Origin of the sequence: Microbacterium sp. Be9 (genome assembly GCF_011754135.1) — a bacterium.
In the GTDB taxonomy this organism is placed as follows: Bacteria; Actinomycetota; Actinomycetes; order Actinomycetales; family Microbacteriaceae; genus Microbacterium; species Microbacterium maritypicum_A.
The window spans coordinates 168,729-223,170 of record NZ_WNWT01000001.1; the positions used below are offsets into that span (position 1 = coordinate 168,729).

At 69.4% G+C, this 54,442-nt stretch carries 48 protein-coding genes (1 of these 48 running past the window's edge); 28 read left to right on the forward strand and 20 right to left on the reverse strand.

Features of this window, described 5'->3' with window-relative positions; all coding sequences use genetic code 11:
- Positions 1-307 carry the 3' portion of a hypothetical protein gene (locus GLO27_RS00845; protein WP_029260425.1) on the forward strand. The gene continues 47 nt to the left of window position 1, outside the view, so the window shows 307 of its 354 coding nt (coding positions 48-354); its start codon lies off the left edge, out of view; it ends in the stop codon at positions 305-307.
- Positions 308-311: 4 nt separating this feature from the next.
- Here GLO27_RS00845 and GLO27_RS00850 read toward each other — a convergent pair whose 3' ends face one another.
- On the reverse strand, positions 312-1,298 hold the full coding sequence (locus GLO27_RS00850) for a LacI family DNA-binding transcriptional regulator (protein WP_084487441.1): 987 nt from the start codon (positions 1,296-1,298) through the stop codon (positions 312-314).
- 159 nt (positions 1,299-1,457) lie between these two features.
- Between GLO27_RS00850 and GLO27_RS00855 the strand changes: the two genes are divergently transcribed.
- The 5 genes from GLO27_RS00855 (at position 1,458) to GLO27_RS00875 (ending at position 8,197) form a co-directional block, all read left to right on the forward strand.
- Complete coding sequence (locus tag GLO27_RS00855; RefSeq protein WP_021201040.1) at positions 1,458-2,375, forward strand: sugar ABC transporter permease; 918 nt, start codon at positions 1,458-1,460, stop codon at positions 2,373-2,375.
- A gap of 82 nt (positions 2,376-2,457) precedes the next feature.
- Complete coding sequence (locus GLO27_RS00860) at positions 2,458-3,267, forward strand: carbohydrate ABC transporter permease (protein ID WP_231479886.1); 810 nt, start codon at positions 2,458-2,460, stop codon at positions 3,265-3,267.
- 67 nt (positions 3,268-3,334) lie between these two features.
- On the forward strand, positions 3,335-4,687 hold the full coding sequence (locus GLO27_RS00865) for a sugar ABC transporter substrate-binding protein (RefSeq protein ID WP_167253169.1): 1,353 nt from the start codon (positions 3,335-3,337) through the stop codon (positions 4,685-4,687).
- Positions 4,688-4,756: 69 nt separating this feature from the next.
- Entirely contained in the window at positions 4,757-6,496 is a 1,740-nt protein-coding gene (locus GLO27_RS00870; RefSeq protein ID WP_167253171.1) for a beta-galactosidase family protein, read from the forward strand.
- Positions 6,497-6,736: 240 nt separating this feature from the next.
- Positions 6,737-8,197: an MFS transporter gene (locus tag GLO27_RS00875; protein WP_167253173.1), complete on the forward strand. Its 1,461-nt coding sequence runs from the start codon at positions 6,737-6,739 to the stop codon at positions 8,195-8,197.
- A 23-nt stretch (positions 8,198-8,220) separates the two neighbouring features.
- Here the strand turns inward: GLO27_RS00875 and GLO27_RS00880 are convergent, their stop codons facing one another.
- The gene (locus GLO27_RS00880) at positions 8,221-8,844 is read right to left on the reverse strand and encodes an HAD-IA family hydrolase (protein WP_208323445.1); all 624 of its coding nucleotides are present in this window, start codon (positions 8,842-8,844) and stop codon (positions 8,221-8,223) included.
- A 74-nt stretch (positions 8,845-8,918) separates the two neighbouring features.
- Here GLO27_RS00880 and GLO27_RS00885 point away from each other — a divergent pair, with 74 nt between their 5' ends.
- Positions 8,919-9,125, forward strand: coding sequence for a hypothetical protein (locus GLO27_RS00885; protein WP_046399014.1), 207 nt, complete (start codon positions 8,919-8,921; stop codon positions 9,123-9,125).
- An 88-nt stretch (positions 9,126-9,213) separates the two neighbouring features.
- Entirely contained in the window at positions 9,214-11,100 is a 1,887-nt protein-coding gene (locus GLO27_RS00890; RefSeq protein WP_167253175.1) for an ABC transporter ATP-binding protein, read from the forward strand.
- A 136-nt stretch (positions 11,101-11,236) separates the two neighbouring features.
- Here the strand turns inward: GLO27_RS00890 and GLO27_RS00895 are convergent, their stop codons facing one another.
- Positions 11,237-13,099, reverse strand: coding sequence for a phosphoenolpyruvate carboxykinase (GTP) (locus GLO27_RS00895; RefSeq protein WP_167253177.1), 1,863 nt, complete (start codon positions 13,097-13,099; stop codon positions 11,237-11,239).
- A 112-nt stretch (positions 13,100-13,211) separates the two neighbouring features.
- On the opposite strand from GLO27_RS00895, the gene GLO27_RS00900 reads away from it, so the two are divergent.
- Positions 13,212-14,654, forward strand: a complete 1,443-nt coding sequence (locus GLO27_RS00900) for a helix-turn-helix transcriptional regulator (RefSeq protein WP_021201031.1) — start codon at positions 13,212-13,214, stop codon at positions 14,652-14,654.
- A gap of 28 nt (positions 14,655-14,682) precedes the next feature.
- Here GLO27_RS00900 and GLO27_RS00905 read toward each other — a convergent pair whose 3' ends face one another.
- Positions 14,683-15,744, reverse strand: a complete 1,062-nt coding sequence (locus tag GLO27_RS00905) for a winged helix DNA-binding domain-containing protein (protein ID WP_167253179.1) — start codon at positions 15,742-15,744, stop codon at positions 14,683-14,685.
- Between the two features lie 44 nt (positions 15,745-15,788).
- Positions 15,789-17,237 (reverse strand): glyceraldehyde-3-phosphate dehydrogenase, encoded by a 1,449-nt coding sequence (locus GLO27_RS00910; RefSeq protein WP_021201029.1) that lies wholly within the window; start codon positions 17,235-17,237, stop codon positions 15,789-15,791.
- A 161-nt stretch (positions 17,238-17,398) separates the two neighbouring features.
- Between GLO27_RS00910 and GLO27_RS00915 the strand changes: the two genes are divergently transcribed.
- Positions 17,399-18,742 carry an amidohydrolase family protein gene (locus GLO27_RS00915; protein ID WP_167253181.1) on the forward strand — a complete coding sequence of 448 codons (1,344 nt, stop codon included), beginning with the start codon at positions 17,399-17,401 and terminating at the stop codon, positions 18,740-18,742.
- Positions 18,743-18,854: 112 nt separating this feature from the next.
- On the opposite strand, the gene GLO27_RS00920 is transcribed toward GLO27_RS00915, so the two are convergent.
- The 8 genes from GLO27_RS00920 to GLO27_RS00955 form a co-directional block, all read right to left on the reverse strand.
- Entirely contained in the window at positions 18,855-19,844 is a 990-nt protein-coding gene (locus GLO27_RS00920) for a methyltransferase dimerization domain-containing protein (RefSeq protein WP_029266571.1), read from the reverse strand.
- A 74-nt stretch (positions 19,845-19,918) separates the two neighbouring features.
- Positions 19,919-20,617, reverse strand: a complete 699-nt coding sequence (locus GLO27_RS00925) for an alpha/beta hydrolase (RefSeq protein WP_021201018.1) — start codon at positions 20,615-20,617, stop codon at positions 19,919-19,921.
- A gap of 34 nt (positions 20,618-20,651) precedes the next feature.
- Positions 20,652-21,239 carry a TetR/AcrR family transcriptional regulator gene (locus GLO27_RS00930; protein ID WP_021201017.1) on the reverse strand — a complete coding sequence of 196 codons (588 nt, stop codon included), beginning with the start codon at positions 21,237-21,239 and terminating at the stop codon, positions 20,652-20,654.
- Between the two features lie 47 nt (positions 21,240-21,286).
- Positions 21,287-22,120, reverse strand: a complete 834-nt coding sequence (locus GLO27_RS00935) for a dipeptide/oligopeptide/nickel ABC transporter ATP-binding protein (protein WP_021201016.1) — start codon at positions 22,118-22,120, stop codon at positions 21,287-21,289.
- On the reverse strand, positions 22,117-23,907 hold the full coding sequence (locus GLO27_RS00940) for a dipeptide/oligopeptide/nickel ABC transporter permease/ATP-binding protein (protein ID WP_029260439.1): 1,791 nt from the start codon (positions 23,905-23,907) through the stop codon (positions 22,117-22,119). The genes GLO27_RS00935 and GLO27_RS00940 overlap by 4 nt, the downstream gene beginning before the upstream one ends.
- The gene (locus tag GLO27_RS00945) at positions 23,904-24,845 is read right to left on the reverse strand and encodes an ABC transporter permease (RefSeq protein ID WP_021201014.1); all 942 of its coding nucleotides are present in this window, start codon (positions 24,843-24,845) and stop codon (positions 23,904-23,906) included. The genes GLO27_RS00940 and GLO27_RS00945 overlap by 4 nt, the downstream gene beginning before the upstream one ends.
- A 76-nt stretch (positions 24,846-24,921) precedes the next feature.
- The gene (locus GLO27_RS00950; protein ID WP_235045253.1) at positions 24,922-26,448 is read right to left on the reverse strand and encodes an ABC transporter substrate-binding protein; all 1,527 of its coding nucleotides are present in this window, start codon (positions 26,446-26,448) and stop codon (positions 24,922-24,924) included.
- Between the two features lie 232 nt (positions 26,449-26,680).
- Complete coding sequence (locus GLO27_RS00955) at positions 26,681-28,021, reverse strand: HNH endonuclease signature motif containing protein (protein ID WP_167253183.1); 1,341 nt, start codon at positions 28,019-28,021, stop codon at positions 26,681-26,683.
- 449 nt (positions 28,022-28,470) lie between these two features.
- Between GLO27_RS00955 and GLO27_RS00965 the strand changes: the two genes are divergently transcribed.
- Positions 28,471-28,851 carry a DUF4259 domain-containing protein gene (locus tag GLO27_RS00965; protein ID WP_167253185.1) on the forward strand — a complete coding sequence of 127 codons (381 nt, stop codon included), beginning with the start codon at positions 28,471-28,473 and terminating at the stop codon, positions 28,849-28,851.
- 9 nt (positions 28,852-28,860) lie between these two features.
- Here the strand turns inward: GLO27_RS00965 and GLO27_RS00970 are convergent, their stop codons facing one another.
- Complete coding sequence (locus GLO27_RS00970) at positions 28,861-29,823, reverse strand: aldo/keto reductase (RefSeq protein WP_167253187.1); 963 nt, start codon at positions 29,821-29,823, stop codon at positions 28,861-28,863.
- A gap of 100 nt (positions 29,824-29,923) precedes the next feature.
- Here GLO27_RS00970 and GLO27_RS00975 point away from each other — a divergent pair, with 100 nt between their 5' ends.
- The 6 genes from GLO27_RS00975 to GLO27_RS01000 are packed head-to-tail and all read left to right on the forward strand — an operon-like array spanning position 29,924 to position 36,011.
- Positions 29,924-30,658 carry an SDR family NAD(P)-dependent oxidoreductase gene (locus tag GLO27_RS00975; protein ID WP_167253189.1) on the forward strand — a complete coding sequence of 245 codons (735 nt, stop codon included), beginning with the start codon at positions 29,924-29,926 and terminating at the stop codon, positions 30,656-30,658.
- Positions 30,659-30,681: 23 nt separating this feature from the next.
- Entirely contained in the window at positions 30,682-31,815 is a 1,134-nt protein-coding gene (locus GLO27_RS00980) for a zinc-binding dehydrogenase (RefSeq protein ID WP_167253191.1), read from the forward strand.
- Between the two features lie 7 nt (positions 31,816-31,822).
- Positions 31,823-32,785 carry an aldo/keto reductase gene (locus GLO27_RS00985; RefSeq protein ID WP_292775046.1) on the forward strand — a complete coding sequence of 321 codons (963 nt, stop codon included), beginning with the start codon at positions 31,823-31,825 and terminating at the stop codon, positions 32,783-32,785.
- Positions 32,786-32,815: 30 nt separating this feature from the next.
- The gene (locus GLO27_RS00990; RefSeq protein ID WP_167253195.1) at positions 32,816-33,814 is read left to right on the forward strand and encodes an alpha/beta hydrolase; all 999 of its coding nucleotides are present in this window, start codon (positions 32,816-32,818) and stop codon (positions 33,812-33,814) included.
- Positions 33,811-34,794 (forward strand): alpha/beta hydrolase, encoded by a 984-nt coding sequence (locus GLO27_RS00995; protein ID WP_167253197.1) that lies wholly within the window; start codon positions 33,811-33,813, stop codon positions 34,792-34,794. Before GLO27_RS00990 ends, GLO27_RS00995 begins: the two co-directional genes overlap by 4 nt.
- Positions 34,791-36,011 (forward strand): multidrug effflux MFS transporter, encoded by a 1,221-nt coding sequence (locus tag GLO27_RS01000; RefSeq protein WP_243844687.1) that lies wholly within the window; start codon positions 34,791-34,793, stop codon positions 36,009-36,011. The genes GLO27_RS00995 and GLO27_RS01000 overlap by 4 nt, the downstream gene beginning before the upstream one ends.
- 41 nt (positions 36,012-36,052) lie before the next feature.
- Here GLO27_RS01000 and GLO27_RS01005 read toward each other — a convergent pair whose 3' ends face one another.
- On the reverse strand, positions 36,053-36,604 hold the full coding sequence (locus tag GLO27_RS01005; RefSeq protein ID WP_152525968.1) for a hypothetical protein: 552 nt from the start codon (positions 36,602-36,604) through the stop codon (positions 36,053-36,055).
- A 66-nt stretch (positions 36,605-36,670) separates the two neighbouring features.
- On the opposite strand from GLO27_RS01005, the gene GLO27_RS01010 reads away from it, so the two are divergent.
- From GLO27_RS01010 to GLO27_RS01050, 9 genes are all read left to right on the forward strand, one after another.
- Entirely contained in the window at positions 36,671-37,255 is a 585-nt protein-coding gene (locus tag GLO27_RS01010) for a TetR/AcrR family transcriptional regulator (RefSeq protein ID WP_167253201.1), read from the forward strand.
- A gap of 114 nt (positions 37,256-37,369) precedes the next feature.
- The gene (locus tag GLO27_RS01015; RefSeq protein ID WP_167253203.1) at positions 37,370-39,355 is read left to right on the forward strand and encodes a primary-amine oxidase; all 1,986 of its coding nucleotides are present in this window, start codon (positions 37,370-37,372) and stop codon (positions 39,353-39,355) included.
- Between the two features lie 96 nt (positions 39,356-39,451).
- A complete protein-coding gene (locus GLO27_RS01020) occupies positions 39,452-40,408 on the forward strand; it encodes a helix-turn-helix domain-containing protein (protein WP_029260453.1) in 957 nt (318 codons plus the stop codon).
- 230 nt (positions 40,409-40,638) lie between these two features.
- Positions 40,639-41,427: a MoaF C-terminal domain-containing protein gene (locus GLO27_RS01025; protein WP_029260454.1), complete on the forward strand. Its 789-nt coding sequence runs from the start codon at positions 40,639-40,641 to the stop codon at positions 41,425-41,427.
- Positions 41,428-41,460: 33 nt separating this feature from the next.
- Positions 41,461-41,850, forward strand: a complete 390-nt coding sequence (locus GLO27_RS01030) for a nuclear transport factor 2 family protein (protein ID WP_021200996.1) — start codon at positions 41,461-41,463, stop codon at positions 41,848-41,850.
- A 114-nt stretch (positions 41,851-41,964) separates the two neighbouring features.
- The gene (locus GLO27_RS01035; RefSeq protein WP_167253205.1) at positions 41,965-43,137 is read left to right on the forward strand and encodes an ABC transporter substrate-binding protein; all 1,173 of its coding nucleotides are present in this window, start codon (positions 41,965-41,967) and stop codon (positions 43,135-43,137) included.
- A gap of 68 nt (positions 43,138-43,205) precedes the next feature.
- Positions 43,206-44,066 carry a branched-chain amino acid ABC transporter permease gene (locus GLO27_RS01040; protein WP_029260457.1) on the forward strand — a complete coding sequence of 287 codons (861 nt, stop codon included), beginning with the start codon at positions 43,206-43,208 and terminating at the stop codon, positions 44,064-44,066.
- Positions 44,053-45,825 (forward strand): ATP-binding cassette domain-containing protein, encoded by a 1,773-nt coding sequence (locus tag GLO27_RS01045; RefSeq protein WP_021200353.1) that lies wholly within the window; start codon positions 44,053-44,055, stop codon positions 45,823-45,825. Before GLO27_RS01040 ends, GLO27_RS01045 begins: the two co-directional genes overlap by 14 nt.
- Positions 45,822-46,514, forward strand: a complete 693-nt coding sequence (locus tag GLO27_RS01050) for an ATP-binding cassette domain-containing protein (protein ID WP_167253207.1) — start codon at positions 45,822-45,824, stop codon at positions 46,512-46,514. The genes GLO27_RS01045 and GLO27_RS01050 overlap by 4 nt, the downstream gene beginning before the upstream one ends.
- 19 nt (positions 46,515-46,533) lie before the next feature.
- Here GLO27_RS01050 and GLO27_RS01055 read toward each other — a convergent pair whose 3' ends face one another.
- A complete protein-coding gene (locus GLO27_RS01055; RefSeq protein ID WP_029260460.1) occupies positions 46,534-47,349 on the reverse strand; it encodes an SDR family oxidoreductase in 816 nt (271 codons plus the stop codon).
- Between the two features lie 55 nt (positions 47,350-47,404).
- Positions 47,405-48,151, reverse strand: a complete 747-nt coding sequence (locus GLO27_RS01060; protein WP_167253209.1) for an SDR family oxidoreductase — start codon at positions 48,149-48,151, stop codon at positions 47,405-47,407.
- 243 nt (positions 48,152-48,394) lie between these two features.
- Between GLO27_RS01060 and GLO27_RS01065 the strand changes: the two genes are divergently transcribed.
- Both GLO27_RS01065 and GLO27_RS20205 read left to right on the forward strand, forming a co-directional pair.
- Positions 48,395-49,849: an APC family permease gene (locus GLO27_RS01065; RefSeq protein WP_021200035.1), complete on the forward strand. Its 1,455-nt coding sequence runs from the start codon at positions 48,395-48,397 to the stop codon at positions 49,847-49,849.
- A 38-nt stretch (positions 49,850-49,887) separates the two neighbouring features.
- The gene (locus GLO27_RS20205) at positions 49,888-50,943 is read left to right on the forward strand and encodes an amidohydrolase family protein (RefSeq protein ID WP_167253211.1); all 1,056 of its coding nucleotides are present in this window, start codon (positions 49,888-49,890) and stop codon (positions 50,941-50,943) included.
- A 76-nt stretch (positions 50,944-51,019) separates the two neighbouring features.
- Here GLO27_RS20205 and GLO27_RS01075 read toward each other — a convergent pair whose 3' ends face one another.
- The 3 genes from GLO27_RS01075 to GLO27_RS01085 form a co-directional block, all read right to left on the reverse strand.
- Positions 51,020-52,483, reverse strand: coding sequence for a GMC oxidoreductase (locus GLO27_RS01075; RefSeq protein ID WP_167253213.1), 1,464 nt, complete (start codon positions 52,481-52,483; stop codon positions 51,020-51,022).
- A 3-nt stretch (positions 52,484-52,486) separates the two neighbouring features.
- The gene (locus tag GLO27_RS01080) at positions 52,487-53,926 is read right to left on the reverse strand and encodes an aldehyde dehydrogenase family protein (protein WP_021200031.1); all 1,440 of its coding nucleotides are present in this window, start codon (positions 53,924-53,926) and stop codon (positions 52,487-52,489) included.
- A 195-nt stretch (positions 53,927-54,121) separates the two neighbouring features.
- Positions 54,122-54,433 (reverse strand): HNH endonuclease, encoded by a 312-nt coding sequence (locus GLO27_RS01085; RefSeq protein ID WP_347878381.1) that lies wholly within the window; start codon positions 54,431-54,433, stop codon positions 54,122-54,124.
- Between the last annotated feature and the right edge of the window lie 9 nt (positions 54,434-54,442).

Sequence of the window (54,442 nt, forward strand, 5' to 3'; positions counted from 1 at the left end):
CGCCGTGCTCTTCGGCTCCTGGGCCGCGCAGGCGTTCGGCGGAAAGCGTGAGTTCACGCGCCTGATGAACATCGGCATGGCGATCGCCGCGGTCGCGGGCCTCGCGCTCGCGGCGCCGTGGGGCATCTCCTACGAGCTCAACTACGTCAAGATCGGCGTCAAGCTCGTGATCCTGCTCATCATCGGCGCCCTGCTCGGAATCGGCCTGGGTCGTCAGCGCCGCGGTGCGGCCATCCCGCCGGCGGTGTTCTGGCTGGTCGGCATCCTCACCGCCGTCAACGCCGCGATCGCCGCGATCTGGCGCTGAGCCGTCAGCGCGTCCGCGGCGACGCCGTGCTCGCCCGCACGATGAGTTCGGTACCGACGAGCGGGGTCTGCTGACGCTCGACACCGTCGAGCTCGGCGAGCAGCGCGTCCACCGCGAGCGCGCCCACGCGCTCCGGGTGCTGCTGCACGGTCGTCAGCGGCGGCCAGAGCTGTGCCGCATCGGGCAGTCCGTCGAACCCGACGATGCTCACGTCTCGCGGCACGTCGAGCCCGATCTCTCGGAACGCACGCAGCACGCCGATCGCCATCTGGTCGTTCGCCACGAACACCGCGGTGACACCGTCGATCGCACGCAGTTCGAGACCGGCTGCGTAGCCGGACGACGCGGTCCAGTCCCCCGCCAGCGGCTCCGGGACCGTACGCCCGTGCGTCTCGAGCGTCTCCCGCCACGCTTCACGGCGGCGCTCGGCGGAGTAGGAGCGCGCGGGGCCGGTGACGTGCCACACGGTGTCGTGACCGAGTTCGAGCAGGTGCTCGGTCGCGAGCCGAGCGCCCTGCGCCTGATCGGTGTCGACGAACGGATGCGTCGCCGTGCGGTTCGAGTCGACGAACACGACGGGAAGCGCCTCGGGGATCTCGATGTCGGCCTCGTCGAGCTGATGCGCCTCGATCACGATGATGATGCCGTCGACCGCGTGCTCCTCCAGCCGACGGAACGCACCGGCCACGGTCTCGCCCGCGCTCGACTCGACGGGGATGAGAGTGAGCGCGTAGCCGAGCTGGGCGGCGCGCACGGCGATCGCATCGAGCGTGCGCTGGTTCCCGTAAGAGCTGAACGAGAACATCACGACGCCGATCGTGCGGAATCGCCCTGACCGGAGTGCGCGGGCGGCGCTGTTCGGCCGGTACCCCAGACTGTGCATGGCGGCCTCGACACGCTCGCGCGTGGCGGCACCGACGTAGCCCCTGGCATTGACGACGCGCGACACGGTCTGGCCGGAGACGCCGGCCTCGCGGGCCACGTCTTCCATCGAGGGCTCACGTCGACGCGTCGACGTCTCTGTCGGATGCTCCGGGGTCACGATCACCCATCCCCTCATATGTTGACGTTGACACACTACCAGTCGGTCCAATATGTTGACGTTGACACACGGCGCACGGTGCGCCCGAAACGTAAGAAGGACTCGTCGATGACGACTGAAATCCCCGCAGCCCCGGGTGCCCCCGGCATCCGGCGCCGCGACAAGCGCGACTGGAGGGGATGGGCCTTCGTCGGCCCGTTCATGGTCGTGTTCGCCCTGGTGTTCCTGACGCCGCTCGCCTATGCGCTGTACCTGAGCTTCTTCCAGGAGAAGCTCATCGGCGGCACCGCGTTCGTGGGGCTCGACAACTACGTCCGCGCCCTGAGCGACCCGCAGTTCTGGGAGGCGTTCGGCCGCGTACTGGTCTTCCTCGTCGTGCAGGTGCCGATCATGCTGATCCTGGCCCTCGGCGCCGCCCTCGCCCTCGACAGCGCCCGCCTGCGCGGAGCGTCGTTCTTCCGCATCCTGATCTTCCTGCCCTACGCGGTGCCGGCCGTGGTGGCGGTGCTGATGTGGGGCTACATCTACGGCGACCAGTTCGGCCTCACGAGCAACATCAACGACATCCTCGGCGTCGATGCGATCACGCCGTTCGCCAAGGAGTGGATGCTGGTCTCGATCGGCAACATCGTCACCTGGGAGTTCGTCGGCTACAACATGCTGATCTTCTACTCGTCGCTCAAGACCATCCCGACCGACATGTACGAGGCGGCCTCCCTCGACGGCGCCGGGGCGTGGCGCACGATCTTCTCGATCAAGATCCCGTCCGTGCGCGGAGCGCTCGTGATCGCCACGATCTTCTCGATCATCGGCAGCTTCCAGCTCTTCAACGAGCCAAACATCCTGCGCCCCCTGGCCCCGAACGTGATCACGACGTTCTTCACGCCGAACATGTACGCGTACAACCTGTCGTTCGCGGGGCAGCAGTTCAACTACGCCGCGACGATCGCCATCATCATGGGCGTCATCACCGCGGTCATCGCCTACGTCGTGCAGCTGCGCGGCTCGAAGTCGGAGGTGCGCTGACATGGCACTCCCCCTCGCCCGCCCCGCGCACCGCCGCCACGATCCGCTGAAGCCGCGCACGTCGAACACCCTGCTGATCGTCATGATCCTCTACGCGCTGTATACGCTCGTGCCCCTGGTGTGGCTGCTGTTCAGTTCGACCAAGACGCAGGCGGGACTCTTCAGCTCGTTCGGACTGTGGTTCGCCGACGACTTCGCATTCTTCGACAACCTGGTCGCCACGTTCTCGTATCGCGACGGCATCTTCCTGCGCTGGCTCGGGAACACCCTCCTGTACGTCGTGGTCGGCGCCGGGGGCGCGACGCTGCTCGCCACCATGGCCGGCTACGGACTCGCGAAGTTCCGCTTCCCCGGACGCCGTGCGGTGTTCGCCGTGGTCCTGGGCGCCGTGGCGGTGCCCGGCACCGCCCTCGCGGTCCCGACCTTCCTGCTGTTCAGCGAACTCGGACTGACGAACACGCCGTGGGCGGTGATCATCCCGTCCCTCATCAGTCCCTTCGGTCTGTACCTGATCTGGGTGTTCGCGTCGGAGTCAGTGCCGACCGAGCTGCTCGAGGCGGCCCGCATCGACGGCGCAGGTGAGTTCCGCACGTTCTTCACGATCTCGATGCGGCTGCTCGCGCCCGGCATCGTGACGGTCGCGCTGTTCACGGTGGTCGCCACCTGGAACAACTACTTCCTGCCCCTGATCATGCTCTCGGACCCCGCCTGGTATCCGCTCACGGTCGGCTTGAACCAGTGGAGCGCCCAGGCCATCGGCGCGGGGTCCCAGCCCATCTACAACCTCGTGATCATGGGCTCGCTGCTCACGATCGTGCCGATCGTCATCGCCTTCCTGCTGCTGCAGCGCTTCTGGCAGTCAGGTCTCACCGCGGGAAGCGTCAAGCAATAGCTCCCCGTACCCCCTGCATCACCTCTGCGATCCGACGCTGGACCGCACCTCCCGAAAGGACACAGCAATGAAGCACCTTCCCTCCCCGACGCGGCGCACCCTCGCGGTGCTCGCCGCAGGAACCGTGGCAGCGCTGGCGCTGGCCGGATGCAGCACCGGCGGCGACGCCGGCTCCGGCAACACGGGTTCCGGCTCGTTCGACTCCGTCGAGGCGGCGCTCGAGAAGGGCGGCGAGATCACGTACTGGTCGTGGACACCGTCGGCCGAGGCCCAGGTCGAGGCCTTCCAGAAGGAGTACCCGAACGTCAAGGTCAAGCTGGTGAACGCCGGCACCAACAACGAGGAGTACACCAAGCTGCAGAACGCCATCAAGGCGGGCTCCGGCGCTCCGGACGTCGTGCAGATCGAGTACTACGCGTTCCCGCAGTTCGCGCTGACGGACGCCTTCACCGACTTGTCGCAGTACGGGTTCGCCGACTTCGAGGACGACTACACCGCCTCCACCTGGAACTCCGTCACCGACGGCGACGCGATCTACGGTCTGCCGCAGGATTCCGGCCCCATGGCCCTGTTCTACAACAAGACCGTGTTCGATGCGGCCGGTGTCGCCGTCCCCACCACCTGGGACGAGTACTACGAGGCCGCCCAGGCGATCCACGCGGCGAACCCCGACGCGTACATCACCAACGACACGGGAGATGCGGGCTTCGCGACCTCGATGATCTGGCAGGCCGGGGGAAAGCCGTTCGAGACCTCCGGCACCGACGTCACGATCGACCTGCAGGACACCGGCTCGAAGAAGTGGACCGAGAACTGGAACCGCCTCGTCGAGGAGGACCTGCTGGCCCCGTACGGCAGCTGGAGCGACGAATGGTTCCGCGCCCTCGGCGACGGCAGCCTGGCGAGCCTCGTGATCGGCGCGTGGATGCCCGCGAACCTCATCTCCGGTGCCCCTGACGGCGCCGGAGACTGGCGCGTCGCGCCGATGCCGACGTACGACGGTTCCCCGGCGAGCGCGGAGAACGGCGGGGGCGGGCAGGCCGTCACGAAGCAGAGCAAGAACCCGGAGCTGGCGGCGGGCTTCCTGTGGTGGCTGAACAACTCCGAGGAGAGCATCTCAATCGCCCTCGAGTCCGGCGGATTCCCGTCGACGACCGCGGAGCTGTCCAGCACGGAGTTCCTCGCCGAGGCGCCGGAGTACTTCGGCGGCCAGAAGATCAACGAGGTCCTCGCGGCCGCGGCCGATGACGTGGTCGAGGGCTGGAGCTACCTGCCCTACCAGGTGTACGGGAACAGCATCTTCGGCGACACCGTCGGCCAGTCGTACCAGAACGGCACCGACCTGAACGAGGGCCTCACCGCCTGGCAGGACGCGCTGGTCGAGTACGGCAACTCCCAGGGCTTCAGCGTCAACAAGTGACCCCGCGGCTGAGCCGGCCCGGTCCCCGCCGGGCCGGCTCCGCCCGCCTCATCGAAAGCACCACGACACGTGACCTCCTTCTCCCTCGGCGACACCGACTTCCTCCGCGACGGACAGCCGCACCAGGTGATCTCCGGCGCCATCCACTACTTCCGCGTGCACCCCGACCAGTGGCGCGACCGCATCCGCAAAGCCCGGCTGATGGGACTGAACACGATCGAGACCTACGTCGCCTGGAACGCGCACGAACCTCGGCGCGGAGAGTGGGACGCTAGTGGATGGAACGATCTGGGGCGATTCCTCGACCTGGTGCAGGCGGAGGGCCTCGACGCGATCGTGCGCCCCGGCCCCTACATCTGCGCCGAGTGGCACAACGGCGGACTGCCGGTGTGGCTCACGGGCAGCGTCGAAGGACTGCGCTCCTCCGCTCCGGCCTTCCTCGCCGAGGTGACCGCCTACCTGCGCCGCGTGTACGACATCGTCGCACCGCGGCAGATCGACCACGGTGGGCCGGTGATCCTGGTGCAGATCGAGAACGAGTACGGCGCCTACGGCGCCGACCGCGCCTATCTCGAGTCGCTGGTGACCACGACTCGCGATGCCGGGATCACCGTTCCGCTGACGACCGTGGATCAGCCCGTCGATCGGATGCTGAGCGACGGAAGCCTCCCCGGGCTGCACAAGACCGGATCCTTCGGCTCCCGGAGCACCGAACGGCTCGCCACCCTGCGCCGCCATCAGCCCACGGGTCCGCTGATGTGCGCGGAGTTCTGGGACGGATGGTTCGACTGGTGGGGCGGCGTGCATCACACGACCGATGTCGCCGCGGCCGCCGCCGACCTCGACGAGCTGCTGGCGGCCGGCGCCTCGGTCAACATCTACATGTTCCACGGCGGCACCAACTTCGGGCTGACCAACGGCGCGAACGACAAGGGGCGCTACCTGCCCCTGGTGACCTCCTACGACTACGACGCCCCGCTCGATGAGACGGGGAACCCGACGGAGAAGTTCTTCGCCTTCCGCGAGGTGATCGCCCGCTACGCGCCGGTGCCCGACGAGGTGCCCGCGGCGGCCGAGGCCTCCCCCGCGTTCGAGGTTCCGCTTCGAGCGGCGGGACCGTGGACCGATGTCGCGGGGGCTGCGCCGACCACCGCCCTGCCGCAGACCTTCGACGAGCTCGGACATCTGAGCGCCCTCGTACGTTACGACACCGAGCTGCCGGCAGGAGCGGGCGGGCTCCTCGTCGTCGACGACGTGCGCGACCTGGCTTGGGTGAGCGTCGACGGTCACCCGGTCGGCACACTCGCCCGCACTCGGCACGACCGCGCGATCCGGATCCCGGATGGCCGCAGCCTCCGCATTCTCGTCGAGGATCAGGGGCGCGTGAACTACGACCGTCGTCTGGGCGAGGAGAAGGGGCTGATCGGCGAGATCACCCTCGACGGTGCGCCCGTGACGGGCTGGCGAGCGACGACCCTGGATGTCGCGGAGATCGCCGCGGAGATCGATGCGGACGGCGGCCGCGAGCGCGGCCGGGAGGTCGGTCCCGCCGCGTGGACGGCCGAGTTCTCCCTGGATGCCCCTGCGGATCTCTTCGTCGACACCGCATCGTGGAGCAAGGGCTACGCGTTCGTGAACGGATTCTTCCTCGGTCGATATTGGCGCAACGGCCCGCAGCGCACGCTCGCCGTGCCCGCACCCGTCACCCGAGCGGGCGCCAATCACCTCGTCGTGCTGGAGCTCGAAGACGTGCTGCAGCCGCGCGCCGTCTTCGTCGGAGCCCCCGCGCTCGGCGACACGGAGGAATAGTCCCCGCGCGGGAGGCGGGCGGACCGCTCACGTCAGCGGCACCGGTGTCGCGTCCACCATCGTCCCCTCGATCCCGACCCGCATCATCGTGCAGACGGGCTGCCGTCGCCGATCCGTGGGAGACCCGGGGCCGGGTCCCGCTGCGAGATGACACGCGAAACACGCGCACAGCAAACACTCAGGAAGGCGTAAACTCGCCCGGGTCCCCCGGTATACCGGGGACTCGATCGGAGGAGCTTCATGAGTACTGCCACTGCGCCCGCGAATCCTCGCTCGCGCGTCATCACCGCGAGCCTGGTCGGCACCACGATCGAGTTCTACGACTTCTACGCGTACGCGACGGCGGCCGTGCTCGTGTTCCCGGTGCTGTTCTTCCCCACCGGCGACGACACCACCTCGCTCCTCTCCTCGTTCGCGGTGTTCGGTGCGGCGATGGTCGCCCGTCCGATCGGCGCGGTGGTCTTCGGCCACTTCGGCGACAAGTTCGGGCGCAAGGCCACGCTCGTGGCATCACTGCTGACGATGGGCATCGCGACCTTCGTGATCGGCCTGTTGCCGACCTACCAGGACATCGGGTGGTGGGCCGCCCTGCTGCTGCTGGTCCTGCGACTCGCTCAGGGCTTCGCGCTCGGCGGCGAGTGGTCGGGCGCGGCACTGGTCGCCACCGAGAATGCGCCGAAGGGCAAGCGCGCCTGGTACGGCACCTTCCCGCAGCTGGGCGCGCCGCTGGGCTTCATCATCGCCAACTTCCTCTTCCTCGCGATCAACTGGCTGCTGCCGCACGCCGAGAACCCGGTCCTGAAGTCCGAGGCGTTTCTCTCCTGGGGCTGGCGCATCCCGTTCCTGTTCTCCGCAGTGATGGTCATCATCGGCCTGTGGGTGCGGCTCAAGCTCGTCGAGTCCGACACCTTCAAGAAGGCGGAGACGAAGGGCGTGATCCGCAAGCTCCCGCTCGCGACCGTGTTCCGTCACCACTGGAAGCAGCTCATCCTCGGCACGTTCATCATGCTGGCGACGTACGTGCTGTTCTACCTGATGACGAACTTCACCCTCGCCTACGGAACCAAGGCCGCCTCGCTCGAGACCGCCACCGCCGCCGCGAAGGCCGCTGCCGAGGCGACCGGCGCCCCGTTCGACCCGATCAAGTTCGCGGCCCAGTTCTATCCCGGTCTCGGCTTCGGCTACACCGACTTCGTGCTGATGCAGATCATCGGCGTGGTGTTCTTCGGCATCTTCACGTTGCTCTCCGGTCCGATCGCCGATGCGGTCGGCCGACGGAAGCTGCTGCTGTGGGTCACCGGGACCATCATCGTGTTCGGTCTCACGTTCAACGCCTTCCTCCTGCCCGCGGTCGACCCGAAGTTCACGGGTGCGCTCACCCAGGCGTTCCTCGTGTTCGGGTTCATGCTGATGGGCGCGACGTTCGGCCCGATGGGCGCTCTGCTTCCCGAGCTGTTCCCGACCAACGTGCGCTACACGGGGTCGGCGATCGCCTACAACGTCTCGTCGATCCTCGGCGCCGCGGTGGCCCCGCTCATCGCGCTGAAGCTGTGGGAGGTGGCCGGCGGCGCTCCGTGGCTGGTGGGTCTGTACCTGTCCGCGATGGGTGTGCTCACGTTCATCGCGCTGATCCTCTCCCCCGAGACCAAGGACCACGACTACGACGACGACCTCGGCGTCGCGGCGGCCGTCGAGCTGTGATCCTGCGGCCGTGACGATTCACGTCACGGCCGCAGGAACTCCTCGATCGCGGCGATGGTGGTCGCGTTGTCGAGGTGTCGCACGGCGCGGATCCCCACCGCCTCGGCACCGTCGACCGATACCTGATGGTCGTCGATGAACAGCACGTCGCCCGGGTCGGCGCCCATGCGCTGGAGTGCTCGTCGGTAGGCCTCGGGATCCGGCTTGTTCACGCCCTGCTCGTGGCTGTAGCAGATCGGGTCGAACACCTCGGAGAAGCCGAAGCGGCGCTCCTCCTCCTCGCGCGCGCCATCGGCGGAGTTGGAGAGGATCGCTGTTCCCGCCCACGCCGAGAGCGTGCGCGCGTACGCGATCAGGTCGTGGTTGCCGGTGCCGCAGTAGGCATCCCAGAAGTCTGCGCGCATCGCGCGGCGCTGGACCTCGTCGAGACCGAGCGCCGTGCCCACCGCCGTCCAGAAAGCGGGTTCGGTGCCGACGGTGACATCGATCGGCGGAAGATCGGCCTCTGCGATGCGCACCTCGAAAGCGGAGGGTTCGAGACCGACCACCGCACGCCAGCGCTCCCACCACTGCTGCTGCCAGGCATCGTCGTCGACGACCTCCAGCACTCCCCCGATGTCGAACAGGATCCACTTCTTCGTCGGCATCCCCCCAGACTGCCACGTCAATATGTATTGACACTCGCGGACACGTCAACGATGATTGACGCAGGAGGTCCATCATGACAATGCCGACCGCGATCGCACAGGACGACGGCAGCGAGCCCCTGGCCGCGCTGCACCGGCTCGCCGAGGTGCGCAAGGAGGTGGCCCGTGCCGAGGAGGCGAACGTGCGTCGCGCGCGGAACCTCGGGTACTCCTGGCAGGCGATAGCCAGCGCCCTCGGCGTGAGCAAGCAGGCGGCTCATCGGCGATTCGGCCGGTCCTGAGCCCGCGATATGCCGCATACAGCCGCTCCATAGGATTCGACCGCGAACGAAGTACGGTCGAAGTACCATCTCCAGATAGAGGTCCCGCATGTCCGGTTCGGCGACAGCACGCCGCCGCGGACGTGGCGCACAGCCCGAAGGCCCCCGCGCCACCTTCCGCCAGCTCCTCCCCTTCCTCTTCGAACACAAGCGCACCCTCATCGTGGTCGCGGTGCTCAGCGTCATCGGCGCCGCGACCTCGCTCGTGCAGCCGTTGCTCGTGGGCCAGGTCATCGAGGCCGTGCAGTCCGACACCGGTATCGGGATCCTGGTGTGGCTGCTCGTCGGCTTCGTGATCGTGTCATCGGTCATCTCCGGCTTCCAGCACTACCTGCTCCAGCGCACCGGCACCGCGGTCGTGTACTCGAGCCGCCGCAAGCTGATCGACCGCATCCTGCACCTGCCGACCTCGGAGTTCGATGCCCGCCGCACCGGCGACCTCGTCTCCCGCGTCGGCACCGACACGACGCTGCTCTACGCCGTGCTCACCCAGGGCCTCGCCGATGCTGTCGGCAGCGCCGTGCTCTTCCTCGGCGCGCTCATCGCGATGCTCGTGATCGACCCGATCCTGCTGCTGCTCATCGTCGTGGTGATCGGCATCTCGGTCGCCGTCGTCGTGCTGCTGAGCGGACGCATCCGCACCGCGTCGACCGCGCAGCAGGAGAAGGTCGGCGAGCTGGCTTCCGGCGTGGAGCGCGCGGTCGGCTCGATCCGCACCATCCGCGCCTCGGGAGCCACCGAACGGGAGACCACCGCCGTGTCGGGCCTCGCCTCCGACGCCTACGGCATCGGCGTGCGCATCGCCAAGATCTCCTCGATGGTCGTTCCCGTCTCCGGCATCGCCCTGCAGCTGTCGCTGCTCGTGGTGCTCGGGGTGGGCGGATTCCGGGTGGCCGCGGGAGCGATCACGATCGCCTCGCTGATCTCGTTCATCATGTTCCTGTTCCTGCTCGTGATGCCGCTGGCCACGACGTTCGGCGCGATCACCTCGGTCAACCAGGCTCTCGGTGCGCTCGGCCGCATCCAGGAGGTTCTCGACCTGCCCACCGAGTCGCAGGACGACGAGAAGATCGCGGCCTCGCTGCCGCGCGAGACCGCTGCGGCGGACGCACCGGCCATCGAGTTCCGCGACGTGCGCTTCCACTACCCTGCGAACGTCGTCGCCGCCCGTCAGGCCGCGGCCAAGGAGGCGCGCACGCTGCTCGCCGATGCGCACCTGGAATCCGCGGAGGACGCCACCCCCGCCGTGCAGGACCACGAGGTGCTCCGCGGCGTGTCGTTCGCCGTGCCGCAGGGCTCCCGTGTCGCCCTGGTGGGCCCCAGCGGCGCGGGGAAGAGCACGATCCTCTCGCTGATCGAGCGCTTCTACGATCCGACCGGCGGCTCGATCCGCCTGCACGGCCACGACGCGCGCACCTACCCGCGCGACGAGCTGCGCGCCCACTTCGGTTACGTCGAGCAGGATGCGCCGACGCTGGCCGGCACGCTCGCCGAGAACCTGCGGCTCGCCTCTCCCGAAGCGACGGACACCGACTGCGAACGGGTGCTGCGCGCCGTGAACCTCGGCGACGTGCTCGAGCGCGATCCGCTCGGCATCGAAGCCCCCGTCGGCGAAGACGGCGTGATGCTGTCGGGCGGTGAGCGTCAGCGTCTCGCGATCGCGCGCGCCCTGCTCACGGACGCCCCGATCCTGCTGCTCGACGAGTCGACGTCATCGCTCGACGGCGTGAACGAGCAGCGCATGCGGGAAGCCATCGATGCCGTGTCGACCGACCGCACGCTCATCGTGATCGCGCACCGCCTCTCGACGGTCGTCGACAGCGATCTCATCGTGGTGCTGCAGGACGGCGTCGTCGTCGGCCAGGGCACGCACGCCGAGCTCGTGGAGTCGACGCCGCTGTACCGCGACCTCGCGCGACACCAGCTGCTCACCTGACGCACGACAACACGAAGGCGGGACGTCGGAGACCACTCAGCCATGGGTTCGTCTCTGATGTCCCGCCTTCGCGGGTTTGCGGGGCACGAAGCCCCGAGGGTGCCGGCTCCCCCGAACCGGCACCGGTCTGGGGGAACTACGCCTTGTCGAGGCGGTAGCGCAGCGACGCCAGCTCGGCGCGCAGCGCTGCGGGGACCTTGTCGCCGAAGGTGTCGTAGAACTCCTCGGTCAGGTCGGCCTCGGTCTTCCATGCCTCGGCATCGACCGAGAACAGCTCGTCGAGGTCGGCGGCGGGCATGTCGAGCCCGTCGAGGTTCAGGTCCTCCACGCGCGGCAGGCGACCGATCGGGCTGTCGACCGCAGGAACGTCACCCGCGATGCGGCGGATGATCCAGTCGACCACACGCGAGTTGTCGCCGAAGCCCGGCCACAGGAACCGGCCGTCGTCGCCACGTCGGAACCAGTTCACCTGGAAGATGCGCGGCGCCCGGTCGAAGCGCAGACCGCGCCCGACCTTGAGCCAGTGCCCGAAGTAGTCGGCCATGTTGTAGCCGCAGAACGGCAGCATCGCGAACGGGTCGCGGCGCAACTCCCCGACCGTGCCCTCGGCGGCAGCCGTGCGCTCTGACGAGATGTTCGAGCCCAGGAAGACGCCGTGCGTCCAGTCGGTGGCCTCGACCACGAGCGGGACATTGCTGGCGCGGCGTCCACCGAACAGGATGACGTCGAGCGGAACGGCCTCTTCCCAGTCCTCGGAGATCTGCGGGCACTGCGCCGCCGACACCGTGAAGCGGGAGTTGGGGTGCGCTGCCGGCCGTCCCGACTCGGGAGTCCAGTCGTTGCCCTCCCAGTCGATCAGGTTCGCGGGCGCCTCATCGGTCAGACCCTCCCACCACACGTCGCCGTCCGGACGGAGAGCGACGTTCGTGAAGATGGTGTTGCCCCACAGCGTCTCGACCGCCGTGACGTTGGTCGATTCGCCGGTTCCGGGTGCGACGCCGAAGAAGCCCGCCTCCGGGTTGATCGCCCACATGCGGCCGTCTTCGCCGGGACGGATCCAGGCGATGTCGTCGCCGAGGGTCTCCACCCGCCATCCGGGGATGGTCGGACGCAGCATCGCGAGGTTCGTCTTGCCGCAGGCAGAGGGGAACGCCGCGGCCACGTGGTACGCCTTGCCCTGCGGGTCGATCACGCGGATGAGCAGCATGTGCTCGGCGAGCCACCCCTCATCGCGGGCGATCACCGAGGCGATGCGCAGAGCGAAGCACTTCTTGGCGAGGATCGCGTTGCCGCCGTAGCCCGAACCGTACGAGTAGACCTCGAGCGTCTCGGGGAAGTGCACGATGTACTTGTCGTCGTTGCAGGGCCACTCGACGTCCTGCTCCCCCGGGGCGAGCGGGGCGCCGACCGTGTGCACGGTCTTGACCCACGGCGCACCCTCGGCGATCTGCCGCGTGACGGCATCGCCGACACGGGTCATGATGCCGATCGAAGCGACCGCGTAGGCGCTGTCGGTGATCTGCACGCCGATGTGCGAGAGCGGGCCGCCGACGCGGCCCATCGAGAACGGCACGACGTACATCGTGCGGCCGCGCATCGAGCCCTCGAAGATCTCGTCCATCTTGGCGTGCATGTCGGCAGGTGCCGCCCAGTTGTTCGTGGGGCCGGCGTCCTCCTCGCGCTCGGAGGCGATGAACGTGCGCCCCTCGGTGCGGGCGACGTCGCTGGGGTGCGAGCGTGCGAGGTACGAACCGGGACGCCATTCGGGGTTGAGCTTGATGAGCTTGCCCTCATCGACGAGCCCGCGCAGCAGCCAGTCGTTCTCGGCGCGCGAGCCGTCGACCCAGTGCACGGCGTCGGGCTGGGTGAGAGCGCGGATCTCCTCGACCCACGCGGCCAGCTCCGCCATGGCGGGGGTGTCATACGTCGGAGCCGCGCCGAACGTACGCGTCGGTGCGACGGGAGACGTGCGGGGGGTGAAGACTTCGGCGATAGCCATGACGTGTGCTCCTTTGAAGTGTGGGGCGTTGCACCTATCTTCTTCCGGTTTGAGCGCGACTTTCGGACAATTCGAGCGATAAGAACTTCAATTCTTTCGCTAGACTCAAGGAATGGCGTCCTCCGGCATCCACCTCACGACTCTCGGCCACCGCATCCGTCACCACCGATTGGAGAACGGGTTCACGCTCGACGAGCTCGGTGCTCTGGTGGGCGTCGCCGGCTCTCAACTGAGCCTGATCGAGAACGGCAAGCGCGAGCCCAAGCTCTCGCTGCTGCAGGCGATCGCACAGGCGACCAAGACCGAGGTGACCGACCTGATCTCCGGTGAACCGCCGAACCGTCGGGCCGCCCTCGAGATCGCCCTGGAGCGCGCGCAGGAGAGCCCGGTCTTCCGGCAGCTCGGCGTCGCGCCCGTGCGCGTGACCAAGGGCATGAGCGACGAGACGATCGAATCGGTCCTGGGGCTGCACCGCGAGCTCGAGCGTCGTGAACGCGAGGCCATCGCGACGCCGGAGGAGGCGCGGCGCGCGAACACCGAGCTGCGGCTGCGGATGCGCGCGCAGAACAACTACCTCCCCGAGATCGAGAAGCTCGCCGAGAAGCACCTCAAGGCCGCGGGGCACGTACAGGGGGCGCTCACCCACCGCACGGTGAGCATCATGGCGGAGAAGCTCGGCTTCGAGCTGATCTACGTCAACGACCTTCCCCACTCGACCCGCTCGGTCACCGACCTCGAGAACGGACGCATCTACCTGCCGCCGGCGTCGATCCCGGGTGGCCACGGTCTGCGCTCGATGGCGCTGCAGGCGATGGCGCACCGACTGCTCGGGCACACACCGCCGACCGATTACGCCGACTTCCTGCAGCAGCGCCTGGAGATCAACTACTTCGCCGCGTGCTGCCTGATGCCGGAGACCGCATCGGTCGCGTTCCTGCAGCAGGCGAAGAAGGACCGCAACCTCGCGGTCGAGGACTTCCGCGACGGCTTCGGCGTGACGCACGAAGCCGCCGGCATGCGCATGACTAACCTGTTGACGCAGCACCTCGGCATGGCGCTGCACTTCCTGCGCGTGGATTCCACCGGCGCGATCACCCGCGTGTACGAGAACGACGACCTCCCGCTGCCGATGGACGTGACCGGCGCGGTCGAGGGACAGCGGGTGTGCCGCAAGTTCCAGGCACGCGCGGCGTTCACGCAGCAGAACCGCACGGTGGAGCACCACCAGTACACCGACACCCCCTCTGGCACGTTCTGGTGCTCGACCCAGACCGGATCGTCGAGCGACGGCGAGTTCTCGGTGACGGTCGGCGTGCCGTTCGACGACGCCCGCTGGTGGCGCGGACGCGAGACCAACGACAGAGCGGTGTCGACCTGCCCCGACGAGTCGTGCTGCCGTCGCCCCTCCGCCGAGCTGAGCGATCGCTGGAGCGGACGGGCGTGGCCGAGCGCGCGGGTGCACACGCACATGTTCTCGCCGCTCCCCCGCGGCGCGTTCCCCGGGGTAGACGACAACGAGGTCTACAACTTCCTCGCGCGTCACGCGAGCGAGTAGTCGCGGCGGGGTCGGTGATCCCTGCGGCTCAGTCGTCGGCGAACCGGGCGAACCGGGCGAGGGCCGCAGCCACGGCGGCGGGATCCTCCGGCTCCTCGAACAGCTCAGGCGGCGTACCCCTGGTCGCGGTCGCGTGGGACCAGGTCCCGATCACGCGCCCCTGCTCGACGAGGGTCGGACGCACCATGCCGTTCTTTCCGGGGCCGACGGCCGCGAGATGCTCCGGGGCGCAGACGGTCGTGCGATCGGCGTAGGAGATGTAGTACTCGTCGAACGCGCCGAGGGCGTGGACGGAGGCCGCACCCGATGCTCTTCGCGGACGTCGGCGCGCGGCGAAGAGACCCTCGTCGATCTCGTCGAGCCTGCCACCGTCCGTTCCCGCTCCCGCCCGCTCGGCCGCCTCGCGCGCCTGACCGAGGGTGAGGCCCGCCCACCAGGCGAAATCGGCGATACCGGCGGGGCCGTGTCCGTCGATGTAGCGGACGAACAGCTCGGCGAGCGGGTCATCGGGCGTGACGTGCTCGCGGATGTGATCTTGCACGAGCACGAAGCGCTGCTCGCGGGCGAAGCCGGCCCTGGCGACGACCGGCCCCTGGCAGATCAGACCGTCGATCGTGAGGGTGAACAGCAGATGGATGCCGCGCTGGCCCGAGGGGTCGATGTCGATGCCCTGGAGGATGTCGAACACCTCGGCGCGGGTGCACCCTCCGTCGCGGAGCGCCGGCGTCAGCGCCCGGACGCTCGCGGCGACCATGTCGTCATCGATGCCGAGATCGCGGTGGCGCGAGGCCGCCTGCTGTCGCTGCCGCCCCGCGGTGACCTGCAGAATCCAGCCGAGGTCGCGCGCCGGGACGGTGTGCAGGGTGCCGCGCATGGTCCACCCGCGCACGATGTCACCGCGGTCGAAGGCGCGGTCGACGTCGCGCACCGTGGTCTCCCCTCGGGTGCGGACGGCCAGAGCCCAGCGACCCGCGGTGAAGTCCTGGCTCTGCACCGCGAGCATGTGGCGCGCCGCATCCGTCACCGTGGGAGCCGGCGAGATGAGGCGGTGCGATCGGAGGCGCTCGGCACGCAGGGTCGCGGTCTTCATGACCTCATCATGCCGGGTGCCGCCGACGCGGCGCACGAGGAACCTCAGCTCTGCAGCGTCACCTCTCGGCGCTCGGGGAGCACGATCGGGTGCGAGCCCGCCATGACCTCGAGCACGCGGATCACCTGGCACGAGTAGCCGAACTCGTTGTCGTACCAGACGTACAGGATGAGGGTGTCCTCATCGGCGATCGTGGCGAGACCGTCGACGATGCCGGCACGGTGCGACCCGACGAAGTCGGTGGAGACGACGTCCGGGCTCTCCACGTAGTCGATCTGCTGGCGCAGCTTCGAGTGCAGCGAGACCCGGCGCAGGTAGTCGTTGACCTGATCCTTCGTCGCGGGCCGCTCGATCGTCAGGTGCAGCACCGCGAGCGAGACGTCGGGGGTGGGCACACGGATCGAGCTGCCCGTGAGCTTGCCCTCCAACTGCGGCAGCGCCTTGGCGACGGCCTTGGCGGCACCGGTCTCGGTGATGACCATGTTGAGCACCGCCGAGCGTCCGCGTCGATCGCCCTTGTGGAAGTTGTCGATCAGGTTCTGGTCGTTCGTGAACGAGTGCACGGTCTCGACGTGTCCCTTGACGACGCCGTAGGCCTCGTCGATCGCCGCGAGCACCGGCGTGATGGCATTGGTCGTGCAGGAGGCGGCCGAGAGGATGCGGTCGGTCTCGACGATCGTGTCGTCGTTGATGCCGTGGACGATGTTCTTGAGCGGACTCTTCCCCGGCGCGGTCAGCAGCACCCGGGCGACGCCGGTCGAGCGCAGGTGCTGCGACAGACCGGCCTCGTCGCGCCAGCGCCCGGTGTTGTCGACGACGATCGCGTCGTGGATGCCGTAGGCGGTGTAGTCGATGGTCGCCGGGTCGTCGGAGTAGATCACCTGGATGCGGGTGCCGTTGGCGATGATCTGCTCGGCGTCTTCGTCGACGGTGACCGAGCCGGCGAAGCGGCCGTGCACGGAGTCGCGCAGGAGCAGGGATGCGCGCTTGACGAGGTCGTTCTCGGCGCCGCGGCGGACGACGATGGCGCGCAGGCGCAGTCCGCTTCCTCCCCCGGTGTGGGCGATGAGGATGCGGGCGAGCAGGCGGCCGATGCGCCCGAAGCCGTAGAGCACGACGTCGGTGGGTTCGGCGGCGACGGCTCCCATCGCAGGGGCGAGCACGTCTGCGAGGTACGTCTCCAGCGGCTGACCGCTCTCGGCATGGCCGGCGACGAGGCGGGCGACATCGAGGGAGGATGCACCGGGGGCGAGCGCATGGATCGCCTCCAGCACGGCCAGGCTGTCCTCGATGGGGAGCCTCTCGTGCCCGAGCTGCGCGACGCGCTCGTGCACCTCGACGAGGCCGGTCGCCGACAGACCGAGCAGGCGGTGCCCGTGGAGCGAGGTGACGACGTCGTGTTCGCGTCGGAGCGCCCCGATGAGCGGGATCATCCGCTCCGCCAGCTCTTCGCTCTCAGTCCAGTCGTCGCGGTGTGCCGCGGAATCGTTCATCTGCGTCCTTGCATGTGTGAGCGCGCGCCGAGGTCGCCGGCGCGCGAGTTGCCGGGTGAATCGGGGGGATGTCTCCAGCGTACAAGCCGCAGAACCGCGCGCCGAATCGGTGCGTCCCCGCCCCGCATTCGGCCGGGTTTTACGTCTACACTGGTGGAATAATGAGCCAGACATTTCCCGGCGACGACGCCGACCTGATCATCCGCGGCGGCCGTATCCACACCTTCGACGGGACGGGCGATATCGCTCACGCCCTCGCCGTGCGCGACGGCGTGATCGTCGCCACCGATGCCGCCGCCACCCGACTCCACGCACGGAACGTCCTCGAACTCGACGGACGCACCGCGGTCCCCGGCATCAACGATGCACACCTGCATGCCGCATGGCTCGGTGCGCGCTGGCCGCACCTGTTCTTCTCGGACACTCCCCCGGAGGAGCAGCCGCCCGGAAGACTCGTGTCGACCGCGAGCGAGCGACGATCCGCCCTGCGCCGCGCGTGGCGCCTCCTCGCCGAACACGGCATCACGAGCTACACCGAACCGGGCATCGGTCCGGGAGAGGACGCCGGGGAGACCGGATGCTTCGGCGCCGACATGCTCGACACATACGGCGAACTGCACCGCGAAGGCGCCCAGACATCGCGGGTGACCCTGCTGCGGCTCTTCGGCACGATCGACGGCGAGAGCACGCTCGAGGACTTCGCGCACGGCATCCGCACCCCGCCACCCACCCACGACCCGCGATGGCTTGCGATCCCCGGAGTGAAGATCTTCGCCGACGGCATCCCCCCGATGGCGACCGCCTGGGTCGAGGAGCCGTATGCGGACGGCACCACCGGAGCACTGCTCACCCGAGGAGGGAGCGACCCGCTCTCCGCATTCCAGCAGATGGTCGAACTGGCCGCATCCCGCGGGATGCAGATCGCCGTGCATGCGACCGGCGACCGGTCGATCGCCGAGTTCCTCGCGGTCCTGGAGCGCCTCTCCGATGCGCCCGCACCGGCCGCTCCGCACTACGTCGTCCACGGAGACCTGGCCACGCCCGAGCAGATCGCGCGCATGCGACGGGTCGATGCCGGATTCGCCGTGCAGCCCCTGATCGCTGCGCACACCCATTCCTGGGCGGCGGCGCAGCTCGGCGAGGCGCGCATCGCCACGGCCTGGCCGCTGGCCGCGATGCTCGCCTCCGGCGCCCTCACGACCGTGACCAGCGACGCGCCGATCGCGAGTCCGGATTGGCGGCTCGGGCTCGACGCCGCGCTCGCCCTGCTCACCGACGCGGGCTTCATCGACGACGCAGCGACCCGCCACCTGCTCCTGCGATCGATGACCGTGGATGCCGCGCGACAGGACGGCGCATCGGACTGGAAGGGGTCGCTCGAGGTCGGGCACGTCGCCGACCTGACGATCCTCGACGAGGACCCGCTGACGCCCATCCGCCCGTTCTCCTCGCTCGAGGTGGTGCGCACGATCGTCGACGGCCGTACGGTCTTCTCCCGCGACTGAGCCCGCCCGCGCACGAAAACGGCGGGCGGCATGTTCACGCATGCCGCCCGCCTCTGATCCCCCTCGGACCAGTCCGCGCCCCCGGCGTCGGGCACCCGACGCCGGGGAAGTCTCACACCGCCGTCGCGACCAGCACCCGCGGGCTTCCGGGCAGGGCGACCTTATCCCGCACCTCCCAGCCCGCATCGTTCAGCCAGCCGCGCACCTGAGATTCCGGATACACGACGGTCCCGTCGATGACGAGGTACTCCCCGGCGTGCCGGGCGTCGATCCCGCGCTGCTCCGCGTCGTCGTCGAGGAAGAAGTCGAGCACGGTCAGGGTCGCTCCCGGAGTCGCTGCCGCCCGCAGGTTTCGGAAGATCCGGGCGTTCTCCTCGGCGGTGAAGCGATGGATGACGTGATTGGCGAAGACGGCGTCGTATGCCCCCTCGGGTGCAGCAGTCGCGGTGTCGGCGATCTCGACGACGACACGGTCGGCGACGCCCGCCGCCGCCACGGCTTCGGCGATGCCGTCCTCGAAGCCGGGAGCGTATACGAACGTGGTGTGCAACGCCGGGTTCTGCGCCATGACCGACAGCGCGAAATCCGCCGAGAGCCCGCCGAAATCGAGGGCTTTCGTGGCACCGGCGAGGTCGATGTGTCGGCCGAACTCCTGGGCGTGCAGGCGGTTGTACGTCATGACGCCGGCCATGAAGGTCGCCCAGCGGGCGTCGTCCATCTGCAGGTCACCCGGTTCGGTGGTGTCGACCGTATGGGCGAACTGCAGCCAGTGCGGGTAGCTGATCTCGTCGAGGAACGTGAGGAACGGGCCGAGGTCGATCGCCGCATCGGCACCGGTGAGGTAGGCGGCCGCATCCGGGGCCACGACGTAGTTGCCGTCCGTGCGGACCAGCAGCCCCTGGGCCGCCATCGCGTCGGCGAGCAGGTGCGCGATGCGCTCACTCACCCCGCATCTCTCGGCGATCGCCGGCACCGTGTCGGCTCCGCCGTCGACGGCAGCGAAGAGGCCGATGCGACGGGCGTGGAAGAGCTGCTTCGATGCCATGTATCCGGTGGCGATGTCGAGGATCCGGGCCGCGTCCGCGGTGGGAGTGTCGGTCATGAGTGGCCTTTCGATGTTTATCTACGAATGTTGGAATTAAAGGGCATGAGGAGACCGATGGGCGGCCAACCGGGTCAGTCCGCCAGGAAGTCCTGCACAGCGGTGCGGAACTCCGCCGTGTGCAGCGCGGAGAGGTGATCACCGGGGACGCGGTGGGCGCGCGCCGCCGGGAGCAGCTGTGCGAGCTCGTCGATCCCGGCAGCCATCGCATCGTCCGTGCCGCCGATCAGCAGTACGGGCAGCGTGAGCCCATCGGGCCGCGGGGCGAACGGCTCCGCGGCCAGGCCCTCGATGAGGTCGATCACGTCGCCCGGTCTGTTGCCGGGCAGTGAGGCCATGTGCACGATCATTCCCGTGAGTGGATCCGCCGGGGCGGCGCCGCCGGAGACGGCCGCGCGCGCGACCGGGAGGTCGACCAGGGTGAAGGGCTCCCCCGCGCTGAGTCCGCCGAGCACTGCCCGGCGCACCGCGACCGCGGGATGCCGCACCAGGTCCCAGGCGAGCCGGGCCCCCAGCGAGTACCCCACCAGGTCGATCTCATCCGCACCGACGGCGTCCGCGAGCGCGTCGAGCACCACCGAGGTCGGGGCCGTGCCGAGCGTCGGACTCGCTCCGTGTGCCGGGAGATCGACCACGACGCGGGGACGGTCGCCGAAGGATCCGCCCCACTCGGCTTCCGGCCAGTCCTGCGCGCCCTGCGAGGCGAGGCCGTGCAGGAACACCACCGGACGCCCGGTACCCGGGTGCCGCTCGACGAAAAGGGGTGAGGTCATGACGCGCGGTCCTCTCGGATCAGGCGCGTCGCCGTCAGCGGAGCCGCGCCAGGAACTGGTCGATATAGGTCTCGTAGTCGGCGATCCGCTCGCCATCGGGATACATGAGGTTGATCACCGTCGCGCCGACCGCCGCCGAGATGTACTCGTTCGCGAGGGGCCCGTAGTCCTGGTCGCGGATCGACCCCTCGTCGCGCGCCGCCTCCATCCGCTCGATGAGCGAGGTGCGCCAGGACGCCAGGTGTCCGCGATACAGCTCGGCGAGGGCCTCGTTGGCCATCGCGTACTCCCACAGCGCGAGCAGCACCCGCCCCGCCGCGATCTGCTCCTGGTCGCGAGGAATCGTCGCCCGCAGGAACCCCCGCAACGCGGCGTCCGCCGACGCCGGCTCCTCGCCCGCGGCCTGCACCCCTTCGGACATCTGCTGCAGGATCGTCTCGAACGTCGCCGCGACGATGCTCTCCTTGCCGGGGAAGTAGTGCTTCAGTGCGCCGTTCGCGAAGCCGGCCTCCGCCGCGATGCTGCGCATCGTCGCCGCCTCGAAGCCCCCCTTCAGGATGATGCTCTTGGCCACCTCGACGATGTCCCGTCGACGCTGGTCGTGATCGATGATCTTCGGCATGAGGTCCTTCCGGCCGATTCCGGTGCGTGGAGTGATCGGGCCTGGAGCTACCGTACCGCCGCATCGCGCACCTCCCGCAGAGCGAGCCACTGTGCACGCCGCTCCCGCTGCGCGACGGGGTCGGCGACGGGCGAGGCCAGGCGCAGCCGCTCGGAGTACGGATGCTCCGGGGCTCGGGTGACCTGCTCACCCTCGCCGACCTCCACGAGTTCGCCGCGGTACATGACGGCGACGCGGTGGCAGACGCGGCGGACGACGCCCAGGTCGTGCGAGACGAAGAGGTACGCCACCCCGGTGTCTCGCTGCAGCTCGATGAACAGATCGAGGATCGTCGCCTGCGTGGTCAGGTCGAGGGCGCTGACGGGCTCGTCGCACACGATGAGCCGCGGTCCGCGCACGAGGGCACGGGCGATCGCGATGCGCTGACGCTGCCCTCCGGAGAACTCGCTCGGGTAGCGGTCCATGGCCGATTCGGGCAGACGGACGCGGTCGAGCATCTCGCGCACCTTCGTCTCGGCAGACCTCGTCCCGATGCCGCTGGTGAGCAGCGGTTCGGCGAGGATGTCGCCGATCGTCATGGCCGGGTTCAGCGAGCCGTACGGGTCCTGGAAGACGACCTGGACGTCATCCGCGAGAGCGCGTCGGGCACGGCCGCCGAGTCTGCTGATCTCCTTCCCGTCGAAGCGGATGCTCCCGTCGGTCACGGGCGCGAGGCCGAGGATCGCCTTGCCGAGCGTCGACTTGCCCGAGCCGGATTCGCCGACCAGGCCGAGACATTCGCCCGGCGCGATGTCGAGGGAGACACCGTGCAGGGCACGGAAGGAGGTCCGCCCTCGGCCGTATTCCACGACCAGATCGTTCACTTCGAGCAGCGCACTCATGCGTTCGCCTCGATCCTGGTGCGGTCGAGCGCGGCGCGACCTTCGGCGTCGTCGAGCGAGGCGGCGATCAGTTGACGCGTGTACTCCTCGGTCGGCGCGGCGAACAGCGAATCGACCGGTCCCGATTCCACGATGTCGCCGCCGCGCATCACTATCACGCGGTCGCAGATGTCGGCGACGACGCCGAAGTTGTGGGTGACGATGAGCAGCGCCATGCCGTACTCGGCCTGGAGTTCGCGCAGGAGCTCGAGCACCTCGGCCTGCACGGTCACGTCGAGCGCCGTGGTGGGCTCGTCGGCCACGAGCAGCGACGGCTTGCCCGCGATCGCGCCGGCGATGAGCACCCGCTGCGCCATGCCGCCCGACACCTGGTGCGGGTAGCTGCGCATCACCCGATCGGGGTCGGTGAGGCCGACACGCACGAGCATCGCCCGTGCCTGCGCCTCGGCCTCCGACCTGCGGAGACCGTGGGTGCGCCGCAGCGGCTCGACGAGCTGGCTGCCGATCGTGTACGAGGGGTCGAGATTGCTCATCGGCTCCTGCGGCACGTAGCCGATCTCGCGGCCGAGCAGCGCCTGTCGCTGCTTCGGCGTCGCCTTCGTCACGTCGGTTCCGCGCACCCAGATGGCATCGGCGACCGCCCGCCCGGTGGCGGGCAGCAGGTCGAGCACCGAGAACACGGTCTGCGATTTGCCGGAGCCCGACTCTCCCACGATGCCGACGACCTCGCCGGGGGCCACGTCGAGGGTGACACCGTGCACGACCTCGGTCTCACCGGTCGGCGTGGCGTGCACGACCCGGAGGTTCTCGACCCGCAGCGCCGAATCCTCTGGCGCGTGCTGTGCGTGACCGGTGGCGGCGTGCCGCGGTGCCGTCGGGGTGGCCTCGGCGTCGGCACGCCGTCGGGAGACCCGCGGCGTGCGCACCTGCACGAGTTCGGCGAGCGTGGATCCCATGATCGCGAGCACCGCGATCGTGAGCCCGAGGGCCGCCGAAGGCCACAGCAGCATGAGCGGATAGGTGAGCATGAGACGGAAGCCCTCGAGCATCATCGCCCCCCAGCTGGGAACGTTGGAGTCGCCGATGCCGAGGAACTGGAGTCCGGCCTGCATGCCCATCGCGATGCCCGCAGTGAGCGCCGTCTGGATGATGACCGGCGGGTAGACGGCCCTGATGACGTGCCGGAAGATGATGCGCCCGTCCGACAGCCCGGAGACACGGGCCGCGTCGATGTAGGGCTCGTTGCGGACGGCGAGCGTCTGCGACCGCGCGATGCGGAAGTAGCCGGGCACCATGAACACGCCGACCGTCGCCATCAGCAGCTCGAAGTTGTTGCGGCTGCCCGCGGCCACCACGAGCAGGATGATCATGCCGGGGATCGACTGGAGTGCGTCGCTGATCCAGGTGGCGACCCGGTCGAACGTGCCCCCGAAGTAGCCGGCCGCGACGCCGGACGGCACGCCGATCACGAGCGCGGTGACGATCGTGATGAGCGCGCCCCACAGGGTCGTGCGGGTGCCGTAGATGAGACGACTCAGGATGTCACGGCCGGTCGAGTCGCCGCCGAGGAGGTGTTCGGGCCCCGGAGGCGCCTTGGCTGCGGCGAGGTCGACGAAGTTGGGGTCCATCGGCGCGAGCAGCGGCGCGAAAACCCCCACGAGCACGATGAGGACGAAGATCGCCAGCGGGATGTACCCGCCGGGGTGCCGGAGGAAGCGACGGAACAGGCTGGAACGTCGCTTCTGCGCCGCCCGGTCGAAGGCGACCCGGATGTCTGTGGTGGTCATGCGACGCGCACCTTCGGGTTGATCCAGCCGAGCACGAGATCGAGCAGGAGGTTGATGAGGACGACGAAGACGATGGAGACGACCGTGATGCCGAGGAGCATCGGGATGTCGCCGTTCTGCGAGGACTGGTTGGTGAGCTGTCCGAGGCCGGGGAGGCTGAAGATCTGCTCGACCACGATGGCTCCGGAGAGCAACCCCACGAACATCAGGGCGATGACGGTGAGGGCGGCCGGTGAGGCGTTGCGGAGGATGTGCAGGTTGACCCTGGTCGCCGAGAGACCGCGGCTGCGGAGAGTGCGCACCCAGTCCTGGCGGCTCTGGGTGATGACGGCATTGCGCAACTGCTCGGAGACGGCGACGATGCCGCCGAGGGCGAGCGAGATCGCCGGGAGGGTGATGGAACGCAGCCATCCGTCCACCGACTGCGTGGGCGGCACGTAGCCGACGGCGGGGAACCACTTCAGCTGCACCGCGAGCCACATGACGAGCACGAGGCTCACCCAGAAGCCGGGGAGCGCGAACAGGACGACGGAGATGCCCTTGATGATCCGGTCGAACCAGGTTCCCGGCCGCAACCCCGTGATCATCCCGAAGGCGATGCCGATGACAGCGGTGATCAGCGTCGCGAACGTCACGACCGACAGCGTCACGGGCACCTTGATCGCGAGCTGTGCGCTGACAGGCTGGAAGTTGCGCCAGGAGACGCCGAAGTCGAGCAGCGCGGCATGCGAGAGCCAGTCCCAGAACTGCACCAGGAGCGGACGGTCCAGACCGATCTTCTCGGCCAGGGCCGCTTGCTGGGCGGGACTCGCCGTGGTCCCCAGGAGCGAAGCGGTCGGGTCGCTGATGGCGAGGTGCGCCAGGAAGAAGGTGCCGATCGAGACCGCGACGAGCAGAAGGATGCCGGACAGCAACCGCTTCGCCGTGAACAGGAGCATGGGGACCTCTCGGAAGGTGGGGGTCGGAGGGGGAAGGGTGTCGGGGCGGCCGGCGTCGCGGCCGCCCCGACGGGCGTCAGCCCTGAGTGATGTAGCGCAGCGTCGGGAACATCATCCCCACCACCGGCTGCAGCTGGATGCCGGGCGCCGTGTAGTAGATGTTGTTCGCCTGGTACCAGACCGACCACCACGCCTGGTCGACGAGGGCCTTGTTGAGCTCCTTGACGGCGTCGGTCTGCGCGTCGCCGCGCTCTGTCTGCACCTTCTCGACGAGCGGAGCGATGACCTCGTTCTGCGCGTAGTCGGGCTCGGGGTTGAACCACTGCACGCTGGTCACCTGACGGGAGACGGTGGCCACGTCGTTGCCGTCCATCGCGAGGAACGAGATGAACATCGGGTAGTTCGGCGCGTTCAACTGGTAGTCCGGCATCTGCATGTTGTCCCACGTGACCTTCACGCCGAGCTCGTTGAGCGCCTGCTCGGCCGACGGCTTCCACATCTCGAAGATGGGCGACATCGGCATCGAGATCGCGAACCCGTCCGGGTAGCCGGCGTCGGCCAGCAGCTCCTTGGCCTTGGTCATGCTGTAGGCGTACGTCTCGTTCAGCGACGGGTCGTTGATCGGCCCGCCGTCGGGGAACACCTGGTTCGTGGCGACCCCGGCTCCGCTGCCGACGGCAGCGAGGACGGCGGCTCCGTCGAAGGCGTAGTTGAGCGCCTGCCGCACCTCGAGCTTGCCGAGAGGCTCGCTCTTGGCACCGGTGTGGTCGGTGATGACGAGCCCCGCCCAGCCGGAGACGCGCTCGGCGGTGTTCCAGCCCTGCTGCTTCGCCTGCTCGAGGTTGGCGACGTCGCCGTACTGCACGTTGATCTGACCGCTGAGCATGGCGTTGTGGCGTGCGGTGGCGTCGGTGATCGGGAAGATCGCCAGCTCGGAGAACGGATAGGTCTCGGCATCCCAGTGATCGGCGGTCTTGGTGAAGTGATATTCGGCGCCGGCCACGCTCGTCGCGCTGTCGAGGACGTAGGGCCCGGAGCCGATCGGCTCACTGCCGAGGGTGCCCGCTTCGATCGACGCCGGGGAGGCGATGTAGCTGCGGCCGAGACCCATGAGGTACAGGATCGTGTCGTCGCGCTGGGTGAGGGCGATACGGACGGTGTCGTCGTCGACCTTCTCGAAGGAGGCGGCATTGACGTAGGCCTCCCCCGAACGAGCGCCGACCTTGAGGTATTCGAGGCTCGTGATCACGGCGTCGGCATCGACCGGGGTGCCGTCGCTGAACACGGCGTCGGTGCGTATGTCGAGGTCGATGCTGAGGTCGTCGTCGGCGACCTTCCACTCGGTGGCGAGCGACGGGATCGGGTTGCCGTCGGCGTCGAGGGCGATCAGGGCGTCGTAGACCGCGGAGAGGTACGGGCCGTCGAAGCCGATGTCGGCGAGCGAGGGATCCCAGGAGGTGATGTCGAGGAAGTTCCCGATGTTGAGAGCATCGGGACTCTCGACATCGCTGCCGCCGGACGGCGAGGGTGTCGAGCCGCTGCAGCTGGTGAGCGCGAGAGTCGCGGCGACGGCCGCGACGAGCGCGAGGGGCATTCGTTTCATGGTTCCTTCTCTCGGGTGCAGGGGTGGTGAAGAAGGGGTGAGGTGCCGCTGACCGGAGGCCGGATCCGACGTCACTTCGATGTGTCGTGCTGGTTAGTCTACATGCGTGGAAAAAGAGCGCAAGAGCGTTTCCTCCGCGGAGAGCGCCGACTCATGCCTCGGGGCGCACCGGCCTTGTCCGTGCGCGCAGGCATGGCCGGGCGTGGCGCATCCTGCCCTCGGATCGCAGCGCTCAGGCGGCGATGTCGAAGCGCGCTCTGCCACCCGGACGAGGTGTGCGGGCGGGGTCGACCGAGGCCGGCGGGAGGAACCACACCCTCGCGCACCCGCCGCCACCGTCGATGCGGACATCCCATCCGTTGTCATGGATGCGGTGGTGACAGGTCTCGCACAGCAGCACGCCGTTCGAGAGATCCGTCGGTCCGTGGTCGCGTCTCCACCACCGGATGTGATGCGCCTTCGTCATCTCGGGCGGCAGCCCGCACATGGCGCAGCCGCCATCCCGTTCCGCCAACGCCAACCGCTGCGCCCGTGTGAACAGGCGCTTCTCGCGCCCCCAGTCGAGCACTTCACTCGCGGCTCCGAGCACGCACGGGATCACTCCCCCGCCGGCGGCCATGCGCCTCGCAGCTCCGATGCTCACCGGCTGCTCGATCCCGTCGATCTCGGCGGAGCCGGTGCCGGCCTCGAGGTCGTCGAGGCCCACCCTCACGACGATCGTGGCACCCGCCAGCGGCACCCTGGTCGCACATCCGAGCACGTGCGCGGCGAACACGGCGAGCGCATCAGCCTGAATCATCGGCACCGTGCGGCGGTCGGCGTCCGGCGCATCGGCGTCCGTCGCATCCTTCCGAGCGGCGAATGCGGCGGTCACGTACCCGCGGATCGCCGTGACGACGGGGGCTGCGGTCTCGGCGTCGAGGATCGCGTTCAGATGCAGCATCCCGTTGCGCTCATGAATGGTGAGCGATCGGCGGGAACGCTGCTCCTCGAGCCGCGGCTCCACGCCATCCGGATCGAGCCACGCTTCTGCGCGAACCACCAGCTTGCGCACGTCGTCGAGAGCGAGCCCCGCCGCCTTCTCCACGAGCACCCGCTCCGCCTCGGCGACACGCACCGCTCCCGCCGGCAGTCGGCACCGATCCAACAGCGCGATGATCACCGCCGCCGCCTGGGCACTCAACACCCCCGCACCGAGCGCCTCGCGCACCACCGGATGTTTCGCCGGCAGGGGCGCACCCAAGAGGTCTTCGCGGGGCACCACGGCTTCCCCGACCTTCACGAGCCGCGTCGCGTCACCCCACGACACACCCACCGTCGCCGCGATCAACGTCGCCGGGTTCCGGAAGCCCTGCTGCTTCGCGAGGCTCTCCGCGCCCAACTCCGGACGGGACTCGCGGGAGATGCACGCGGCCACCTCGACGTGCACCGCATCCAACCGTCTCTGCAGCTCCCCGAGGGATGCACTCACCGCGATCAGCTGCTCGCGCGACAACTCGCCCGACTCGTCGGCGCCAGCCCACGCCGCGTCGAGGCGGGACATCGCCTCGTGCAGTACGGCCAACTTCGACATGACTCGATTCTACCGAAGCAGGTCGCGAGTTTCGAACAGATCTTCGAATGGATGCCGGTATTCTGACGGTCGTTCCCGGTCGAGCGCTGCGCGCGAAAACCCCTCCCCTCCCTCGTGCGGTCCACGAAAGGCACTCGACGACAGACCGCCCGCGGCCGTCGGCCTGGCCACCTCTTCTGATCGCGATCGCCCTGGAGGTCAGCGCGACCCCTCTGCGGCCGAGGGCTTCACGCATCCGCTCTGGCTCATCGTCGTCGTGATCGGCTACACCGGCTCACTGGGGCTGCTGTCGGTCGCGCTCGATCGCGGGATGGCGATCGGCGTCGTGCTCATCGCGGCCGGTGTGGCGATGATCGAGTTCGGCGGCGCGCACTGACGCGAGCACGCAGACCGCAGCCACTCCGTGGTTCACTGGATCCGATCGCAACGGCCGAGAGGAAGAGGGTGCCGTGGGCACGTGGGGACCGGGGAACTTCGACGACGACACCGTCGCCGACGGACTGAGCGAGATCACGGACGATCTCATCGCGAAGATCGCCGAGGCGTTCGCCGACGAGGACGATGACACCGAGCTGCAGCCGGACGAGTGGGGCGGATCGATGGCGCCCGCCTGGCTGGAGATCCTCACCGACATCGGATCCGCCGGCCGCGTGGGGGCGACGTTCCCGCCGAGCAGCACGCTCGAAGCCTGGCGGGATCGCTACGTCCGCGTGTGGGACGAGTACATCGATGAGCTCGAACCCGATGAGGACTACCGCGTCGACCGGCGGCAGGTCATCGTCTCGACGTTCGAGCGCGCTCTGACCGTCGCCCGCGAGCGCGAGGCGTAGGCACCCCCTTCACCACGCGCCGTCGGCCCGCACCTCGCGGTCGACCCGGCATCCGGCGAGCGCGGCACGCACCTCGGCTCCGTGATCCCGGGCGAGCGCGAGCGCCGCGTGGTTCTCCTCCAGCTGCGCGAGACGAGAGGCACCGAACAGCACATTCGCGGTGGCGGGGTTCGACAGGCAGAAGGCGATGCCGAGTGCGGCCGGTGTGACCCCGAACCCGGCGGCGACGCGCGCGACCTCGGGATACACGGCGACGATCTGCTCACGGACGCCTCCGACGTCGGCGCCGATCTTCCGCTCGGGCACACGCCCCGTGGCCAGGATGCCGCCCTCGAACACATCGGACGCCTGCAGGGCGAGCGTGCCGTCGGCGAACAGCGGGCCGTAGGCATCGCCCTCCGCCATCGCCCTCCGAGCGATGCCGTACTTCAGTTGCGCGAACGCGGGACCTGCCGCGCCCTGTTCCGCGGCCTCGGCGAGCGCCTGGCGCGTGTGCTCGATGCGCCAGTTGTTGATGCCCCAGGAGTCGACGAGCCCTTCGGCGATGAGCTCGTTCACGTCGGCGACGAGGCGCGGGATATCGGGGGCGTCGAGGTAGTCGCCCACCGCGAGGGTGTCGAAGCGGTCGAGTCCCGCTCGCTCCAGCGACTCCTCGAGCTGCGCGCGGAATCCCTGGTTCGGCCAGTCCCACAGCCAGAGCTTGCCGCACAGCACGATCTCGGCACGATCGACGCCACTGGCTCGCAGCGCCTGCCCGAACAGGACGTCGGTCTTCGAGTTCTCGGCGTGCGGGCCCATGTTGTAGTACGCGACGTCGAAGAACCCGGCGTCCAGCTCCACCGCCCGGCGGATCAGGGCGACCGCCTCGTCGGGTGCCATCCGGTCCCAGGTGTTCCAGGATCCGAGCGCCAGCGGGGACACGACCGCTCCGGTGGAGTCCAAACGTTTCCGGGGATATGTCGTTTCGGGCATGGAGGCTCCTTCGCCTTCTCGAGACACGGGGTTGTGTTTTTCTATGTTTGTAGAATATAACGGAGACATCCCGTCAGAACAGCCGTCAGTGAGGACGAACATGACCGCATCTCCCCGCCGGATCCTGGTCACCGGAGGCGCATCCGGGCTCGGCCGCGGCATCGCCGCCGCCTTCCGGGACGCCGGAGACGAGGTCTTCATCGGCGATGTGAACGCGGATGCCGCGGCCGCCGTCGCTGCTGAGATCGGCGCGACGGCCCTCACGCTCGATATCAGCGACGAGACCTCCGTGCGCGCCGCGGCCGAGCGGGTCGTCGTCGACGGCGGACTCGACGTCCTGGTCAACAACGCGGGCATCGTCGCCGGCGGCGGCACCCTCCAGGAGGTCCCGGTCGACGTCGTCGATGCGGCCCTGCGGGTCAACGTGCGCGGCACCTTCCTCATGCTCCGCGTCTTCGGCGGTCTGCTCGCCGAGGCGGGACGCGGGTCGATCGTCAACATCTCCTCGATCGGCGCCCGACAGCCCACCCCCGGCCTCGGCCACTACGAGGCGACCAAGGCCGCGGTCGACGCCCTCACCCGCACGGCCGCGATCGAGCTCGCCGCGGCGGGCGTGCGCGTGAACGCGGTCGCCCCCGGGCCTGTGCTCACGCCCCTGACCGCCGACTTCGCGTCCAACCCGCAGGCGCGCGCGGCCTGGGAGTCGCGCATCCCCCTCGGCTCGATCGCCGAGGTCTCCCAGATCACGCCGCTCGTGCTGTTCCTCGCGAGCGACGCCGCCAGCCACATCACCGGAGTCTCCGTCGCCGTCGACGGCGGACAGCTCCTGGTCTGACCGACACCGCCGTCTGGAGAACCATGTCCCTCCCCACGCTCGACCTGCCGCCCGCCCCCGGGCTTCCGACTTCGACCCGCGCCGCCGTGCTCACCGCGCACGGCGAACCGCTCACCCTGCAGAACCTTCCCCTCCCCGCCGAGATCGAGCCCGGCGCCGCCCTCGTGCGCATCTCGTGCACCACTCTGTGCGGCACCGACATCGAGATCTGGGAAGGCCGGATGAGCTTCCCCGGCATGCTCCCGATGGTGCTCGGACACGAGATGGTCGGCGAGATCGTCGCTACAGGGCCCGACACGAAGGACGCCCTGGGACGCCCGCTCTCCCCCGGCGACCGCATCGGCTGGTCCGAGTCGACCTGCGGCGAGTGCCACGGATGCGTGGTGCTGCGCGAACCCGTCGCGTGCTCCCGCCGCGGCTACGGGTTCCTGCAGCGGGCCGACGTGCATCCCTTCGCCACCGCTGGACTCTCGGAGTATGCCTACGTGACCCCGGGGGCGGCGAAACTGCTGCTCCCGGCGTCGGTGAAGGACACCTGGGCGTCGATGGCCGGGTGCGCGGCCAAGACCGTGCTGCGGGCCTTCGAACGGGCCGGGCGCATCCGGCCCGGCTCACGCGTGGTCGTGCAGGGCGCCGGCGCGCTCGGCATCTTCGCCACGGCCGTCGCGAAGATCTCGGGAGCGGGCCAGGTCATCACGATCGGCGCCCCCGCGTCGCGCCTGGAACTCGCCGGACGCTTCGGCGCCGACGCGGTCGTCGACTTCCGCGACGGCCCGGTCGTCGAACAGGTCATGGCGCTCACCGGAGGCCGCGGAGCCGACCACGTGTTCGATTTCGCCGGCGCGCCGAGCGTCGGGCCCGACGCGATCGCGATGGCGGCACAGCGCGGCACGGTCGCCATCGTCGGGTCCACCGGTCCCGCAGGCGACGGCTTCCCGCTCAGCACGATCATGGGCAAGGAGCTCACCGTGGTCGGCTCGCTCAACGGCGACATCTCGGACTACTCCCGCGCGATCGACTTCTTCACCGCGTTGGCCGACCGCTTCCCCTGGGACGACCTGTTCAGCGCCCCGGTCGGCCTGGCCGACGCCTCCGCGAAGATCGCCCACATGCACCAACTCGATGAGGTCAAGGCCGTCATCGACCCGAGACGGTGAGGACCCCGTGACCACTCCCCTCCTGCCCCGCCGCGAGATCGGCCGCAGCGGCATCGACGCCTCGCTGTTCTCCCTCGGCTCCTGGCACACCTACGACCGGATGGACTTCGGCGACGCGGTCACGATGCTCCGGGAAGCCGTCGACCGCGGCGTGAATCTGTTCGACGTCGGCGTGTACTCCGCACCGGGAGCGCCGCCCGTCTTCACCGACGTGATCTTCTCGGCGATGGCGCGCGCCGCAGGGCTCCGGCGCGACGAGTGGCTGCTCTCGTCGAAGCTGTGGCTCGAGGCGTTCAGCGATGACGGGTTCCGCCCGCAGCTCGAGAACGCGCTGATGCGGGTCGGCGTCGAGCACGCCGACCTGGTGATCCTCGGCGACCTGCGCCGCGACGACCTCGCCCTGCGCGACCTCGTCCTCGACCTCGCCCGTCTCGAGGGGGCCGGACTCATCCGCGCCTGGGGTGTGAACAACTGGTCGGCGTCGAGCATCCAGACCCTGATCGACATCGCCGCCGCGGAGGGCGTCTCGGGGCCGCAGATCGCGCAGCTCAAATACAGCGTCTCCCGGCGCTCGATCCCCGACGGCGCGCCCTTCGAACGCCTGTGGGAGCAGGGGCTGACGCTCCAGGCCTCCGACTGCCTGGAGGGCGGTGTGCTCGCAGGCAAGATCAACGGGAACAGGCAGATCGGCCGCGACCCCGGCGATATCCGGGAGCGGATCATCGCGGATGTACCCGCCTTCTCCGACCTGGCCTCGTCGCTCGACGTCTCACCCGCGCAGCTCGGGATCGCGTTCACGCTCACCCATCCGGCACTCACGACCACGTTGTTCGGTGCATCGAGCATCGACCAGCTGCGCGCGAATCTCGACGCCGCAGCCCTGGTCGACCGCATCGGCATCGAGGAGTTGCGCCGCCTCGTCGAGCCGTTCTGGGCCGACCGCGGGGTCGTCGACCCCGAAGGCCCCTGACCCGCCTCCCCCATCGCTTCCAGGAGAACCATGACCGCCACCGCCGCCGGACACCCGACCGTCGCCCCCGTGCCCTTCGACCCCGAGGTGCAGGCCGTGCTCGATGAGCTCGCGAAGAATCCGCAGCCGCCCCTCACCCGCGACACCCTTCCGCGCGACGGAGTCGACCGGATGTTCCCGGACAACGACGCGGTCATCGCCGCGCGCGACATCGAGTGGGAGGACCGCGTCATCCCCGGTCCTCCCGGAGCACCCGAGATCGAGATCACGGTGTTCCGTCCGGCCGACACCCGCGACGAGGTGCTTCCCGCCTTCGTGAACATCCACGGCGGGGGCATGATCGTCGGTCACCGCTCGTGGGAGACGGGGCGCGTGGTCGACATCGTCGACGAACACCGCGTGGTCGCGGTCAACGTCGAGTACCGCCTCGCCCCCGAGAACCCCTACCCCGCCGGAGTCGAGGACTGCTATGCCGCCTTCGTCTGGGTGCACGCGAACGCTGCCGGGCTCGGCGTCGATCCGGAGCGCATCGTCGTCGGCGGCGGCAGCGCGGGCGGAGGTCTCACGGCGGCAGTGGCTCTCCTGGCCCGCGACCGGCAGGGTCCGGTCATGGCCGGACAGCTGTTGCTGTGCCCGATGATCGACAACACCAACTCCACGGTCGCCAGTCTTCAGTACGACGGCATCGGAACCTGGCAGCGCGAGATGAATCTGCTCGCGTGGTCGTGCGTGCTGGGCGACGACCTCGCCTTCCATCCGGATGCTCCCGCCTACGCCGCCCCCAGCCGCGCCGTCGATGTGGCGGGACTCCCACCCGCCTTCATCGAGGTCGGCGAGGCCGAGGCGTTCCGCGATGAGGACACCGAGTACGCGCTGCGCATCTGGGCGACCGGCGGGCAGGCCGAGCTGCATGTGTGGGGAGGTGGCGCGCACGGCTTCGACATGTACATGCCCGACGCCGAGATCTCGCGCGCCGCTCTCGCGGCCCGCGCGTCGTGGCTGCGTCGCATCTGGCGGGCCGCGCGATGACCGCGCCGCTGCCTGTCCCCTACGACTCGGAGCTCGTCGCCGGACTCGATGCGTTCGTCGAGATGGTCGAGATCATCCCGCTGCGTGCCGACACGATCCACGCGAACCGCGACCACTTCGCGACGATCATCCCGTCCATGGCCGTGCAGTCCGACGGCCGTGCGATCACGTGGGAGGACCGGACCATCCCCGGGCCCATCGGGGCTCCCGCCATCGAGATCACGATCGTACGGCCCGCCCGGCCGGCGCCCGCCCCCGCTCCCGCCGTGCTGTCGATCCACGGTGGTGGCATGGTGCTGGGCACCCGGTTCTTCGGCACGGCGGAGCTCATCGACCTCGCCGAACGGCACGGCGTCGTCGGGGTGGCTGTCGAGTATCGTCTGGCGCCCGAACACCCCGGTCCCGCCCAGGCGGAGGACTGCTACGCCGCGCTCGAGTGGATGGCCGCGCACGCCGAGGAACTCGGCATCGACCCCGACCGCATCATCGCCTCGGGGATGTCCGCCGGCGGCGGCCTCTCGGCCGCGGTCGCTCTGATCACTCGGGATCGGGGCGGGCCACGCCTGGCCGGTCAGCTGCTCGGGTGTCCGATGCTCGACGATCGCAACGAGACCGCATCCAGCCGTCAGTACGACGGTTTCGGCGCGTGGGATCGGAACAACAACGACACCGCGTGGGACGCCATCGCCGGAGAGGACCGCTTCACCGACCGCGTCTCGCCGTACACCGCGCCCGCGCGCGCCGCTGACCTCTCAGGACTCGCCCCCGCGTTCATCGAGGTGGGCGCCGCGGAGACGTTCCGCGACGAGGCCGTCGACTACGCTCTCCGCATCTGGGCGACCGGGGGACGAGCCGAACTGCACGTATGGGCCGGCGGATATCACGGGTTCTCCGGGTTCTCCCCCGATGCCGAGGTCTCGAAGGCCGCCGTCGCCGCCCGCGAGAGCTGGCTGCGCCGCATCCTGCGCCTCGGCGGATGAGCCTCCCCGCCCCTGAGGAGCCCGTCCGTCCGCGCATGAGCACCCTGCGGGCGATGCTGGTGCTGGGGATGCTGGAGGCCTTCGGGCCCCTGTCGATGGACCTGTACCTTCCGCAGCTGCCGCAGCTCGCCACGTCGCTCGGCACGACGGAGGCTCTCGCGCAGGTGACGATGTCGGCGTGCATGATCGGCCTCGGACTCGGCCAGCTCGTGGCAGGGCCGCTGAGCGATCGACTCGGCCGACGACTGCCGTTGATGGTCGGAGTAGCGGCTTTCGCGGTGCTCTCCCTCGTGTGCGCCGTCGCTCCGAACATCGAGCTCCTGCTGATCTCCCGTTTCCTGCAGGGGCTCGCGGGCTCGGCCGGCATCGTGATCTGCCTGGCCATCGCCCGCGACCAGTTCGAGGGTGCCGAGCTGTCGCGGATGCTGTCACTGCTGTTCCTCGTGTCCGGCACGGCGCCGATCATCGCGCCGGTCGTCGGCGGCCAGCTGGCCCTGATCATGGACTGGCGCGGCATCTTCGGCGTGCTCAGCGCGGTCGGGGTCGTCCTGCTCCTCGTCGTGGTGTTCGCCCTGCCCGAGACGCTGCCTCCGTCGAGGCGGCACGGCGCCGGCCCCGTGGCGCTCCGGTCGCACGCCGCAGCCGTCGTGCGCGATCGCCTCTTCGTGGCGGTGCTGTGCGCCGCGGCAGGAGGCGGTGTCGCGTTCTTCACCTACCTGTCGATGTCGTCGTTCGTGCTGCAGGATCAGTTCGGCCTCAGCCCGCAGGCCTTCAGCCTCGCGTTCGCGGCGGGGGCGCTGGCCAGCATCGTCGGCAGCCAGACCAGCCGGCTCGTGGTGCGCCGCTGGGGACCCCTGCGCGTGTATCTCGGCGGTATCACGGCGACGCTGCTCGCCACCGCCCTGCTGCTCGTGCTGACCTCGACCGGCACCGGGGTCTCCGGAGTCATCGGGGCGCTCATCGGATTCATGCTGTGCTCCGGGCTGGGTGGCCCCAACGGCCAGACACTCGCACTCGCCCACCACGGCGCACGCGCCGGCACGGCCTCGGCCCTGCTCGGCATGGCGACGTTCCTGTTCGGTCCGGTGCTCGCGCCCCTCGCCGCGGGCCTCGGCGGCACGAATGCCCTCACCATGGCCGTCACCATGACGATCGCCGCCGCCGTGGCAGCCGTCGCGGCCTGGGTGTTCGTGCGCCCCGCCGCAGAGCCTCGGTAGCAGCCCGTCGGCCACCGGCCAGCGGAGACGGGCCTCGCCGATCAGAATCCGAGGCACATCGCAGCGACACCGACGGCCATGGCCCACGACTCGGTCGTGAGCAGTCGTGCGGTCCTGCCGTGATGCACCGGCGCCACGAACCACTCGGCGACGACGGTCCACACCACGACCCCCACCACCCCGACCAGCACCAGAACCGACAGGACGCCGTCCAGTGCATGACCGCCGTGCCCCGCATCCGCCGCCTGCATCGACGCGCCGGTCGCTCCCGTGGCGTTCGTCGACGCGCTCTCGAAGGCGCACGCGGCCATCACGAGCGACACGAGGGCGCGGTGGCAGCACGTGGCCGCCGACGGCGTGCCCCGCACCCCCATGGTGCCGAGCATCGCCGAAAGCAGGAGGACGGCGCCGAGGATCAGCCCCGTGAGGGTGTCGCCGTCCGTGAATGCGAGGAACAGCATCACCGCGGCCATCACGAGGGCCGCCTGCCGTCCCTGCCACGGCACGACGCGCCACGCCGCGATGCAGGCGACAGCCGAGACGATCGCCGCTGCGGCCATCAGCCACGGTGCTGCGGGAAGGAGGTGATCCACCCGGGAAGTATATTGAGCAATCGCTCAATATAGCTAGACCTCGTCATGATGCGAGAGGATGGGCATGTGCCCCGCATCGTCGACCACGATGAGCGCCGCCGGCAGATCGCCGAGGCGCTGCTCGCCGTGGCTGCCCGCGACGGGCACGAGATCGTCTCCTCACGCGCCGTCGCCAAGGAGCTCGGCGTCGCCACCGGATCGCTCTGGCACTACTTCGAGGGCTTCGACGAGGTCGTGCGCGCCGCGGCCGCCGAGGTCACCCGCCGCACCGACGCCCGCATCGCCGCAGCCACCGAGGGGCTGCGGGGACTGGCGAGACTCCAGGCGCTGATGCGTGAAGTGCTGCCGATCGATGAGACCACCCGCACCGAGGCGCACGTGGTCGTCGGCTTCTGGGGACGACTGGCGGCCCTCGCCCCCACGCCTGACGCCGGAGCCCCCACGCTCGCGACCTGGCAGAGCAGCATCCGACTCGCTCTCGCCGAGGCCGTCCACGACCGCGAGCTGCGCACCGACACCCCCACCGAGGCCGTCCTGTCGCTGCTGCGCTCGATCACCTACGGGCAGCAGATCGTCGAGGTCACCGAGCCCCAGCCCGCGGCCGCGCACCTCGCCGTGCTCGACAGCATCCTCGCGCCCTGGCGCGCCTGAGCCGCGCCAGCCCCTCTCGACGCCCCGGGAATCGGTGGTTGTGGACCGCCGACGACCCGTCGTATCATCATCGCAACCCGTTTATTGAGCAGTTGCTCGAAAATAGTGAGGTCGATGATGTCCCACCACGCACCGCAGCCCGTCTCGATCGAGAAGATCGCCGCAGCGCACCCGCATGATCCGCTGACGGGCGACGAGATCGCCGCCGCCCGCGCGGTCCTCGATGCGGCAGGACTCCTGACGGAGAGCACCCGCGTGCCGATGCTGCTTCCCGACGAGATCACGAAGGAGGAGCTCGCCGCCTGGCAGCCCGGCGCCCCGATCGATCGCCGCGTCGATGTGACCCTGCTCGACACGGCGACCGGCGTCGCGACCGAGGCCATCGTGTCGATCACACGAGGCGAGGTCCTTCGCACCGCGCGCGTGCCGAACGACGCCCCGCCCTACGGCCAGCCGCAGTACCTGTTCGAGGAGTACGAGCGCGCCGAAGCGATCGCGAAGGCCTCCCCCGAATGGCAGGCGGCGATGACGCGCCGCGGCCTCGCCACGCACATGGACCTCGCATTCTGCGGGCCGCTCGCCCCTGGTTACACCGGACGCGCCGATGAGGTCGGGCGTCGCGTGATCCGCTCCCTCACGTTCCTCCGCTACGACGAACACGACTCGCCGTGGGCACACCCGGTCGAGGGACTCATCGTGCACATCGACCTCACGGCGAACAGCGTCATCCGCGTCGAAGACCATGGCGACGTGCCCGTCCCCGCCGGCCATGGAAACTACTACCCCGAGGCGCAGGGCGACGCCCGCACCTCGCTCAAGCCCATCGAGATCAGCCAGCCGGAGGGTCCGAGCTTCACGGTCTCCGGCTCGCTCGTCGAGTGGGAAGGCTGGTCGATGCGCGTCGACTTCAACGCCCGCGAAGGACTCGTGCTGCACGACGTCTGCTTCCAGGGTCGCTCGGTGCTCCATCGGGCCAGCGTTCCGGAGATGGTCGTGCCCTACGGCGACACCGCCCCCGGCCGCTTCTGGATCAGCTACTTCGATGCCGGTGAGTACCTGCTCGGAAAGAACGCCAACCACCTCGAACTCGGCTGCGACTGCCTCGGCGTCATCCGCTACCTCGACGGCTACGTCGCCGACGACCACGGTCACCCTGTGCGCATCCCGAATGTGATCTGCATGCATGAGGAGGACTACGGCATCCTCTGGAAGCACACCGATCTCGCAGGCCGCGCCGACGTGCGTCGCTCGCGCCGCTTCGTGGTGTCGTACTTCTCCACGATCGGCAACTACGACTACGGCTTCTACTGGAACTTCTCCCTGGACGGATCGATCGAGGTGGTCGCGAAGGCGACCGGCATCGTGTTCGCCGCGGCCGGCGAGCCGGGCGTCCGCCAGAAGCACGCGACCGAACTCGCCCCCGGCGTCTTCGCCCCGGTGCACCAGCACCTCTTCTGCGCACGCCTCGACGTGGCGATCGACGGCGAGGACAACCGCCTGGTCGAGGTCGACGCTCAACGGGTGCCGATGGGCCAGGAGAACCCCTTCGGCAACGCGTTCAGCTGGACCGAGACGACCCTCGCGACCGAAGCGGAGGCGCAGCGCGAGGCGGACAGCTCGGTCGCCCGCGTCTGGGAGGTGCAGAGCGCCTCCCGCACGAACCGCGTCGGGCGCCCGACCGCCTACCACCTGGTGCCGGAGCCGACCGCTCTGCTCATGGCCGATCCCGCATCCTCCGTCGCCGCGCGCGCCGCGTTCGCCACGAAGCACCTCTGGGCCACCCGGCACGAACAGGGGCAGATCTGGCCGGCCGGTCGCTATCCCAACGCCCACCAGGGCGGCGCCGGCCTGCCGGAGTACACCGCGGGCGATCGATCGATCGACGGAGAGGACATCGTGCTGTGGCACACGTTCGGGCTGACGCATTTCCCGCGCCCGGAGGACTGGCCCATCATGCCCGTCGACTACGCCGGCTTCTGGTTCAAGCCCTACGGCTTCCTCGACCAGAACCCCGCGATGGATGTGCCCGAGTCGACGCAGGCGCACGCGGTCGCGTCCACCGGCTGCTGCGGCGCAGGCGCATGCACCTGCGAGCACTGATCTGCGAGACGTCGTCCCGCACGGCCGATCCCGGTGATAGCATCACGGAACGGATCGTATACAACGTCGTCGTTCCACCACCCGAGGTGATCAGTCATGAACGGTGCACCCGCCGCCCCCGCCGAATTGGTTTCCACGCTCGTCGCGCGCAACATCAGCGACTTCCGTGCCGCCGTCTCGGAGTCCTTCGTGCCCCTGCAGGTCACGACCGCCGGACCCGACCACTTCCGAGGAATCATCCGCGGCGCCTCCGTCGACGAGGTGCATGTGAACGACGTGCGCGCTACGTCGCATGTCGTCGAGCGCACCCCCGAGCTCATCGCCCGCGGCGACCGTTCGTACTTCAAGGTCAGCCTGATGATCGCCGGCACCGGCCTGCTGATCCAGGACGATCGCGAGGCCGTGCTCCAGGCGGGCGACCTCGCGGTCTACGACACCGACCGCCCGTACTCCCTCGTGTTCGACGACGACTTCCGCACGATGGTCGTGATGTTCCCGAAGCACCTCATCAGCCTCCCGGCCGAGATGGTCGGGCAGCTCACCGCCGTGCGCATCTCCGGTCACGAAGGCCTCGGCAGCATGGTCGTGCCGTATCTGACGCAGCTCGCCGGTAATCTCGATCAGCTGGCCGGCACGACGGGGGCCCGGCTCGCGCACAGCGCGCTCGACCTCGTGACGACGGTCTTCACACGCGAGCTCGGACTCGATCAGGTGTCCGCCGACCCGCACCGTGCGCTGGTGCAGCGCATCCGCTCGTACATCGACCGCAACCTCGCGTCGACCGATCTCGGACCCGCGTCGATCGCCGCCGCGCACTTCATCTCGACCAGGCACCTGCACGGGCTCTTCCAGGAGCAGGGCGTGACCGTGTCGACCTGGATCCGCACACGGCGCCTCGAGAAGTGCCGTCGCGACCTGCTCGACCCGATGCTCGCCGACCGCCCGGTCGCGGCCATCGCGGCACGCTGGGGCTTCGTCGACGCCGCGCATTTCAGCCGCGCGTTCAAGTCGACCTTCGGCGTCTCACCCAGTGAGTATCGCGCCGCGCACTGACGTTCCGTCTGTCAGGAAAACTGACGCTCCGTCTGCCGCGCACTGACGCTCTGTCTGCCGCGCACCGGCACGTTGCTTGCCCGGGAGGGCACGCCGGTTGACTCTCGGCGCGCGATGACCGCCGCCCCCTTGAGGGGATGAGGAACACCCCACCAGCATGAGGCAAGCGCACCGCGACGACGCGGTGCCCGGGGCGATGCGGCCCCGCCGCGTGCGACGTCAGGACCCTCATGACCGACACCTCCACCGACCCGGCGCTGGACGAATGGCGCACGTACGACGAGTTCGCCGCGGGCATCGACACCTTCCGCCTGCCGAACACCCCCCTCGCCGGCACCGCCCTCACCCTCACCCTCGACGACGACTCGACCCTGACCCTGGAGTTCTCCGAGGACGCCGTCGTCTGGAGCGGACTCGGAGCCTCCGGCACCGACCCGTATGACGCGGTGCGGGTGCGGGACGACGTCGTGTTCGTCAACATCCCGATGCGGAGCCGTCCGCGCGAGGCCGTCACCGTGGTGTTCTCCACGACGACGAACCGGGCGACCGTCATCCGTTCGCGCATCGCCCCCGAAGCCGTCGACGGCACCCCTCAGGTCGGCCAGGACTTCTGGGCGGCGACGACCGATGCGGGGCCCGTCAGCGGCGACGCCCCCGGCCCGAGCCGCGACCTCATCGGCAAACGCAACCTCTACCGGTACAGCCCGCACCACCTCTACGAGCACGTGTACATCTCCAGCCGGCGCTACGCCTGGCAGTGCCTCGAGGGCGTGCAGCGCGGCCACGGCGACATGGACCTGTCGACCGTGTGGAAGTTCGCCGACGGCCTGTACCTGTTCTGCTTCCGCGAGTTCCGTATCGCGGTGGCCAGCGTCTGGCTGCACGACCTCGGCTACCAGCTGATGACCACGGGGATCTTCCTCGGACTCACCGGAGAGGGCGATGCCGAGCACTCGCGGGCCGGCGGCCACATCTACCCGCTGGGCGCCGTCTCCTACCCCGACGCCCAGCCCGTCTGACCGTTCGCCGCACCCCCACTCCGAGGAGAGCCCATGAGCAACGCCGACCTGATCCGCCAGCACTACGCCGCCAACGACCGCGGCGACCTCGACGGGATGCTCGCGCCGTTCGCCACCGACATCCGCTGGACCGAGGCTGCCGGCTTCCCGTACGCCGGAACGTACATCGGCCCGGATGCCGTCGCCCGGAACGTGTTCCGCCGCATCCAGGAGGAATGGGACGACTACACCGTCGCGATCGACGAGATCGTCGACGGCGGCGACATCGTGGTGGCCATCGGCACCTACTCGGGCACCTACACGCAGACCGGGCGCTTCTTCGCCGCCCGCGTCGCCCATGTGTGGCGGGTCGTCGGCGGCGAGGTCGTCGCCTTCGAGCAGATCACCGACACGGAGCTCGTCAACCGCGCCATGCGCGCCTGAACACCGCACACCCCGCACAGCACCACCCGAACACAGCACCAGACGAACACAGCACCACCCGAACACAGCACCACCCGAACACAGCACCACCCGAACACGAGAGGCAGGAAGCACATGAACACACGAGCATCCGGCACCGCGGCGCTCCTCGCCGTGGCAGCCCTCACCCTCACCGGCTGCGCCGGTGGAGACGGCGGAACCGGCGGTGGGAGCGGCGACCCGATCGTCGTCGGCTCCGTCAACACCATCAGCGGTCCCGCGACCTTCCCCGAAGCCTCGCAGGCCGCCGCCGCCGTGTTCGAGGCCTTCAACGAGGCGGGCGGACTCGACGGCCGCACGATCGACTACAAGATGCTGGACGACAAGGGCGACCCGGCCACGGCCACCGCCTCCGCACGCGAGCTTGTCGGCAGCGACGGCGCGGTCGCGCTCGTCGGCTCCGCCAGCCTCATCGAGTGCGAGATCAACGCCAAGTACTACGAGCAGGAGGGCATCCTCTCGATGCCGGGCATCGGAGTCGACACCGGCTGCTTCGACAGCGACAACATCTCCCCCGCGAACGTCGGACCGTTCAACGACATGACGCTCACGCTGCAGTACGGATCCGAGGTGCTCGGCCTCGACGACATCTGCATCCTGCTCGAGATCGCCGGTTCCACGCGTCCCACCTACCAGGCCGCGATCGACAAGTGGACCGAGATCACCGGCAAGAAGCCGAAGTACGTCGACGACACCGTCCCGTACGGCGCCTCCGACTACACGCCCTACATCGTCAAGGCACGCGACCAGGGCTGCAAGGCCCTGGCGATCAATCCCGTGGAGCCCGACGCGATCGGACAGGTCAAGGCCGCGAACGCCCAGGGCTGGGACGACGTGACCTGGCTCTACCTGACGAGCGTCTACAGCGAGAACTTCGCCGAGGCGATCGACGACGCGGGTGCGGGCATCTACGTGCCGGCGGAGTTCTACCCGTTCACCGACGACAGCGAGATCAACGCCGACTGGCGAGAGCTGATGGAGGCCAACGACATCCCGCTCACCTCGTTCAGCCAGGGCGGGTACCTCGCCGCGACGTACTTCATCGAGGTGCTCGAAGGGATGGACGGCGACATCACCCGCGAGACCGTCTCGGAAGCGCTGAAGGGCATGGAGCCGATCGAGAACCCGATGGTCGGAACGCCCTACGCGTTCAGCACCCAGAACACCGCGGGCTGGCCGATCATCCTCGAGTCCGGCACGAACGCCTGGGAGAAGGTCGCCGACGACTGGCTCCGCATCGGCGAGTAGTCACCCCTCGCCTGCCGCCGGGCGCATTACCGGCGGCAGGTCCCCCCTCGGAACAGAAAGGACGCCTCATGCTGCAAGGCGCCATCGCCGGTCTCGCCGCCGGCGGCCTCTATGCCGTCCTCGGCGTGTGCCTGACGCTGATGTCCCGACTCGTGCGCGTGGTGAACTTCGCCCAGGCCGCGACCGGGATGTTCGGGGCCTTCACCGCGGTGTGGCTCGTGCGCGAGCTCGACCTGCCGATCTGGCTCGGCTCGGTGCTCGGCGTCCTGGTGGCCGGGCTGCTCTCGGCAGCGATCGGGTTCATCGCCGCGACCTGGCTGTCCGAGGCCTCCACCACCACCCGTTCGGCGATGACCGTCGGCCCCCTCCTGCTGCTCATCTCCCTGTCGTTCATCCTCTTCGGCAACAAGCCGCAGCCGTTCACGCCGATCATCGCCGGACCGGCGTTCTCGTTCGGCGGCGTGGTGATCAGCCAGGTCACGGTCGCGACCGTCGCGATGGCGATCATCACCGCCATCGTGGTCCGCCTCGTGCTGCGCCGCACCAGGGTCGGCACGCAGCTGCGCGCGCTCTCGGAGCGCCCGACCACGGCGGAACTCCTCGGCATCCGCTCGCGCCCGCTGTCGATCGCCGTCTGGTTCGTCACGGGTGTGATCAGCGCGATGGCGATCATCATCGTGGCCCCCTCGCAGTCGAACGACGCGACCAGCCTCGCGATGCTCATCGTCCCGGCCGCGGCGGCAGCCCTGCTCGGCGGCTTCCGACGACTCGACCTCGCCGTCGTCGGCGGGATCGTCCTGGGTGTGCTCGGTGGTCTCGTCGCCCAGATCGACGAAGTGGCGCTGGTGCGCAACTTCCTCCCGTTCCTGTTCATCGTCGTCCTGTTGCTCTGGACGCAGCGCAAGGAGGTGTGGGATGCCGCTCGCTGACCGTCCCTGGTTCCGGATCACCTGGCCGTTCGCCGTCGCTCTCGCCGGTATCGGAGCGGGTGCGATCCTCAGCGCCTCCCTGCCGGGGTACTTCGTCTTCCTCGCGATCAGCGCGGTCACGGCCGCGATCGCCATCCTCGGTCTCGGCATCGTCACCGGCTCCGCAGGGATGATCGCGCTCTGCCAACTCACCTTCGCCGCCGTGGGGGCCTGGATCGTCTCCCTGCTGAACGTGATGCAGGCGCCGGGCGGATTCATCGTCTGGCTGGTCCTCGGCGGGGTGGCGGCGGGCCTCGTCGGCATTCTCGTCGGCCTCCCCGCTCTGCGGCTGCGCGGTGTGAACCTCGCCGTCGTGACCCTGGGCTTCGCGGCAGCCGCCGACGTGACGCTCGTGCAGATCCAGTTCCCCGGTTCGGCTCAGGGCACGGCGATCGAGCGTCCCGAGATGTTCTCGAACGACCGGCAGTTCTTCTTCCTCTCCATCGTCGTGCTCGCCGTCTGCGCACTCGGCGCGTTCTTCCTGCAGCGCGGCCGGTGGGGATCGAGCTGGAAGGCCGTCGCGTTCTCCGAGCGCGGCACGGCCGCCGCCGGACAGAGCGTGCAGACCGCGAAGCTCACCGCATTCGCGGTCTCGGCCGCCCTCGGCGGCATCTCCGGCGGGCTGCTCGCCGGTCAGGTGCAACTCCCGTTCGCCTCGAGCTTCACACCCCTGCAGTCGCTGGCCCTCTACGTGCTCGCGATCATGTCGGGCGCGCACCTGATCGACATGGCGATCTTCGGGGGCCTGCTGTGGGTGCTGGTCCCCGAGCTCCTCAAACGCTGGGGCATCCCGCAGGACTGGGGCTTCGTCGTCTTCGGCGTGCTCGGTGTGCAGGCGCTCACCAGCGGCACGAACCTCGGCCAGGGCATCCGCAACCTGATCTGGCGCCGCGCGGATCGCCAGGCCGCCACCGTCGCGCTGACGGCGCTTCCCCCTGACGCCGGAGCGGATGCCGCGGTGATCACCACCACGACCACGGCCACGGTCGACGAGGCGGCGCTCGCCGGGACGCCGGTGCTCACCGTTGACGGCCTGACGGTGCAGTTCGGCACCCTGAAGGCCCTCGACGACGTCTCGTTCCAGGTTCCCGCCGCGTCGATCATGGGACTCATCGGTCCGAACGGAGCCGGGAAGTCGACGTTCGTCGATGCGATCAGCGGGTTCCTCCCGAAGCACACGGGGCGCGTGCTCCTGGGAGACCGCGACCTCGTCGGCCTCTCCCCCACGCGGCGCGCGCGTCTCGGTCTGCGCCGCACCTTCCAGCAGGACCGGGTGCCGCCGTCGCTCACCGTTGGCGCATACGTGCGGTTCGTGGCCCGGCGCCGGCTCGCCGCATCCGACATCGACGAGGTGCTCGAGTTCTTCGGCTGCCCGCCCGCGCGTGCACGCCTGTCGAGCGTCGACGTCGGCACACGCCGGCTCGTGGAGGTCGCCGCGAACGTCGTCTCCCGTCCCCGTCTGCTGATCCTCGACGAACCCGCCGCCGGGCTCTCGCATGACGAGCATCTCGCCCTCGCTGCGAGGCTGCGGGAGCTGCCTGCGCGCTACGGCGTCGCCCTCATCATCATCGAGCACGACCTCGATCTCGTCCGCTCCGTGTGCCCGACCCTCACGGTGCTGGACTTCGGCCGCGTGCTGGCCAGCGGACCACAGGCCGAGGTCCTGGCGAACCCCGACGTCGTCAAGGCGTACATGGGAGAGACGGAGCTGTTGAAGTGAGCGAACTCGTCCTGGACGGTGTCACCGTCAGTCGTGGCGCCGGTCCCGTGATCTCCGACGTCTCGCTGCGGGTCACCGGAGGCGAGGTGCTGGCGCTGGTGGGCCCGAACGGCGCGGGCAAGACGAGCCTGATCGAATCGGTCTCCGGCGTCACCCCGCATTCCGCCGGCGGCATGACCCTCGACGGCGAGCCGATCGACCGGCTGTCCCGCGTCGCGAGAGCCCGCCGCGGGATCGTGCACATCGAGCAGGGACGCGCCGTCTTCCCCTCGCTGACCGTGCGCGAGAACATCTCCCTCACCGCACGCACCCCCGGAGAGCTGGACGCCGCCCTCGCGCAGTTCCCCGAGCTCGAGAAGCGCATCGATGCGCCGACAGCCCTGCTGTCGGGCGGCGAGCAGCAGATGGTGGTGCTCGCGCGCGCGTTCGCCGCGAAGCCGCGCATCCTGCTCATCGACGAGATGTCGCTGGGCCTCGCCCCCGTCGTTTTCCTGCGCCTGATGCCGATCGTGAAGTCGATCGCCGATTCCGGGGTGGGCGTGCTGCTCGTCGAGCAGTTCACGCAGCTCGCCCTCGATCTCGCCCAGGAAGCCGTGGTCGTGGCGGGAGGCCGGGTGTCGTTCCAAGGGGCATCCGATGCCCTGCGAGCCGACCCCGGCCTCCTGCACCGCGCCTATCTCGGCGGATGAGCGCGGACCGCGCGCCGGATCACATCCCGGCGTGATCGAAGGCGATGGTCGGCACGTCGACCACGTGCGAGCCGCCGTCGGCGACGATCACCGCCCCCGTGATGTACGACGACTCCCCGGAGCCGAGGAACCGCACGACCGAGGCGATCTCGGCCGGTCGGGCGGGACGGCGCAGCGGCACGTCAGCGGTGACCTTCTCGTAGGCCTCCTCGCGGGAGCCGAGACCGGCGTGCGTGGCGAACTCGTCCATCTCCTCGTCGGCCATCGGCGTCTGCACCCACCCGGGGCAGATGGCGTTCACGCGCACACCGTGCCGGCCGTAGTCCCGCGCGAGAGTGCGCGTGAGCCCGACCAGGGCGTGCTTGCCGACCGTGTACCCGGCGACGGAGGGTCCGGCGAAGAGCCCCGCGAGCGACGACACGATCACGATCTGCCCCTTCGCCTCGATCAGCGCGGGCAGGGCCTCCCTCGCCATCGTGAAAGCCGTGGTGAGATTCGCGCGGATCGCCGCATCCCAGCTCTCGTCGTCGGTCTCCCCCACCGGCGAGAATCCGTGGCCGCCCGCGTTCGCGACCAGCACGTCGATGCGCCCGAACCGCGCGAGCACGTCGGCGACGGCAGCCTTCGCGGAGGCGGTATCGGCCGCATCCGCGATGATCGGCAGGGCCCCGACCGCGCGTTCGACCTCATGCAGGGGCTCCGGGCGACGCCCGACGACCACGACATGCGCACCTTCGGCCGCGTATCGTTCGGCGATGGCGGCTCCGATGCCCGTTCCTCCTCCGGTGATGACGACGACGCGTCCCGAGACGGTCGATCCGACCACAGCTCCCATGTGTGCTCCTGTGTGTTCTGGCGCGCGTGCGCTGTTGCTGCCCGACGCGGTCGCGTCAGGCGGGGAATCCCGAACGGGCGGTGTACCCGAAGTCGCTGAGGATGCTGGTGCCGTTGACGGCCCTGGTGCGAGGCGACACGAGGTACGCGACGTGGGCAGCGACCTCCGCTGCGCTCTGCACCGGGAACGGCGGATCGTCGAAGGCCGCAGCGCCGAGGTCGCTCCGACTCATCGGAGTGTCGACGATCGACGGGGCCACCGTGTTCACCCGGATACGGGTGTCGGCGAGGTCGACGGACAGCGCGCGAGCGAACTGGACCAGAGCCGCCTTCGACGTGCAGTACGGCACCATACCGGGCGACGCGACGAGGGCCGAGTCACTGGCGAGCAGCACCACGGAGGCGGCCTCCGCTTCGCGCAGCGCCGCCAGGGCGTGCTTCAGGACCAGGAACGACCCCGTCACGTTGACGGCGAGCACCCGATTCCAGACGTCGAGAGTGGTCTCCTCGATCGGCGTCCCCACCGGGCCGGACACACCGGCGCAGCAGACGACCGCGTCGAGCCTCCCCAGCGCCGCCACCCCGGCGTGCACGGCGGCCTGCACCTGGCCCTCGTCCGTGACATCGGCCGCCAGGACCACCGCATCCGGGCAGTCGCGGGCCACGTCGTCCAGCGCCGCACCGTCCCTGTCGAGCAGAGCGACACGGACGCCCTCCGCAGCGAGCCCGTGGGCGGTGGCGCGGCCGATGCCGCCGGCTGCCCCCGTGATGAGGGCCGTCGTCCCCTGCAGCTGCAGATCCATCTCGTCCTCCGCACGCCGTCTGGCACCGGGCGGTGCGATCTGAGGACGGCGGTGTCGTCCCGGTCATCCTCCACCCCCTCATCGGCACCGCGAACGCTCGCCGAGCGGCTGTGCACGGTGACACCACCGTCCTTCGCTCAGGGTCAAGCGCCGCTGCGGCGGCACGAGCAGACTCGCTCTATCGACGATTCCCCTCGTCGTCGATGCCGTGTCCGCACGGCCGTCACCAGCAAAGGAGCCGACGTGGCAGACCCGACATCTGCGTCCACGACGCAGAACCACACCTCCCTCCGTCCTGGCGCCCTCGGCGTCGCCGGAATCGTCTTCCTCGTCCTCGCCGCGGTCGCACCGTTGACCGGCATCGTGGTCGTGGCCTCGCTGGCCATCGCCCTCGGCAACGGCGGCGGCACACCCATGTCGTTCTTCCTGGTGGCAGGGATCCTGCTGCTCTTCGCGATCGGCTACGCGCAGATGTCGAAGCAGCTGGTCAATGCCGGCGGCTTCTACGCCTTCGTGGTGAAGGGCCTCGGGCGCACCGGTGGCCTGATCGCGGGTCTGATCGCCACGCTGGGCTACAACTTCTTCGTGGTCGGCACGATCGGCACGAGCGGTTTCTTCATGCAGACGATCATCCGCGACCTCACCGGTCTCGATGTGAACTGGCTGGTGTGGGGACTGCTGTCGATCGTGGTGTGCTTCGTCCTCGCTCGGATCGGCGTCGACTTCAGCTCGAAGGTTCTGGGCGTCTGCCTGGTGCTCGAGGTGCTCATGCTGGTCGTCTTCGACATCTCCGTGCTCGTGCAGACCGGCTACGACCTGGCGGCCTTCAGCCCCGAGGCAGTGTTCTCCGGGTCGCTGCCCATCGGCCTGCTGCTGGCGGCGACCGGCTTCCTCGGCTTCGAGGCGACCGCGCTGTTCAGCGAGGAGGCGAAGCAGCCGCTGCGCACGATCCCGCGCGCCACCTACACCTCGATCATCGCGATCGGCGTGATCCTCGGTGTCACCACGTGGGCGGTCGTCAGCGCGACGGGTGTCGCCCAGGCGCAGGCCACCGCCCTCGAACATCTGCCGACCGGTGACCTGATCTTCTCGATCTCGCAGCAGTACCTGGGTGGTCCGCTGACGACCCTGATGATGATCCTGCTCCTGGTGAGCCTGTTCGCGGCGATGCTGGCGTTCCACAACTCGGCGACCCGCTACCTCTACTCGCTGGGGCGCGCGAAGATCCTCCCGCAGGCACTCGCTCGCACCCGCGCGAACGGTGCCCCGCAGCTCGCCGGCATCGTGCAGGCCGGGTTCGCGGGCATCGTCGCGATCATCTTCGCGATCGCCGGCGCCGATCCGATCCTCACCCTCGTGCCGGCGATGCTCGGCTTCGGCACCCTGAGCGTGCTGATCCTGCAGGGGCTCGCGGCCATCTCGATCGTCGTGTACTTCCGCCGCCGCCAGGATCCGCGGTGGTGGAGCACCTTCATCGCCCCCGGCATCGGGTTCCTCGGTATCGCCGCGATCTCGGTCCTCGCGATCGTGAACTTCAACATCGTGGCGGGGTCCGAAGAGCTCGCGATCCGGCTGATGCCGCTGCTGCTGGTGCTCGCCCTCATCGGCGGCATCGTCTACGGCGCCTATCTCCGCCGCTCCAGGCCCGCCGTGTACGAGGGCCTCGCCACGGACCTCGAGAAGTTCAGCGACCGCTGACCTCCCCGCCCCCACCGACAGAAGGAACCACGAAGACCATGACGACGCTGAACCCCGCCGACACCTCCACCTGGCTGCCGCTGGAGGGCCTCGCCCCCGGTTTCGACGCCAACAAGGCTCCGCACAGCACCGCCCTCAGCGGCCGCGAGATCACGGTCGTCGACGCCCGCGGCACCCGTATCGTCCACCGGTTCGCCGACGCCGCCGTGACCTGGGAGTACCAGCCGGGTGCAGAGGACGCGACCGAGGCGGCATCCGACACCGACGACTACGAGGCCTTCGAAGTCGATGCGGACCTGTATTTCGTGCAGTTCCACCACCGGTACCTGCCGAACGAGGCCGTCTCGCTGATCCTCGACCTCCGTCACGGTCGTGCCCTCGCGGTGATCTCCGAGATCCTCGCCGCGCCCGAGAAGGGGCGCACCCGGGTGCAGCACCACTTCGCCCCCGGCGTGATCGAGGGCGCCGAGGTCTCGGGTGCCGAGGCTGCACCGACGACGACGCTCATCGGGCGCCGCGTCGAATGGGTCTACAGCACCGAGCACGCCTACGAGCACGTGTACCTCTCGCCGCGCTGGTACTCGTGGCAGTGCCTCGCCGGCCCCGAGTCGGACATCCCGCGACTGCAGGCTCTGGATGTCTCGGCCGACATCTCGCCGTTCATCTGGTATCCGGGTGTGATCCCGCAGGCGCTGTCCGAGGTTCTCGGCGAGCGCGCGGAGCATTCCCAGCCGAACCGGGCACTGATCGACGCGGGAGCCCGCGTCGCCGGCGGCTCGGACTGGCCCGTGAGCGATTCTCCGAACACCCTCGAAGGTCTGCAGGGTCTCGTGACGAGAGCCGATCCGCTCGGCCGCGCACCCGGCACCCTGTGGCCCGAGCAGGCCATCACCGCCGAGGAGGCGTTGGAGGTCTTCACGATCAACGCCGCGACCGCGATGGGACTCGGCGACGAGACCGGCTCGCTGACCCCCGGCAAGTCGGCGGACTTCGTCGTGCTGGCCCGTGACGCGATCGCCGGCCCCGCCGAGGACATCGTGCGCACCGAGGTCATCTCGACCTGGTTCGCCGGACGTCGGGTGCACGGCGACTGAGAGGACGAGGCGTCGACACCGGATCTGTCCGGGGTCAGCGCTCGTCCCTCAGCCCTCTTACCTCAGCCCTTTTACCTCAGCCCTCGAGCACGAAACGCGCGCCGCGCTCGCCGATCATCGCGGCGGGGGCGTTGGTGTTGCCGGTGGGCACGGTCGGCATGACCGAAGCATCGATCACTCGCAACCCTGCGATGCCGCGCACGCGCAGTTGCGGATCGACCACGGCCTGCGCATCCGTGCCCATGCGGCAGGTGCCGACCTGGTGGTGGTAGGTGATCGCGGTGCGGCGCACCCAGTCCTCCACTCCGGAGTCGGAGACCTCGGGGCCCGGGTACACCTCGACGGCGCCCCACTCCTCACCGAGGGCGGGGCGCGCTCCGATCCGACGGCACTGCCGCACGGATGCGGCCAGTGAGGCCACGTCACGGTCGTCCTCCAGCGCCGCCAGGTCGATGGCCGGCAGGTCCGCGAGCCTCGCGCCGGTGAGTCGGAGAGTGCCGCGGCTGTGCGGCGTCACGAGGCCGGCCATGAGGGTGAACCCGTCGTCGCCACGGGGGTCGAGCTCGCCCCACATGGGCACCGAGAAGTTGATCGGCTGCGTGTCGGGCTCGGCGAGGTCGTCGCGGCTGCGCCAGAAGAGGTGCGTCTGCGTCACGGAGACTCCCGGTTGCGGAGGCCCGACCGGGCGCCGCGTGGTGAAGATCACCGGCGACAGGAGGTGGTCGTGGAGGTTCTGCCCGACACCGGGCGAGTCCTGCACGACCGGGATGCCGAGCGCGGTGAGGTCGGCTGCCGGACCGATGCCGGAGCGCAGCAGGATCACGGGCGACCCGATGGCACCGGCCGCGAGGATGACCTCGTCCGCGAGGACCTCTTCGGACTCCTCCCCCTCCCCCAGTCGCACACCGACGGCGCGGCCGTCGCGCACGATGACCGAATGGACTTCGCGTCCGGTTACGATCGTCAGCTTCTCCGCGACGGGCTGCGCGTACGCCGTCCAGGTGTTGACCCGGCGGCCGTCGCGCATGGTGACCTGCTCCTGCGAGACTCCGTCGAGGGTGCCCGCGTTGTAGTCCGGGTTGTGCGTCAGTCCTTCCTGCACCGCGGCGTCGATGATCGAGGCCTGGATCGGCGAGAGCGGGTAGTCGTCGGTGACCGGCAGCAGGTCGTTCTCGATGGCCTCGTAGACGGGCTCGACCTCGGCCCAGCCCCAGCCCTGGGCGCCGGCGCGCTCCCACGCGTCGTAGTCTGAAGCGGCTCCGCGCACCCAGATCATGGCGTTGAGGGCGTGCGATCCCCCGGTGACCTTGCCGCGCGGCAGATGCAGCCGACGGCCGCCCGCGTGCGTCTGGGGGACGGTGAAGTAATCCCAGTCCTCTGCGGAGTGCCAGAGTTCGCCCGCGCGGGAGGGGTCGTGGATGGCCGGGTTGGTGTCGTACCCGCCGGCTTCGATGAGGGTCACTGCGACGCCCGCGTCCGTGAGACGACGCGCGACGATGGCTCCCGAGGTCCCGGCTCCGACGACGATGGCAGAGCGCACGGGTCAGGCCCTCCGGCCGGGGCCCGAGACGACCTGGGTGACGGCGACGGACTTGAGCCCCTCGACGCCGAACTCCAGCCCGTAGCCCGAACTCTTCACGCCGCCGAACGGCACCATCGGATGCAGTCCGCCGTGCGAGTTGATCCACACGGTGCCGGACTGCATCCGGGAGGCCGCATCACGCGCCGCCTCCGGGTCGCTCGACCAGACCGAGGCGCCCAGTCCCACGTCGAGGGAGTTAGCCAGCGCGAAGGCCTCGTCGATGTCGCTGTATCGGATCACCGGCAGTGCGGGACCGAACTGCTCTTCCTGCACGAGCGCCGCGTCGTTGTCGATGTCGGCGACGATGGTGGGGCGGTAGAAGAGCTCCCCGAGTTCGGGCGCCGACTCTCCGCCGGTGACGATGCGCGCACCGCGACGCCTGGCATCGTCGACCAGGCGGCTGACGATGTCGAACTGTGCGCGGTTCTGCAGCGGCCCCAGCACGTTGTTCTCGTCGAGTCCGTTGCCCATCGGCATGGAACCGGCGATCGATGCCAGTGCGTCGACGACCTCGTCGTACACCGAGTCGTGCACGTACAGGCGCTTCATCGCGGCGCAGGTCTGCCCGGTGTTGATGAAGGCTCCCCAGAAGAGGTCTTCGGCGATGGCCGCGACGTCGGTGCCGGGCAGCACGATGCCGGCGTCGTTGCCGCCGAGCTCGAGCGTCAGGCGCGCGAGGTTGCCGGCCGAACTCTCGATGATGCGGCGTCCGGTGGCGGTCGAACCGGTGAACATGATCTTCGCGATGTCCGGGTGAGAGGCGAGCCGCGCGCCGACCTCGCGGTCGCCGGAGACTCCGATCAAGACGTCGGCCGGGAGTACCTCGTTCATCACGGCGATCATCGCGAGCACGCTCAGGGGTGTGTACTCGCTCGGCTTCGCGACGACGGTGTTGCCCATCCGCAGGGAGGGGCCGATCTGCCAGATGCTGATCATGAGCGGCCAGTTCCACGGGCCGATGGCACCGACGACTCCGGCCGCCTTGTAGACGAGTTCGGCGTGCAGGGTCTCGTCGTCTACGAGGACCTGCGGCTCGATCGCCGTGGTGGCGTTGGTGCGCAGCCAGGCGGAACACGCGCCGAGCTCGAAGCGGGCGTTGGGACCGTTGAGCGGCTTCCCCTGCTCCCGGGAGAGCAGGTGGGCGAGGCCTTCGGCGTTGGCGTCGATGGCATCGGCAGCTGCGAGGAGAAGTGCGCTCCGCTTCTCGTGGCCGAGCGCCTCCCAGGCCGGTTGGGCGGCCTTCGCGCGAGCGATCGCATCGTCGAGGTCGTCGACCGACGCCACGGGGGCGCGCCCGATGACCTCACGGGTCGCGGCATCCGGGATGTCCCGGCCTGCGCCTTCCGGCGCCTGGATGCGGTCGAGCAGCGCAGCGGCTGCGGAAGCGGCGGAATCGGACATCGGGGACTCTCCTTCGAGCGTGGCGCGGGCCAGCGACAGTCGAGAAGCTGGTCGTCTTCTCATTGTCGACGGGCGTTCCTCACGGCGCTTGTCGCGGAGCGCGCCGCAGATGTCCGAGTGCGAAGGATGACACGATCGGGCTGACGCCGAGCCGCCGGCCTGATGCCGAGCCGCCGTGATGGTGCAGCGACACCGTCAGGCGGCGATGTCGAAGCGTGCGCGCCCGCCGAGCCTCGGGGCCTGTTGCGGGTCGACGTATCGCGGCGGAATGAACCACACCCGCGCTCCACTCCCACTCCCGGCTCCGGTCCCGGTCCCACTCCCGGCTCCGGTCCCGGTCCCACTCCCGGTTCCGGTCCCGGTCCCACTCCCGGTTCTGGTTCCGGTCCCGGGAGCGTCGATGCGGATCTCCCACCCGTTGTCGTGGATGCGATGGTGACAGGTCTCACACAGCAGCACCCCGTTGGAGAGATCGGTCGGCCCGCGATCGCGTGTCCACCAGCGGATGTGATGCGC

What these genes read in the sequence shown, in the direction of transcription:
- GLO27_RS00850 (WP_084487441.1), bottom strand. Translation starts at nt 1,298, where the DNA reads ATGGAAGACGTGGCCCGCGAGGCCGGCGTCTCCGGCCAGACCGTGTCG.
- GLO27_RS00855 (WP_021201040.1), top strand. Translation starts at nt 1,458, where the DNA reads ATGACGACTGAAATCCCCGCAGCCCCGGGTGCCCCCGGCATCCGGCGC.
- GLO27_RS00860 (WP_231479886.1), top strand. Translation starts at nt 2,458, where the DNA reads ATGATCCTCTACGCGCTGTATACGCTCGTGCCCCTGGTGTGGCTGCTG.
- GLO27_RS00865 (WP_167253169.1), top strand. Translation starts at nt 3,335, where the DNA reads ATGAAGCACCTTCCCTCCCCGACGCGGCGCACCCTCGCGGTGCTCGCC.
- GLO27_RS00875 (WP_167253173.1), top strand. Translation starts at nt 6,737, where the DNA reads ATGAGTACTGCCACTGCGCCCGCGAATCCTCGCTCGCGCGTCATCACC.
- GLO27_RS00880 (WP_208323445.1), bottom strand. Translation starts at nt 8,844, where the DNA reads ATGCCGACGAAGAAGTGGATCCTGTTCGACATCGGGGGAGTGCTGGAG.
- GLO27_RS00885 (WP_046399014.1), top strand. Translation starts at nt 8,919, where the DNA reads ATGACAATGCCGACCGCGATCGCACAGGACGACGGCAGCGAGCCCCTG.
- GLO27_RS00890 (WP_167253175.1), top strand. Translation starts at nt 9,214, where the DNA reads ATGTCCGGTTCGGCGACAGCACGCCGCCGCGGACGTGGCGCACAGCCC.
- GLO27_RS00895 (WP_167253177.1), bottom strand. Translation starts at nt 13,099, where the DNA reads ATGGCTATCGCCGAAGTCTTCACCCCCCGCACGTCTCCCGTCGCACCG.
- GLO27_RS00900 (WP_021201031.1), top strand. Translation starts at nt 13,212, where the DNA reads ATGGCGTCCTCCGGCATCCACCTCACGACTCTCGGCCACCGCATCCGT.
- GLO27_RS00905 (WP_167253179.1), bottom strand. Translation starts at nt 15,744, where the DNA reads ATGAAGACCGCGACCCTGCGTGCCGAGCGCCTCCGATCGCACCGCCTC.
- GLO27_RS00910 (WP_021201029.1), bottom strand. Translation starts at nt 17,237, where the DNA reads ATGAACGATTCCGCGGCACACCGCGACGACTGGACTGAGAGCGAAGAG.
- GLO27_RS00915 (WP_167253181.1), top strand. Translation starts at nt 17,399, where the DNA reads ATGAGCCAGACATTTCCCGGCGACGACGCCGACCTGATCATCCGCGGC.
- GLO27_RS00920 (WP_029266571.1), bottom strand. Translation starts at nt 19,844, where the DNA reads ATGACCGACACTCCCACCGCGGACGCGGCCCGGATCCTCGACATCGCC.
- GLO27_RS00925 (WP_021201018.1), bottom strand. Translation starts at nt 20,617, where the DNA reads ATGACCTCACCCCTTTTCGTCGAGCGGCACCCGGGTACCGGGCGTCCG.
- GLO27_RS00930 (WP_021201017.1), bottom strand. Translation starts at nt 21,239, where the DNA reads ATGCCGAAGATCATCGATCACGACCAGCGTCGACGGGACATCGTCGAG.
- GLO27_RS00935 (WP_021201016.1), bottom strand. Translation starts at nt 22,120, where the DNA reads ATGAGTGCGCTGCTCGAAGTGAACGATCTGGTCGTGGAATACGGCCGA.
- GLO27_RS00940 (WP_029260439.1), bottom strand. Translation starts at nt 23,907, where the DNA reads ATGACCACCACAGACATCCGGGTCGCCTTCGACCGGGCGGCGCAGAAG.
- GLO27_RS00945 (WP_021201014.1), bottom strand. Translation starts at nt 24,845, where the DNA reads ATGCTCCTGTTCACGGCGAAGCGGTTGCTGTCCGGCATCCTTCTGCTC.
- GLO27_RS00950 (WP_235045253.1), bottom strand. Translation starts at nt 26,448, where the DNA reads ATGAAACGAATGCCCCTCGCGCTCGTCGCGGCCGTCGCCGCGACTCTC.
- GLO27_RS00955 (WP_167253183.1), bottom strand. Translation starts at nt 28,021, where the DNA reads ATGTCGAAGTTGGCCGTACTGCACGAGGCGATGTCCCGCCTCGACGCG.
- GLO27_RS00970 (WP_167253187.1), bottom strand. Translation starts at nt 29,823, where the DNA reads ATGCCCGAAACGACATATCCCCGGAAACGTTTGGACTCCACCGGAGCG.
- GLO27_RS00975 (WP_167253189.1), top strand. Translation starts at nt 29,924, where the DNA reads ATGACCGCATCTCCCCGCCGGATCCTGGTCACCGGAGGCGCATCCGGG.
- GLO27_RS00980 (WP_167253191.1), top strand. Translation starts at nt 30,682, where the DNA reads ATGTCCCTCCCCACGCTCGACCTGCCGCCCGCCCCCGGGCTTCCGACT.
- GLO27_RS00990 (WP_167253195.1), top strand. Translation starts at nt 32,816, where the DNA reads ATGACCGCCACCGCCGCCGGACACCCGACCGTCGCCCCCGTGCCCTTC.
- GLO27_RS00995 (WP_167253197.1), top strand. Translation starts at nt 33,811, where the DNA reads ATGACCGCGCCGCTGCCTGTCCCCTACGACTCGGAGCTCGTCGCCGGA.
- GLO27_RS01000 (WP_243844687.1), top strand. Translation starts at nt 34,791, where the DNA reads ATGAGCCTCCCCGCCCCTGAGGAGCCCGTCCGTCCGCGCATGAGCACC.
- GLO27_RS01015 (WP_167253203.1), top strand. Translation starts at nt 37,370, where the DNA reads ATGATGTCCCACCACGCACCGCAGCCCGTCTCGATCGAGAAGATCGCC.
- GLO27_RS01020 (WP_029260453.1), top strand. Translation starts at nt 39,452, where the DNA reads ATGAACGGTGCACCCGCCGCCCCCGCCGAATTGGTTTCCACGCTCGTC.
- GLO27_RS01025 (WP_029260454.1), top strand. Translation starts at nt 40,639, where the DNA reads ATGACCGACACCTCCACCGACCCGGCGCTGGACGAATGGCGCACGTAC.
- GLO27_RS01030 (WP_021200996.1), top strand. Translation starts at nt 41,461, where the DNA reads ATGAGCAACGCCGACCTGATCCGCCAGCACTACGCCGCCAACGACCGC.
- GLO27_RS01035 (WP_167253205.1), top strand. Translation starts at nt 41,965, where the DNA reads ATGAACACACGAGCATCCGGCACCGCGGCGCTCCTCGCCGTGGCAGCC.
- GLO27_RS01040 (WP_029260457.1), top strand. Translation starts at nt 43,206, where the DNA reads ATGCTGCAAGGCGCCATCGCCGGTCTCGCCGCCGGCGGCCTCTATGCC.
- GLO27_RS01045 (WP_021200353.1), top strand. Translation starts at nt 44,053, where the DNA reads ATGCCGCTCGCTGACCGTCCCTGGTTCCGGATCACCTGGCCGTTCGCC.
- GLO27_RS01055 (WP_029260460.1), bottom strand. Translation starts at nt 47,349, where the DNA reads ATGGGAGCTGTGGTCGGATCGACCGTCTCGGGACGCGTCGTCGTCATC.
- GLO27_RS01060 (WP_167253209.1), bottom strand. Translation starts at nt 48,151, where the DNA reads ATGGATCTGCAGCTGCAGGGGACGACGGCCCTCATCACGGGGGCAGCC.
- GLO27_RS20205 (WP_167253211.1), top strand. Translation starts at nt 49,888, where the DNA reads ATGACGACGCTGAACCCCGCCGACACCTCCACCTGGCTGCCGCTGGAG.
- GLO27_RS01080 (WP_021200031.1), bottom strand. Translation starts at nt 53,926, where the DNA reads ATGTCCGATTCCGCCGCTTCCGCAGCCGCTGCGCTGCTCGACCGCATC.